The organism is Methylobacterium sp. 092160098-2 (assembly GCF_028920805.1).
GTDB lineage: Bacteria > Pseudomonadota > Alphaproteobacteria > Rhizobiales > Beijerinckiaceae > Methylobacterium > Methylobacterium fujisawaense.
The window spans coordinates 5,237,995-5,292,587 of the sequence record NZ_JAQPZJ010000001.1; the positions used below are offsets into that span (position 1 = coordinate 5,237,995).

Sequence of the window (54,593 nt, forward strand, 5' to 3'; positions counted from 1 at the left end):
CAGCTCCGCTTCAACGAGCTGCTCGCCGGCACCCGGGGCGACCTCGCCGTGAAGGTGTTCGGCGAGGAGTTCGAGCCGATGCTGAAGACCGCCAACCAGATCGCGGCGGTCCTGAAGGGCATCGACGGCGCCGAGGACGTGAAGGTCGAGCAGACGGCGGGCCTGCCGTTCCTGGAGATCAAGATCAACAAGGCCGAGGCCGCCCGCTACGGCCTCAGCACGGGCGCCATCCAGGAGGTCATCGGCGCGGCCATCGGCGGCAAGGATGCCGGCGTCGTCTTCGAGGGCGACCGGCGCTTCCCCATCGTGGTGCGCCTCACCGACACGGTGCGCGAGGACCGCGAGGCCCTGGAAAATATCCCGGTGCCCCTGCCGCCCGGCCCGAACGGCCGTGCGCGTTCGGTCCTGCTCAAGCAGGTGGCGGGCTTCTCGGTCACGGAGGGGCCGAACCAGATCAGCCGCGAGAACGGCAAGCGCCGGGTGGTCGTCACCGCCAACGTGCGCGGGCGCGACATCGGCTCCCTCGTGGCGGAGGCGCAGGCCGAGGTCGGGCGGCAAGTGCCGTTGCCGCCGGGCTCCTTCGTGACCTGGGGCGGCCAGTTCGAGAACCTCGCCTCGGCCAAGCAGCGGCTGATGGTGGTGGTGCCGGCGTGCTTCTTCCTGATCTTCCTGCTGCTCTACTCGGCCCTGGGCTCGCCGCGGGACGCGCTGCTGGTGTTCAGCGCGGTGCCGCTGGCGCTGACCGGCGGCATCGTGGCCCTGTGGCTGCGCGGCATGCCGGTCTCGGTGCCGGCGGCGGTCGGCTTCATCGCGCTGTCGGGCGTGGCGGTCCTGAACGGCCTCGTGATGCTGACCTTCATCAAGCAGCTCGTGGCGGAGGGGCGCCCGAAGCGGGAGGCCATCCTGGAGGGCGCGATGATCCGGCTGCGGCCGGTGGCGATGACGGCGCTGGTCGCTTCGCTCGGCTTCGTGCCGATGGCCATCGCCACCGAGACCGGGGCCGAGATCCAGCGGCCGCTCGCCACCGTGGTCATCGGCGGCCTGATCAGCGCGACCCTGCTGACGCTGGTGGTGCTGCCGGCCCTCTACGCCCGCTTCGGCAGGGTCCGGCCCGCGACGATCACGTCCCGGGCGCGCCAGCCGGAGCCGGTCCACCGCGAGGCCGCAGAGTAGAGGCGTGCGGTCAGTCCTCCCGCTGGGGCGGCCTGGCCCGGCTCATGTCGCGCCGGTCGCAGGGCCGGGCCGCACGCCGGATCCCGGGGAACGGGGCCCCTGGGGGCCCCGACCAGCTCACATGCGGTGATGGCGGTGCATATGCCGCGTCATGTGCCCGCGATGATGGTGATGGCGCATCATGTGCCCGTGGCGGTGATGGCGCATCATCCGGTGGTGATGGTGGCCGTGCATCCGGTCCATGCGGACGGAGACCACGTCCGACGGGGCGCTCACGGCGCCGGGCAGGCCGGGCGCGGCCGAGGCCGAGGTCGCGGCGCCGGCCGCGCCGAAGGCGGCCAGGACGGCGACGACCAGCAGGGATTTCCTCATAGGCGTTCCTCTCAGGGTGTCGGCGCGCCGGTCATCGCCGGCGGCTCGGTGCCGGCCAGGGACTGGTCGGCAGGGAGGCAACAGCCAAGCTCACGACACCGTTCCGCACGGCGCGCGCGCCGCCTCGGGCATGCTTAAGAGGCCGAATGGCGTCGCGTCGGATCCGCCTCCGGCAACGGATCTGCAGGCGCCGCTGGTCCCGCCGCGGCCGATATCCGCTCCAGCGCAGGGGATGAAGGCCGGCGAGTGGCCACGAGGCGGAAGGTCAGTGTCAAGCCGCGATGGACAATCGCGTGCCTTGAGACGGCTTCGGCCGCCGGGCGGTACGAAGAATCTCGGAAGTCCCGCGGGGGCGACGGCCGGTTTTCTCCGCGCACGCAGAACACTCCGATCCCGGAGCCGGACACGCGCCGGATCCGGCCAGAATCACGCTCTCGGGACAGGCGGGCGTCACAGGGCCGATCGGGTGTCGCCACGGGCCCTGGCCGGACGGACGGGCGGCCGACCGACGATGCGGCGCCCGTCTTACTCCGCGCGCCCCGCAGGGCTTCGTCCTCCCGTTGGACGGGGCGGACCTCATAAGGCGGCAGGCTCGCCGTCACGGGCGCCTGTGGGCAGGCCCGCGGGCAGCAGGTCACGCAAGACGGCATCCTGGCGGGCCTTGAGCAGGCGCAGGACCCGCGCAGGCGTGCGGTTAACCGCGCGGCCGGCCGCTGGTAGGGGCGAACGAGCCGCCGCGTGCGAAGAGGGCCGGTCGGTTTGTTTGGCCGTATCGCGCTCCGTGCGCGATCTCACGCCGGCGGGCCCGGACCCGTCGCAGGGTAAGCCGGCGGGGCGAGCCGGTCGCCCCGCCGGTGCGAATCGAGGGCTGGGGGCGACGGTCATGGCGGGGATACGACCGAGCAGGCGCAGGATCCTCGCGGGCGGCGGCGCCCTGGCGGCCGCCGCGCTGCTGCCGCGGGCGGCCCGGGCCGCGCCGCGGATCATCCTGAACGATGCGAGCGGCCTCAACCCGACCCCGGTGGCCCGCCACGCCGTGCTCCCGACAGGGTCGACCGAGGCCCTGATCGAGGCCGTGCGCGCCGAGATCCGGGACGCCGCCGCCGCCGGGCGGCCGGTGGCGGTCGGCGTCGCCCGCCATTCCATGGGCGGCCAGAGCCTCGCCCGCGACGGGACGGCCGTGACCCTGGAGGGCGGCCCGATCGAGCCCGACACCGCTGCCGGCCTCTACCGGGTCGGGGCCGGCGCGCGCTGGTCGCAGGTCATCCGTCAGCTCGACCGGATCGGGTTCTCGCCCGCGGTGATGCAGTCGAACAGCGATTTCGGGGTCGGCTCGACCTTCAGCGTCAACGCCCATGGCTGGCCGGCCCCGCGCGGGCCCTTCGGCTCCACCGTCCGCGCCCTCCGCCTCGTCCTGGCCGATGGCAGCCTCGTCACCTGCTCCCGCACCGAGAACGCCGAGCTGTTCGGGCTGGCGATGGGCGGCTACGGCCTGTTCGGGATCGTGGTCGACCTCGTGGTCGAGATGGTGCCGAACCGCCTCCTGACGCCGACCTTCGCGGTGATGCCGGCCGCGGAGTTCGCGCCGGCCTTCGTGGCGGCGGTGGAGCGCGACCCGCGGCTGCGCATGGCCTACGGCCGCCTCTCGGTGGCGCAGGCCGGGTTCTTCGAGGAGGCGATCCTCGTCACCTACGCGGAGGCGGAGCACCCGCCGCAGGTCTTGCCCGCCGCGGCCGCGCAGGGGGCGTTCTCGGCGGTCTCGCGGGAGATCTACCGCGCCCAGGTCGGCAGCGAGTTCGGCAAGCGCGCCCGCTGGATCGCCGAGACCCGGCTCAACCCGACGCTCGACCCCGGCCTCGCCACCCGCAACAGCCTGATGAACGAGCCGGTGGCGAACCTCGCCTCGCGCGACCGCAACCGCACCGACATCCTGCACGAGTATTTCGTCCCGCCCGAGCGGTTCGACGCGTTCCGCGCCGCCTGCCGGGAGATCATCCCGGGCTCGGGCTGCGACTGCCTCAACGTGACCCTGCGCTACGTGGCGGCGGACCCGGACTCGACGCTGGCCTACGCGCCTTCTCCCCGCATCGGTGCCGTGATGTCGTTCTCGCAGGGGCTCACCCCCGGCGACGAGGCCGCGATGATGCGCATGACCGAGGCCCTGATCGAGCGCGTCGTGGCGCTCGGCGGGGCCTATTACCTGCCCTACCGCCTGCATGCCCGGCGCGACCAGATGGCCCGGGCCTATCCCAGGCTCGACGCCTTCGTGGCGGCCAAGCGCCGGTACGATCCCGGGCTGCTGTTCCGGAACGCCCTCTGGTCGACCTCCATGGCCTGACCGCGCAAGGATCCGCTCATGAGACCCACGCCCCCACAGGCGGCCGCCCTCGCCTTCGCGGCCATCCTGCTGTTCGCCGCCGCCACCGACTACATCCCGGCCTTCCGGGACGCGGAGGGCCGCGTCTTCGGCCTGTTCCGGCTCGACGTCTACAAGGACGCGCTTCACCTCGCCTCCGGCCTGTGGGCGCTCGCCGCCGCCCTGTGGTCGCGGCACGCCGCCGTGACCTTCCTGCGGGCCTTCGGGGCGATCTACCTCCTCGACGGCGTGGTCGGGGTGATCACCGGATCGAGCTTCCTCGACCTGTCGCTGTTCCTGAAGGGCTTCCAGGACAGCCCGCTCCTCTCGAACGGCCCGCACCTGAGCCTCGGGCTCGCCGGCGTGGTGCTCGGCTGGTGGCCGTGGCGCGCCGCCGCGGCGGGCGCGGCGTGAGCCCCCGTCCCGCCGTCGCCGCCGCCGGGCCGCCCGCTGGGCGGCCGCCGGCCTGGCCCTCCTCGCGCTCGCCTGCGCCCTGCCGGTCGCGGCGATCGAGGGGGCTGCGCGGTCGCGCCCGATCCCACCCTGCAGGGGCGTGCGGGGGGCGGCTCGCGCTTCGGGATCGCCGCCGACGGCTACAAGCGCGCGGCCGGCGACAGCTACCTGACCTTCCCCGAATGGGACATCGTCCACGCCTACGCGGACCTCGCCGGGGTGACGCGATCCGCCTCGGAATCGGCCTTCGACTACTGGGCGGCGACCACCGGCTTCTGGACGAGCCTGTGCGGGGCGACCCGGGCGGCCGGGCGCACCGGCGACGTCACCGCGGGCCAGAAGGTCACCAACTACGTCATCGGCCTCAGCTTCACGGCCGAGATGCTGATCCAGGGCGCCTACGAGCGCACCGTCGGGGCGCTGACCGCGTGGTGGCGGGGGCCCGAGCCCACGGAGGAGGACCGGTTCAACGCCCGGCTGCTCGCGGATTACGCCGTGTTCCTGCGCCAGACCCCCTGGTACCGCTACCCGTTCGACGCGGAGCTGTCCCGGCTCTGGCGCGATGTCCCGTTCACGCCGTCCCTGCGGGCGGTCGAGCGGCGCGGCGCGCTCTCGCTGCAATACGGGGTGAAATGGGCCTACGCGCGGGGGATCGCGTGGCTCGCCGGGATGGACCCGGCCGGCCTGACGATCCGCAGCGTCGTGGCGGGGCTCGACGCCGCCGACGCGGCCGCCGACCCGCGCATCACCCGCCTCGGCCCCGTCCCGGCCGGCGATGGCGGACCGGCCGCCCTGATCGAGACGCCGCGCTACCGGGCCTTCACGGAGATCCTGCGGGGCCTGGGGGCGCGCGGCCGGACCGTGCTGGAGATCGCCGGCAACGACCGGATCCTCACCACCGTCCTCCTGCCGCCGGGCCGGACGGTCGCCCTCGCCGGGGCCGAGCCGCTGTTCGCGATGCCGATCCAGTCCGAGCCGGGCTGGCAGCGCGTCGGCTACGACACCGCGGTGGAGCAGCTCGTCGAACAGATCCGCGCCGTCGAGGCCGCGGGGGGCCGGTTCGAGCATGCCTACGATTACTGATCGGCGCCCCCGGCGCGGCCTGCCGGTCGCCCCGGCGGCGGCGGCGCTCGCCGGGTGGCTCGGCGTGACCGCGCTGACCGCCCTCGCGGTCCAGCCGGAGACCGTGGTGGCGCTCGGGAACCCCGCCGCCCTGGCGGCCGCCGACGACGGGGCCCTGGTCTCGGCCGGCCGCGCGTATCTGGTGATCCGGCCCGCCGCGCCGGGCGCGGTCCGGCGCCTCTACGCGGGGGGCGCCTGGCTGGTCCTGCCGGCGCCCGGGACCGGCTGCCTCGGCGCGCGCTGAGGGCGGTGCTCAGTAGGGATCGGACCGCTCGAGGATCTCCTGCCCCATCAGCACGCAGCTCCCGGGCATCGGCGCGTAGATCAGCCGGATCCGATAATCGCCCTTGTCGATGCTGCCCTCCGCCTCGATCACCTGGAAGCGCCGCGTCCCGACCAGGGACGCGACGGTGCCGACGGACCGAACGGAAGCGGGATCGACCGTGGCCCGCGCGTCGCCGTCGCTGTGGAAGCGCAGCAGCTTGAGGGCCTGCCGCTCGGCCTCGGCCGCGCAGGGCGGCGCGGGCGCCGCGACCGCGGCGGTCGCGGCCGGCCCCGTCGCCGCGATCAGCGCCAGCGCCCGCAGGATCCGTCTCATCGGCACGTGACTCCGTATTCGTGGACCTCGGGCAGGTCCCCGTCGCCCGTCGTGGTCACCGAGAGCGCGCCGGCGGCCCCCGCATACCGGAAGCTGCAATAGGCGAGGCCCGTCCCGGAACAGCCGTCGACCTCGATCACGCCGCGCCGGGCGAGATCCCGCTCCCGCGCATCGTCGCTCGGCGGACCCTTCACCGGCGTCCAGCCCGCGGCGATCAGCGCCGCCCGGGCCGTGTCGATCGGCTGGCCGCGGATGGCGGGGACCGCTCCGCGGCCACCGCAGACGGATTCGACCGCGGGAAGCGGCTCCAGGGACAGGGTCCCGTCCGGGCGCAGGGTCAGGTCGCCCACCGGAGAGGGCGGCAGATCGCCGTCCCAGAGGCGCACGCCGCCGGCGCGCGCCGCGATCCGGCCGACCGCGCCGGTCCGGCCGGCGCCGTACACGAGGGCGACGAGGCGCGTCCCGTCGAAGAGGCCGACATTGCCGTCCGCGATGAGGCAGGTGCCGCTCGTCCCCTGCTGCAGGTCGCTGGCGAAGCTGACGGCCCGGTAGCGGCCCAGCGCCGCTTCGCCGGTGACGAACCAGTCCCGGGCGGCCACGGCCTGCGCCGCCTCCGATTGTGCCGGCACGACCTCGCCCGGGCAGCCGGCCTGGCGCCCCGCCCCGCCCGGGGCCCGCGGCAGCGCGGCGAGGGGCACGAAGCGCAGGCCCTTCACGGCGGAAGTGACGCGTGGCGCCGGCGGCCCGTCCTGCGCGGCGGCCGATCCGGCGAGGGGCAGGCCGAGCATCAGGCCGAGGACCAAGGCGGGTGCCCGGCCGGCTCGGCCGATGCGCGGGCGCCGAGGAGCTTCCCCGGCTGCGCCACGGCCTGCGCGCAGCCGAAGGCCGGCGTCACCCGGATGGCGGCTGCGGGCCGGGTCCGGCAAGGGGGCGTCCGGTCTCATCGTCACTTCCCGTTCGGGTCGCCCGCGCGCGCCGGCGGGCGCGACCCCGGTTCCGTCCCGGCCGCCGGAACCGGGTCGGGCGGCGGATAGGCGGGGTCTGTCAGGCAGGTCGAGAGCCAGGTCTCGGCCTCGGCGTCCGAGGCCAGCTCGACATCGAGGACGGCCCGAGGGCCTGCGGGCGCCGTCGTCGCGCTGGCAGTCGCGGCCGCCGGGGCGGCAGGCCGCGTCCAGCGGCCGGCGGGGTTTTCGGGACCCGGGCATTCCGCGTCGTCGCCCCCGCCGATCGTGCAGGTCGCGACCGTTCGCACGGCGCCGTCGACGACCCGCCCGACCGTGCGCGTCTCGGTGGTGTGCCCGCTCGCCCAGTCGTCGGACAGCGTGCAGACCCGGTCGCCGTTCTGGAAGCGCCGGCTGCCGAAGCAGCCGTAGACCCGGTCCTGCCCGACGGGCAGGAAATAGCAGGCCGTGTCGAACCCCGCGAAGGGGCCGCCGGTGAACCGTGCCGCGAAGGCCCGCTGGCGCAGCGCCGCCGCGATCCAGTGCGGCCGGGCCGGATCGCTCTTCGCGCGGCCGGACAGGTCCTCGGTCCGGGCCCGGATCGCCCCCAGCACGATGGTGCGCGCGTCGGCCGCGTCCAGGTCGCCGAGCCCCGTGTCCCGGGCCGCCACCCAGCGCTTCTGGCTGGCGATCAGCATCGCCCGGATCTCGGCGTCGACCGTGCCGTGCAGGAGGCCGGCATAGGCCGAACCCAGGGCGGCATCGGCCTTCCGGAGCGCCGCGTCGGCGCAGATCATGCGCTCGAGCGGGCTGGCCGCCTTGCGGCAGTCGATCGCCCGGGCCGCAGACGGCGCCAGGAGGGATGCGGCGACGGCCGCCACCAGGAGCCGCGTCACGGCCGGCCTCGCACTGAACGGCGCATCTGAACCTCGCATCCGGACCGCGCGCCTGGGCAGCGCCGCGGAGCCGCGCCGCTCCCCCGTGACAGGCCGCGGGGTGCGGGCGGACGCCCGCAGCCGCGCGCCATCCGGGCCCTACTGCGCCGCGGCATCGACGACGCGGCACAGGTTCTGGTCGACGTCCTGACCGATCTGACCGGCCTGCACCATGAACAGGGCGTCGACCCGGCTGCCCGTCCCGGCCTTGCGCACGACGACCCGCAGCGTCTGCGGTCGCCCCGAGCCGGATGTCTCCTGCTGGGCCGTCAGGGTCCCGAGCTGCTTCTCGACGTGCACGCCCACGAAGCCTTCGGCCAGGACCGCCCGCGTCACCCGGTCGAACGCGGCCTTGGGGCTGACCGAGGGGAAGATCATCCACGTCTTGTAGGTGATGGCCTGAAGCATCGGCGTCCCCTCGCTCCGGTAATGGTCGCGGCATGTCTCCGCCGCTGCCGCCGGGAGCGCGAGTGTGGACAGGATTGCCGCGTGGACGAACGCGGTTTGCATCGATCCCATGGGGCGCCTCTCACTTCGTTCTGGCGTGGACTTGGCGGACCTGCGCGGCCGGGTCCCGGTCGGGCGTCGATCCGTACGGGTGCGGGAGGCCGGTCCGCGCCGGCCGGCCCCCCGCAGGGTCTCAGAGCTGCGGCGCGGCCGGTGGCCGGGGGCGCGGCGGCGGCGCCATCTCGCGCGGTGCCGGGGGCTCGGTCCGCGGCACCGCGCCGGACGCGGCCGCCTCCGCCTTCGGAGGCTCAGCGACCGGCGCCGGCCGCGGGGCCGCGACCGAGCCGCGGACCGTGTCGCGCAGGAAATCGCCGGTGCTGGTGCCGGCCTCCCGGGACGCCGGAGCCGGAGCCGGCGCCGCCCGGGCCGCCGGTGCGGCCTGGCCGCTGCCGCCGTCGCGCGGCACCGGCACCTGCGACACCGCCGGGGCCCGGCGGGGCTCGCCCGGCGGCACGGTGATCCGGAACGTGTACGGCACCGTGGACCCGTCCCCGAAGGTGACGGCGACCGACAGGGTGTCGAGGCCGGAGAAGTCGGTGCGTGCCGTGTAGTAGAGCGACATCGCATCCTTCTTGGCGTCCTCGCAGCCGTCCGGCTGTCGGATCTGCGCCCCGGTCTCGTCGACCTTGCCGCTGAGGATCCGGAATTCCCGCCGCTGCTCGATGCGCCCGCCGCGCGGCCTGACGAGTTCGATCGTGGCCGCGCGCGAGCGGCACCCTGCGTGGCGAAGTAGTAGGTGAAGCCCTGGAGGAAGATCCGCTGACCGGGGCGCGCGGTCTTGTTCTCCACCTCCGCCCGGGCCGGCAGGGCGAGGCAGAGCGGCAGGCAGAGCGCTGAGCCGAGCGCCGATCCGAGGGCCAGGACGCCGACGCCGGTGCGCCGCCGCGGTCGGGTCGGTGCTGCGGATCGGGGAGCGTTCGGAAGGCGCTGATGCACGGGACTCGTCCTCGGCTTGGCGATGGGGGGCGCGGCCTCCGCCGCAGGGCTGACCGTCCGCGGCGCGTCAGAGCTGCGGCGCGGCGGGCGGGCGCGGCGGTGCCAGCTGCTGTGGCGGCAGCGCGGGCGGTGCGGGCGTGCCGGACACGGGCGCCGCGGCCTCTGCAGCCTTCGGGGGCGGCGAAGCCGGTGCCGGCCGGCCGGCCGGGACCGCGCCGCGGACCGCGTCGCGCAGGAAGTCGCCGGTGCTGGCCTCCTGGGGCGCCGGAGCCGGAGCCGGAGCCGCTCGCTCGGCCGGAGCGGCGCGCGCCGTCGGGGCCGGCCGCGAGAGGCCCGCGTCGCGGGGGCGGGTGCCTGGGACACCGCCGGCGCCCGCCGGCCTTCGCCCTCGGGCACCGTGATCCTGTAGGTGTAGGTCGCCTCCTCGCCGGTGACGAAGGTGACGATCACCGACACCGTGTCCAGGCCGGAGAAATCGGGCCGGGCCGTGTAGTAGAGCGCCCGCGCGTCCCGCTCGACATCCTGGCAGCCGTCCCGCGACGGGGTGCCGTCGGTGTTCCGGCCGAGGACCAGGAATTCGCGCCGCTGCTCGATGCGTCCGCCGCGGGGCGGCGTGACCAGTTCGACCGCGGCCGCCGGAACCGACGGGCAGCCCGGCCGGGTCTCGTGGGTGGCGTAGCCGTCGAGGCGGATCCGCTGTCCGGGGCGCGCGGTCACGCTCGTGGATCCGGCGAGCGCCGGCCCCGCGAGGCAGAGCCCGAGGAGGCCGAAGAGGAAGCCGAAGCCGGGCCGCCCAGGCCGCACGACCCCGGCCGCTCTCGTCTTCGGGACGCTGTGTGCCATGGGACTCCTCCTCGGCCTGCGGGACGGGCGGTCGTGGACCGCGGGCGGGACGCTCACTTCGGGTCGGAGCGCTCCAGGACCGGCTTGCCGCCATCGGTGCGGAACCGGACCGCGTAGGTGCTGTTCGTCGACTGGGCGTTGCACGTGATGACCACCGGGCCGCCCATCGGGTTGGGCAACTCGCAGGTGCCCTTCACCTTGATGGTGGACTGGTCGCGCTCGGCGTACATCAGCTCGTCGATGGGCTGGCGCAGGGTGCCGCCTGCGACGAGGCCCTTCGCCGAGGCCAGGAACGCCATGGCCTTGCCGTCGGTGGTGCCGAAGATGAACCCGGCCTTCGGGCTCCCGACGACGGAGGTGTTCACCGCACCCGAGGCGCAGAGGGCGGTGAGATCCTCCCCGTCCATCACCAGGGATTCGCAGCGGCCCTTGAAGGACAGCTTCAGGAACGTGCCCGGCGGCGGGTCCCGCGCCTCCGCGGTGTCGCGGGGCGCGGGCGGTGGAGACGGTGACTGCGACGGCGGCGGCGGCGTGTCGGGCGGGGCCGGAGCCCGCGCTTCGGCGGGCCGATCGCGGGAAGGCGCGGTCCCGCCGTCCCGCCGGTCCCAGCCGCCGCGAGGCTGGCCGGGCTGCCAGACGCAGAGACGGACGCCGTCATTGTCCCAGCAGGGGCCGCTCGGGGACAGGGCGCCAAGGGATTCGGCGGCGCGCAGGCCACCGGACGACCCGTTCCAGAAGGCGGTGGCCTTCAGCGGGTTCTGCGGGTCGCGGACGAGCTGCGCCACGACGTCGAGCTTGCTCCCGGAATAGGAGCGGATCTCGAAGCCGCGGGCACCGGTCTGCCCGGTCTCCGCCCGGAACTGGCAGGCTCCGTCGAGGCGGACATCGCCGGCGACCTCGAGGTAGCAATCGGCGGCCCGCGGCGCGCCGGCCTCGGGCGTCGCCGCGGGAGCCCCGCCGAAGCCGGGGCGGCCCTCGCCGACCTTCCAGGCGCAGACCCGGCTCCGGGACCCGGTCCAGCAGGCGCCCTCCGACGTGACGCCGTCGGCGGGGCCGTCCTCGGGCTTGCCGCCGGGCTCCCGGTTCCAGGTGGCCGTGCCCCGGCCCGGCGCCGTCACCGACACGACCACCCCGTCGCGCAGGTAGCCGTTGTCGTAGGTGGCGAGGCGGAACCCGCCCACGCCGTAGCTGCGCGCATCGGTCAGGAACTCGCAGACCCCGTCGATGACGGTCCTGCCGTCGGCCGCGAAGAAGCAATCGGCCTTGCGGACCTTGATCTGCGCCTGCGCGGCGGCGGGCAGGAGGAGGCCGGCCAACAGGGCGGCGGCGAACAGGGCGAGGCGGCGCCCGGCCCGAGGGGCCGGGAACCGCGCAGGATTCGAACGGCGGCGGGGGGCCATGGCCGTCTCCTATGGATTGCCGAGGAGGCGGCGCGCCGCCTGGATGGTGCGGTCGTTGCGCTGGTCGACGACGCGGCCCTGGTAGAGATTCCGGTCGGCGAGGCGTTGCTGGAGCGCGGCCCAGAAGCCGACGCCCCATTTGTCCTGCTCGAGGTTCTGCAGGATCTCGGTGGACTTGAGTTCGAGGGCGCGGATCGTCATGTCGGCCGCCTTGCCGGGATCCCGCTGCAGGCCGGCGCCGCCGATATCGAACAGGAACGCCGCCGAGGCCGCCGCGGGGGCGAAGGAGGCCTCGCCCGCGAGGCGCTCCAGATACCGCCGCGCCAAGAGGCCGTCGGGGGCGGTGATCCGCTGCTCCGTGTTCGCCGGCGACAGGAGCAGCGCGTAGAGATACTGCGCCACCGAGACCCCGCTCTCCGCCAGGCTCCTGAGCTTCGCCTCGTCGGCGGCGTTGGTGGTCGCGCTCTTGAACAGCGCCATCAACGCCTCGACGCTCGGTGCGGAGGCGGGTGGTGTCGCGGGCGGTGTCGCGGGCGGCGGCGTGCCCGGCTTTCCGGGGCCGGAATTGCCCGCCCCGGAATTGCCCGCCCCGGAATTGCCCGCCCCTGGATTGCCGGTCCCCGGATTGGTCTGCGGGCCGGCGGCCCTGCCGGCCAGCGCCTGCACGGCCGCGCGCGTCTGCGGCGTCGCCGACCCGTCGGCGGGACCCGTGTAGAAGCCGCGCTTCGCGAGATTGCGCTGGATCGCCGCCACGAGGTCGGGGGGCTGGCGGCCGAGCTCGTCCGTGAAGGTGCTGACCGCCAGCGGCAGCTTGGCCGCCACCGTGTCCATGTAGAGATCGGCGGCCTTCTGCGGATCGCGCGGGACGCCGCTCTCGGCATCGGTGTAGCAGCCGGCGATCCAGTAGAGCGTCGACCAGGAATCGAGATAGGCGTTCCGGGCGGCGACCGGGTTCGCGTGGAAGGCCAGCCCGTAGCGGCAGCCCCGCTTGAGATCGTATTGGCCGCGGCCTCTGTTGAGCAGGAGCTCGGTCATGCCGCGCTGGGCCCCGGGGAAGCCGAGGTCGGCGGGCTTCTGGTAGTAGGTCAGGGCCTTGGCGGCATCGGGCTTGACGGGATTCTTGACGTAGAGCGCGGCCCATTCGGGATTGTAGAGGGCGCCCATGAACGAGCGGGCGCTGACGTCGCCGGCCTCGGCACCCGCCTTGAGCTTCTCGAAGGCGGCCCTGTCGCCGTCCTTGCCGGCCTTGTCGAGCAGGTCGAGATAGAGCTTCTCGTTCTCCTTGCTGTCGGCGGGCTTGCCCCACTCGCCCGCGGGCTTCAGCAGCGCGAGGGCGAGTCCGGCCAGGAGCGCGACCGCGGCCTGGGGCAGGACCAGCCAGGCGAGGCGGTAGCGCGCATCCGCGTACCAGAGCGTCGCGTGCGCCCGGAGCCGGTCGGTCCCGATCAAGACGCCGCTCATGACTTGGCTTTCATGTAGGCGCGCAGGGCCGTGATGACCGCCGGATTGCGCGTGTTCTCGACCGGGAGCGTGTAGAAGCCGCGGGTGGTCAGTTCGGCCTGAAGGGCGCCCCAGAACCCGTCGCTCCAGTGCCCCGCCTCGGGGAACAGCAGCCAGAAGGTGATCTGGTCGTCCTTGAGGTCGATGCCCCGCAGAGCGAGGGCCGCGGCCTTCCGGGGATCCTTGGCGACGTTGCCGTAGCCGGAATCGTAGAGCACCGCGGCCTCGCCCGCCGCCATGCCGTGCCCGGCGGCCGCGGCGCGCTCGTAGGCGGCCACGGCGACCTGCGCGTCCGGCGCGAAGACGTCGCCCTTGTTCATCACCGGGTTGAACAGGCGCGCATAGGCGGTGAGCGCGTCCGCGTCCCCGGCATCGGCCCGGCCCTTGAGCTCGGCCAGCTTCCGCCGGTCGCCGGCCCGGGCGGCGGTCGCGAGGGCGATCACCTCCGGATCCGGGCCCTTGGGCGCCATCCGCCGCGGCTCGGGCCGCGGGGTCGCGACCGTGTTGGTGATCCCCGCCTCCACCTGGAGGGCCGTGATGATCCAGGGATTGGGCCGCCCGTCCACGGGGCCGATATAGCGACGCTGCTCGGCCAGATGCCGCTGGAGGCCCGACACCAGGGCGGGGTTCTGCTGGCCGAGATTATTGATGAAGGCGTCCATCGTCGGCCGGTGCTTGCGCCACAGCACCGCGGTCACCAGCCCCCCGGCCCGGACCGGGTCCTGCGGCAGGCCGCTCTCGGGCTCGACGTAGCAGGTGGCGAGCTTGACGGTGAGCCGCTCCTCGCCGGTGATCGTGCGCTCGAGCGTCTCGGGATCGTCGAACCAGGTCTGGGCGAGGCGGCAGCCGCGCCGGAGGTCGCGGTTGGGGTTGGCCGGATCGAGCAGCACGTCCGCGAGGCGCGCGACCGCCAGGAGGTCGCCGATCGCGGCGCCCGGTCCGTAGAGGGCGGCCGCCCGGGCGAAATCGTTCGGCGCGGGCTTGCTGGGGAAGTAGGCGGCGGTCAGCGGGTCGTAGAGCGTCCCGAGCTTGGTCGCGGCGTCGATCTGGCCCCGGGTGGCCGCGGCGGTCAGCGCGTCGAACGCCGTGCGGTCGCCGTCCTTGCCGGCCCGGTCGCGCAGGGCGCTCAGCTCGGCGATCCGCGCCTTCGAGGCGGTGGCCGGCTGACCCCAGACGCCCTGCGCGGCCAGCGCCATGCACAGGCCCGCCACCGCGCAGGTCACGGCCTGCGGCAGGGCGAGCCAGGCCAGGCGGTAGCGGCGATCGTCGTACCAGAGGGTCGCGTGCGCGCGCAGCCAGTCCTCGCGTGCGATGCTCATGGCCGCGACGGCTCCCGGGCCGTCACGACAATGCGGCGGGGCGCGGGGCGCCGCCGCCGAGCGCCCGCTCGAAATCCACGAGCTCGAACTGGCCGTAATCGCCCAGGGGATCGCTGGCGAGCCGCATCGCCTGGGCCTCGCGCAGGCGCTCCAGGAGGGTGCGCATCGCGCGGGCATTCGCCCAGTCGTGCCGCTGCGCGCGCTGCTCGACCCACGGGATCAGCAGGGTCTCGAAGCGCGGCGGCAGCCGGAAGGATTGCCGCGACGCCATCAGGCGCAGGATCTCGACGAGGTCGTAAGGATCGTAGGCCGGGAATTCGATGGTCTTGGTGAAGCGGCCGGCGAGGCCGGGATTCGTGTCGATGAACCGGGCCATGTCGTCGGTGTAGCCGGCGACGATCACGATGATCCGGTCGCGGTTGTCCTCCATGAACTTGAGGAGGGTGTCGATCGCCTCCTTGCCGAAGTCGCCCCCGCCCCCGCCGCCCTCGGCCAGGGTGTAGGCCTCGTCGATGAACAGGATGCCGTCGAGGGCCTCGCGGCAGCGCTCCAGGGTCTTGGCCGCGGTCTGGCCGACATAGCCCGCCACCAGCCCGGCCCGGTCGACCTCGACCACGTGCCCCTTCCGCAGGACGCCGAGCGCCCGGAAGATGTCGCCCATGATGCGCGCCACCTCGGTCTTGCCGACGCCGGGCGGGCCGGTGAACACCATGTGCTGGCTCACCGCGCCGACCTCGATGCCCTCGGCGCGGCGCCGGGCATCGACCAGCACCCGCGCCGCCACGGTCTTCACCTGCTCCTTGACCGGCGCGAGCCCGATCATCGCGTCGAGGCGGGCCATGACCTTCCGGGCGGCGTCCATGTCGACCGCGCCGCCGGCCTGGCGGCCGAGGGCCGCGGCGATGTCGGCGGGCTCGAGCCGGTTGATGTCGCCGCCGGGGCTGGCGGCGAGGCGCAGCGCCTGCGCCTGGCGGGCCTTCTCCAGCACCGTGCGCATCTCGCGGGCATTGGCCCAGTCCTCGGCCTTGGACCGGGCGCCGACATAGGCCGCGAGGTCCTTCTCGAACCCCTCCAGCATGACGAAGCCCTGGCCGGCCGCCATGCGCTTCAGGATCTCGGCGAGTTCCGGCGGGCTGTAGGGCGGGAACTCGACGGTCTTGGTGAAGCGGCTGGCAAGCCCCGGATTCGTGTCGATGAACCGGCGCATGTCGTTGGTGTAGCCGGCGACGATCACGATGATCCGGTCGCGGTTGTCCTCCATGAACTTGAGGAGGGTGTCGATCGCCTCCTTGCCGAAGTCCCCGCCGCCGCCGCCGGCGGCCAGGGTGTAGGCCTCGTCGATGAACAGGATGCCGTCGAGGGCCTCGCGGCAGCGCTCCAGGGTCTTGATCGCGGTCTGGCCGGCATAGCCCGCCACCAGCCCGGCCCGGTCGACCTCCACGACGTGGCCCTTGCGCAGCACCTTCAGCGCCTTGAAGACGTTGCCGAGGATCCGGGCGACCTCGGTCTTGCCGACGCCGGGGGGGCCGGTGAACACCATGTGCTGGCTCATGGCCGCCACCGGCAGGTTCTGGGCGCGGCGCTGCTGCTCCACCTGCATCCGGGCGATGACGCCCTTCACCTCCAGCTTCACGGGGTCGAGGCCGACCATGCCGTCGAGGGTCGCGAGCGCGGTGGCCAGGAGGTCCTTCTTCTCCGCGCCCGCGCCGTCGTCCACGAAGCGGATCGGGCGGATCCTGCGGCTCGCCCGGGCCTGGTCCAGGGCGCGCCGCGTCGCCTCGATCCGCGCCGGGATGTAGCTCGCCGCCAGGAGGCCCCCGACGAGGCCGCCGAGGATCAGGCCGTTGCGCAGCAGGGCCGCGGGCGTCGCGGCGAGCGGTCCGAGCAGGTCCGGCCGCAGGGCGACTAGCAGGCCGGTGGCACCCAGCACGATGACCGCGAAGAGCGCGACCGGATGCTTGTCGAGGCGTTCCATGGACGTGACAAACCTTGGTGCTGGCCGTGGTGCTGAACGGGCGCGGGGCGTCCCGCGATCGTCTCGCCGTCAGGCGTCCTCGCCGGTGGCGCGGAGCAGATCGACGATCTCCAGGCGGCGCAGGTCGCCGCCCTGCAGGGCGACCCGGGCGGCCTGGGCCTCGCGGGCCTTCTCCAGGAGGGTCCGCATCTCGCGGGCGTTCGACCAGTCCTCGGCGCGGGACCGCTGCGCGAGCCAGGGGGTGAGCGCCGCCTCGAACCCCTCGGGGAGCGCGAATTGCTGCCGGGCCGCCATGCGCTTCAGGATCTCGCAGAGATCCTTCGGGCTGTAGGGCGGGAATTCGACGGTCTTGGTGAAGCGGCCGGCCAGTCCCGGATTCGTGTCGATGAACCGGCGCATGTCGTTGGTGTAGCCGGCGACGATCACGATGATCCGGTCGCGGTTGTCCTCCATGAACTTGAGGAGGGTGTCGATCGCCTCCTTGCCGAAGTCGCCCCCGCCCCCGCCGCCGGCGGCCAGGGTGTAGGCCTCGTCGATGAACAGGATGCCGTCGAGGGCCTCGTGGCACTTCTCCAGGGTCTTGGCCGCGGTCTGGCCGACATAGCCCGCCACCAGGGCCGCGCGGTCGACCTCCACGAGATGCCCGCGGCGCAGCACCTCGAGGGACCGGTAGATCTCGCCGATCGCCCGGGCGACCTCGGTCTTGCCGACGCCGGGAGGCCCGGTGAACACCATGTGCTGGCTGATCGCCGCCACCGGCAGGCCCTCGGCGCGCCGCCGCTGCTCCAGTTCCAGCCGTGCGATCAGGGCGTTGACCTCGCGCTTGACCGGCGCGAGCCCGACCATGTTCTCCAGATTCGCGATCACGGCCTCGGGAGACCGGGCCTCCACGACCCGGCGCGGCGCCACGATCAGGCGCGGCAGGGCGAGCAGGCCCCCGGCCGGCTGCCCGAGGCCGGCCTCCGCCTTGCGGGCGGCCGTCGCGGTCGCGGCGAGGCCCAGCGCCGCCAGCAGGGCGACGGCGATCCCGATCGCCGCCCTCCACCGCAGCTCCGCTCCGGCGGCGTTCCACCAGGCGACCGGGCCGTAATCGGTGCTCAGCAGGAGCGGCGTGAGGACCGCGACCACGAGGCCGGAGACGACGAAGGGTAGGATGGCGGATTTCGACATCCGTCAGCCTCCGCAGGGCTTGCTGGTGTTCCAGATCACGGGGATCCGCTTGACGCCCGCGGTGGTATCGACCGTCAAACCCGGGGTGAGCTCGACGAACACGTCCTTGGCGGCGCCCTCGATGACGATCTCGCCCTTGCCGGCCTCGTAGGGGGCCGGGAACGGGACCGCGAGGTTGATCGGCCCGTCGGTGATGTTGAAGGCCGGCGACAGGTAGTTCCCGGCGCGGATGCGCACCACGCCGCCGGCATCGGCCTTCGTCTTCGACAGGCGCATCAGGCCCAGGGGCGCCCGGCAGGCCTTGGCTTCGGCGACGATCTTGTCCTTCTCGTCGGCGGGCAGGGTTTCGGCGGCCTTGTCGATCTGGCCCGTCTTGACGAGGTTCAGGGCCGGCCGCTCGGCCGTCCCGGCGGTCTCGCCGCCGCCCGAGAGCAGCACGCCCGCGACGGCGCCCGCTGCCACCAGCCCGCCCACGATCGCGATGAGGCTCGGCGACAGGGCCGGCTTGGCGGAGGCCGCCGGGCTCGGGGCCGCGTGGGGACCGGACAGCCTGTCCTGAGCCTGCCGCTCAGCATTCTGGCGCTCGACTTCCGACATCCAGCAGGCCCCCGAACATGGAACGACGTAATTCGTGCGCCGCATCGGCACGCACGACAGGACAAACAGCCTTGATGTTTTTGGAAAGATTCAAAAGAACCGGCGGCCGATGCCTGTCATCATGACGGGCTGACTTCTAGGCATGCGGAAAAAACCGGTCTACTAGTGTATCTGACCTATCGTCGCACCCTTGACAGGGCCTGGATTTCATCCGGCATGGCCCAGTGCCGGGGACGTCGTGGGGAAAGATTCCGATGCTGCGATCGGGAGTGGAATGAACGGCTCCGCGCGCGAGACCCTCATCGTCGCCGACGATCATCCGCTGTTCCGCGAGGGCATGCGGCGCATCACCGAACGGCTCTATCCCCAGGCCCTCGTCCGGGAGGCCGCCACGATGGAGCAGGTCCTGGCAATGGCCCGCACCGGGCCGCCGCCCCGGGCGTTCTTCCTCGACCTTCTGTTCCCCGGCCTCGATCCCCGGCACTCCATCGGAGCGCTGCGCGTCGAGTTCGAGCGGGCCTCGATCGTCGTCGTGTCGATGACCGACGACGAGGGCCTGATCCGGACCGTCATGGCCGAGGGCGCCGACGGCTTCATCGGCAAGGCGTTGCCGGCAGCGGAGATCGCCCAGGCGATCGCGGCGATTCGCGACGGGGAGTTCGTGATCCGGCGAAGCCCCGTCTCGGGCCTCGCCCTACCGCGCGGACCGCTCCCGCCCCTGACGCAGCGCCAGCGCGACGTGCTGCGCCTCGTCGCCCGGGGGCACACCAACAAGGAGATCGCCCGGGAACTGGACATCTCGCCCTTCACCGTCCGCATCCACGTCTCGGCGCTCCTGCGGGCCCTCGACGTCACCTCCCGTTCCGCGGCGGCCGCGAAAGCCGCGACGGCCGGTGTCGGTGAATGAGGGGGGCGGGGCGGCGGCTGCGGAGCGTCCGATCGTACACCTGTCCGAATGTCGCCGTCGCGGACCCCGTGGCAAAGGCCGGGGCATGAGGCGATCGGGACACGGGGTCGGGCGTCCGGCCCGCATGCGGCGTCTGGCGGGTCTGGCGGGTCTGGGCCTGGCGGGGCTGTCCGGACTGGCCGCCCGGCCCGCTGCGGCCGATCCCGACCTCGCCATGCTGCCGCATGCCACGGTGCTGGCGGCGATCTGCGGGCGGCCCGCCGACAAGGAAGCCGAGACCTGCCGGATGAAGGACGGCCGCACGGCGGAGTTCTGGACCGCCGCGATGTTCTCCACCGAGACCGGGAGCTGGTTCACCGGGTTCGTCACGATGCCGGCGCCGGGCGAGGATGCCGCCGCGCCCAACCGGCGGAGCGTCGCGGCCGCCACCTACGCCCTCAAGGACATGCGCTGGCGTCTCGCGGGGGTGCAGACCCTGTCCGGGCGGATCGGGACCGGAAACCGCAACGGCAGCGCCCCGGCGGTGGACGAGCAGCGAGGCGCGGTGTTCAAGCCGCTGAGCCGGGGGCGCCTCCTGATGGGCCTGCGCCTTGCGGCTTCCGGTGCGGCCGGGGCCCGCGACTTCTCCTTCCTCCTCCTGCAGTTCTACGGGGCGCCGACGCGCTGGGTGCTGGCGGGCGAGGTTTCGGCCGGCTCGGACGGCTCGGCCGCCTGCGTCGAGGAGGAGCCCTGCCGGATGGGCACGAGCGAGGGCCGGCTGGAGATTCGGCCGGAGGATCCCCGCGATCCCGCCGCGTGGCCCCCGGTCCGGGTCGCCCTCAGCGGCACCGTGCTGGGCGCGGACGGCAGCCTGCGTCCGGCCACGGACCGGGATGCCCGCCTCTATCGATTCGACCCGGCCTCCGGCACCTACCGCTGAGGCCGGCCACCCGGCCGGCCTCCCGGAGGGCCACCCGCCACGCCACGGGGTGCCGGTCGCCGGGAGCACTCGGCCGTGGAGCGAGACTATTTTTGCAGTGTCGCAAACAATATCACACTGAATATTTTCCAAATCGATGTTGTTGCGATGATCGGACTGGGCTGTGCCGAGGATTGTCGAGGATTGTATAGCCGCCCGGCGCCCGGAAATGCCGTCCGCGTCGCCCGATCGCCCCTTCTTTTACCACTGGTGGTGCTGCTCACCCTCAGGTAGGCTTGAGAGATCTGTCCTCGGTCGGCGACGGTTGCGGCCGTTACCCGGGTCCGGGCGGTGATACGGCTGGGCAGTTCGCACGATGACGCGACAGCAGGATACCGGGGCCGGCAGGAGGGGGGGCGGGCCGTATGCCGGAGGCGCAGCCCCCGTGAAGTCCCGGGACGGCGTCGGGGCCGTGCCGTTCGCTTCCGGCCCGGCCTGATCGCCGATGTTCCAGCCGCGCCGCCAGCGGGACGAGGCGTACGACAACGAGAAGGCGCAGGCCCTCATCCGAGCCGTCGTCATCGGCTGCGCCTGCCTGTATCTCCTGCCCCAGATCTACGGTGGCATCGCCCCGCCGGAAGCCCGGTTCGTCGCCTATCTCGTGACCGGCCATTGGGTCTTCGCCGTCGCGCTGTACGGCTGGATCGCCCGGCATCCCGGCAGCAACACGCCGCGCCGCGTCGTCACCTTCGCCCTCGATCTCGGCGGAATGACCTATGCGATGGCCGTGGGCGGCGCGCCGTTCCTGCCGCTCTACGCGATCGTCATCCGGCTGATCGTCGGCAACGGACTGCGCTACGGGGGCACCTCCCTGAAGGCGTCCACGGCCGCGGCCCTGGTCTCGCTCGCGGTCACGACGTATTTCAACGCGTACTGGCGCGGCAATCCGTTTCTCGTCCTGACCCTGGCGGCCATCACCGTCCTCGTGCCGACCTACATCTACAGCCTCCTGGAGCGTCTGCGCCGCGCCTATGAGCGCGAGCAGGAGGCGAACCTGTCCAAGTCGCGCTTCCTGGCTCAGGCGAGCCACGATCTGCGCCAGCCGATCCATGCCATCAGCCTGTTCACCGCCTGCCTGCGGGACGCCCCGCTGGGTCGGGAGGAACTGCAGATGGTCGAGAACATCGACCGGTCGCTGCAGAGCGTCTCGCGCCTGTTCAAGTCGCTTCTGGATATCTCGACCCTCGACAGCGGCCGGGTGGTGCCCCGCCCCGAGCCTGTCCCGATCAACGACATCCTCGACGACGTGTGGCGCCAGAATTCGGAGGCCGCCCAGCTTGCCGGGACGGTCCTGCGCCGCCGTGCCTGCGCCAGCGTCGTGGACACCGACCGGGCGCTGCTCACGACGATGCTGCAGAACGTCGTCAACAACGCGATCAAGTACGCGCCCGGCCGGCCGATCCTGATCGCGTGCCGGCGGCGGGGCGGTCGGCTCGCCATCCAGGTCTACGATCGCGGCCCCGGAATCCCGGCCGAGCATCAGGACAGGGTCTTCGACGAATTCTACCAGATCCGCCGCCGCGGCGACCGGGACGTCGAGGGCGTGGGCCTGGGCCTGCCGATCGTCCGGCGGCTCGGCGCGCTGCTGGACCTGGCGGTGACGCTGCGCTCGGTGCCGGGGCGCGGAACCTGCGTGACCATCGGCGACCTCCCCCTCGCCGAGGCTCCGGTGCCCGCGGCCCCGCGCGACGCCCTCGACCCGCCGGCGACGATCGGCGGGCTGCGCGTGCTGCTGGTGGAGGATGACGGCGCCGTCCTGCGGGCGACGGCCAGCCTGCTGCGCAAATGGGGATGCCGCGTTCAGGCCGAGGCTGGGATCCCCGCTGCGCTGCCCGAGATCGACCTTCTCATCACCGACTTCGAACTCGGGAGTGGCGTGACGGGAACGGAGTGCATCGCGGCGGTCCGCGACCTGGCGGGCCGTGCGCTGCCGGCGGTGGTGATGAGTGGCCATGACGAGGCGCGCGTGCGCGAGGATCTGGGCGCACCGGACATCCCGATCCTCTCGAAGCCGGTTCGGCCGGCCGAGCTGCGCTCCGTCCTCGTCGCCGCCAGCATCAGGCTGCGCCCGCGGCCGGTGCCGGTCGCGTGAGGCCGGCGCGCATGCGGTCGCGGATCTCCTTACCGGGCCCATTGCCGGGCCCCTTACCGGGCCAGATCGCGCCGGTCCTTGCCGGTACCCTTGCCGGGACGCTCCGTCCCCTCCCCGCCGGCCTGAGGGTCGATCATCGCCTTCAGCAGCGCGTCCCGGGTGAGGCCGTGCTCGGTGGCGATCTGCGAGACGATCCGGAGCGCCTGGGCGGCGGGGGAGCGGTCGGTCACCGGCAGCCGTGCGAAGGCCTGGCTGACGCGCGTGCCCGCCACGTATCCGATGACGATCCCGACGATCACGCCGCAGGCTCCGGCCAGGATCAGGACGCCGATCTTCATGAGTCACCCGTCAGCGGTTGCGAGGCTGGCGCCTTCTGACCCTCCTGCGCGGGTGCTTTCAAGCCGGACCGTGCCGGCCCGGCAGCCGGCGGGACGCCCGCGTCGCGCGGAGCCCGATTCTCACAGGCGGGCGATGGCGTGACCGAATCGGTCGCCGCCGTCAGCCCTGCTCCGCGCGGTCCGCACCGTCGCGCGATCCGGCCTCTCGCCGGGCCGCGCGGGCCTGGGCGATGAGGTCGATGGCCGTCAGCGCGGCGTTCGCCCCCGTGCCGCCGGCCAGCAGCAGGCCCGGCGGCATCGTCCGGATCTGGGGGCGGCCGCTACGACCGCCGCGGCGTCCGGTTCTTCGATCGGTCGCGTTCGTCATGAGGCCCCACCGCCTGTCAGCGCGGACCGGTCTGCGGACGCGGCCTTGGTAGGGAGATGGTGACCAGCTCGCCGGTGATCGGATCCAGGATCGTCATGGGCGCCCCCGTGGTTGACCCCCATGGCGAACCCAAATTGTGGTTTAACCTTGGCCGAACGAGGCGGTGAACACAGATTTCGTGACCGATGTTCCGGTTGCCCATCGTCTGATTGCTGAACATCCGTCCGAATAATCGGATCGGAGGGCCGGATTCCCAAGTGCCTCCGGCGCAGCACCGGCAGGGGCGTGGCGACCGGCGCGCCCTACACCGACATCCACCGGAGCACGTCGGCCTCCACCATCCCGGCCCGGGGGCCGGCGAGCACCACCTGCCCGCGATCCATCACCGCGTAGGAATCGCAGAGGTCGCGCGCCCACGCGAAATACTGCTCGACCAGCACGATCGCCATCTCGCCCTTGGACCGGAGATAGGTGATCGCCCGGCCGATATCCTTGATGATCGAGGGCTGGATGCCCTCCGTGGGCTCGTCGAGCACGAGGAGCTTCGGCCGGGTCACCAGCGCCCGGGCGATGGCGAGCTGCTGCTGCTGGCCCCCCGAGAGATCGCCGCCGCGCCGGTGCAGCATGTCCTTGAGCACCGGGAACAGGTCGTAGATCTCCCCCGGGATGTGGCGGTCGCGGCGCTTCAGCGGCGCGAAGCCGGTCTCCAGGTTCTCCTTGACGGTGAGCAGCGGGAAGATCTCGCGGCCCTGGGGCACGAAGGCGATCCCGGCCCGCGCCCGGTCGTAGGGGGCGAGGTTCTGGATGGGACGGCCGTCGAGCCGGATCGCGCCGGAGCGCACCGGCTGCTGGCCGACGATCGCCCGCATGAGCGAAGTCTTGCCCACGCCGTTGCGGCCGAGCACCGTCGTCACCTGCCCGGCCTCGGCCGTCAGGGAGACGCCGCGGAGCGCCTGGGCGGCGCCGTAATAGAGGTCGATGCCTTCGACACTGAGCATGGTCATCGTCCCAGATAGACTTCGACCACCCGCGGGTCGGCCGAGACCGCGTCGATCGAGCCCTCGGCCAGCACCGCGCCCTCGTGCAGGCAGGTGACCCGGCAGCCGAGGTCGCGGACGAAGTGCATGTCGTGCTCCACCACGAGGACGGCGTGCTCGCCCACGATCCGCCGGAGCAGCCGGGCGGTCTCGGCGGTCTCGGCGTCGGTCATGCCGGCCACCGGCTCGTCGACCAGCAGGAGCTTGGGATCCTGGGCGAGGAGCATGCCGATCTCCAGCCACTGCTTCTGGCCGTGGCTGAGATCGGCGGCCGGGCGGCCCCGGTGGGCCAGCAGGCCGACGGTCTCCAAGAGGGCGTCGATCCGCGCGGCCTCCACCCGGTTGCGCCAGCCGAACAGGGAGGCGAAGGCCGCGCGGGGGCCTTTGAGGGCGAGCAGGATGTTGTCGGCGACCGTGTGGCTCTCGAACACGGTGGGCTTCTGGAACTTGCGGCCGATGCCGAGGTCGGCGATCGCCGGCTCGTCGCTCCTGAGCAGGTCATGGGTGCCGTCGAACAGCGCGATGCCGCTGTCCGGCCGGGTCTTGCCGGTGATGCAGTCCATCATGGTGGTCTTGCCGGCGCCGTTCGGCCCGATGATCGCCCGCAACTCGCCCCGGGCCAGGGTCAGCGACAGGCCGCGCAGGGCCTTGTAGCCGTCGAAGGTGACCCGCAGGTCGTCGAGGTAGAGGAGCGCGTCCGTCTCCCGCTTCCGGTTGGCGGGGCCCCGGGCGTCCGGGCGCTCAACGAGGTCGGTGCTCACGAGCCCTGCCCTTCTTCAAGGAGTTTCGGGGCGATGTCGGGCTCCGGCGGCAGCGTGGCGGCGGCGCGCCGGGAGCCGAGACGCTCGATCGCGGTGCCGACGAGGCCGCGCGGCAGGAACAGCGTCACGACCACGAACAGGCCGCCGAGCGCGAACAGCCACGCGTCGGGCATCACGCCGGTGAGCACGGTCTTGGCGTAGTTGACCAGCACGGCGCCCAGAGCCGCGCCGACCAGCGTGCCGCGCCCGCCCACCGCCACCCAGATCACCGTCTCGATGGAGTTGGTGGGGGCGAACTCCCCCGGGTTGATGATGCCGACCTGCGGCACGTAGAGGGCGCCGGCGACGCCCGCCATCATGGCCGAGACCGTGAAGGCCAGCGTCTTGAAGTGCTCCGGCCGGTAGCCGAGGAAGCGCGTGCGGCTCTCGGCATCGCGCACGGCGATCAGGATCTTTCCATACGCCGAGACCGTCATGACCCGGGCGATCAGGTAGCCCGAAGCCAAGGCCAAGCCGGTCGCCACGAAGATGCCGACGCGGAAGTTTTGGGACTGGACGGAAAATCCCAGAAGATCCTTGAAGTCCGTGAGGCCGTTGTTGCCGCCGAGGCCCATGTCGTTGCGGAAGAAGGCGAGCATCAGCGCGTAGGTCAGCGCCTGTGTGATGATCGACAGGTAGACGCCCGTGACCCGCGACCGGAAGGCGAGCCAGCCGAACACGAAGGCGAGCAGCCCCGGCACCAGCAGCACCATCAGGGCCGCGAAGGCGAAGTGGTCGAAGCCCAGCCAGTACCAGGGCAGGGCCTTGTAGTTCAGGAACACCATGAAGTCGGGCAAGACCGGGTTGCCGTAGACGCCCCGGGAGCCGATCTGGCGCATCAGGTACATGCCCATCGCGTAGCCGCCCAGCGCGAAGAACGCCCCGTGGCCGAGCGAGAGGATGCCGCAATAGCCCCAGACGAGGTCGAGGCTCACCGCGAGCAGCGCGTAGGCGAGGTACTTGCCGAACAGCGAGACGAGGTAGGTCGGCAGGTGCAGGCCGGAGCCCTCCGGCACCGCGAGGTTCAGCACCGGCACGGCGCCGCAGAAGGCGGCCAGGACGGCGAGGAAGATCCAGCCCTTCAGGTCGATGAGAGGGGGGCGGGACGGCATGGGGCTCACGATTCCACCGCCCGGCCCTTGAGCGCGAACAGGCCGCGCGGGCGCTTCTGGATGAACAGGATGATGAAGACCAGGAGGCCGATCTTGGCGAGCACCGCGCCGACATACGGCTCGGCGAGCTTGTTGACGACGCCGAGTGTCAGCGCCGCCACCAGCGTCCCCCAGAGGTTGCCGACGCCGCCGAACACCACCACGAGGAACGAGTCGATGATGTAGCCCTGGCCGAGATTGGGCGAGACGTTGTCGATCTGCGAGAGGGCGACGCCCGCCATCCCGGCGATGCCGGAGCCGAGCCCGAAGGTCAGCGCGTCGACGTAGGGGGTGCGGATGCCCATGGCGGCGGCCATGCGCCGGTTCTGGGTGACCGCCCGGGTCTTCAGGCCGAACGACGTTCTTCTGAGCACGAACAGCAGGCCCAGGAACACGGCCAGCGCGAACGCGATGATCCACATCCGGCCCCAGGTGATCGACAGGCCGTAGAAATCGAAGGCGCCGCTCATGAAGGCGGGGGCGCCGACCTCGCGGTTGGTCGGGCCGAAGATCGAGCGCACGCCCTGCTGGAGCGCGAGGCTGACCCCGAAGGTGGCGAGCAGCGTCTCCAGCGGGCGCCCGTAGAGGAAGCGGATGATGAACCGCTCGATCAGCACGCCGACGAGGCCGGCGACCAGGAACGCGCAGGGGATGCTGATCGCCAGCGACCAGCCGAACAGGGACGGCGCCTGGGTGCGGATCAGCTCCTGCACGCCATAGGTCGTGTAGGCGCCGAGCATCACCATCTCGCCGTGGGCCATGTTGATCACGCCCATCACCCCGAAGGTGATGGCGAGTCCGATGGCGGCGAGCAGCAGGACCGAGCCCAGCGAGATCCCGTACCAGACGTTCTGGAGGGCCCCGAGGATCGCGAGCCGCGTCTCGATCGCCGCGATGCCCCGGGCGGCGGCATTGCGCACCGCCTCGCTCGGATCCGCCGCCAGACCGCGCAGGATGCCCATCGCGTCGCCATCGCCCCGGGCCTGGATGGCGGGAATTGCGGCAATCCGGTCGGTCTCCGCGGTGCCGGGCCTGGCGAGCAGCACGGCGGCGCGGGCCTCGGTCAGCGCCTGCCGGACGGGCGCGCTGGTCTCGCGCGCCAGGGCGGCGTCGAGGGCCGGCAGGGCCGCCGCGTCCCTTGCCTTGAACACCGCGTCGGCGGCGATGCGCCGCTTTCCCGGATCGGGGCTCGCGAGGTCGAGCTGCCCGCGGGCGGCCTCGATCGCCCGGCGGACCCGGTTGTTGGCGCGCACGGGCTTGAGGTCGGGACTGTCGGCGGCGGCGGCGCCGGTCCGGGCGTCGACCAGAGTGCCGCCCTGCCGGATCAGCAGGGTCCTGTCGGCGGGGCGCACCAGCAGCCGTCCGTCCGACAGGGCCGACAGGATCGCGTCCGCGCGCGGGTCGCCGCTGGCGGCGAGGCCGGAGACGCCCGCCTCGATCTCGGCATAGCCGTCCCCGGCGAGCTGGCCGTAGGGATCGGGCGCCTGGGCCAGCGCGGGGGCGGCCAGCAGCAGGACGAGGAGGGTGAGGAGACGGAGCATCGAGACTTTCGTTGCGCCTGGGAAGCGGGACGGGGACGCGTGCGGCACCTGAGTTCGCCAACGGGCGGCCGCGGTCTGCACGGATCGGTCGATGCGAGGCGCGACAGGCCCCCTCTCCCGTACGGGAGAGGGTTGGGGTGAGGGGTGCGCGCTGTCCGGAAGGACCCGATCCCTCACCCTGTCCCTCTCCCGCACGGGTGAGGGGACCCGCGCCTCACCGCGATCCGAAGGTGCCGGACCGAACTGGAGGTCCGGCACCTCCGTTCAGCGGGAGCGCCCCTCAGGCGCCGCCGCAGGTCTTGGTCTTGGTGTTGTAGTTGCCGCACTTGAGCTTGACCCAGTCGGCCTCGAGGTCCTTCGAGCCCTCGAGCTGCTTCGACCACGCCTCGCCGGGGATCAGCGTGTCGGTCTTCCACACCACGTCGAACTGGCCGTTCGCCTCGATCTCGCCGATGAAGACCGGCTTGGTGATGTGGTGGTTCGGCAGCATCGTGGCGGTGCCGCCGGTGAGGTTCTTCTGCTCGATGCCCGGCAGCGCGTCGATCACCTTGTCGGGGTCCGTGGTGCCGGCCTTCTCGACCGCCTTCACCCACATGTTGAAGCCGATATAGTGGGCCTCCATCGGGTCGTTGGTGACGGCCTTGGGGTTCTTCTTGAACGCCTGCCACTTCTTGATGAAGGCCTCGTTCTCCGGGGTCTTGATCGACTCGAAGTAGTTCCAGGCGGCGAGGTGGCCGACCAGCGGCTTGGCGTCGATGCCGGCGAGCTCCTCCTCGCCCACCGAGAAGGCGACGACCGGGATGTCGGTCGCCTTGATGCCCTGGTTGCCGAGCTCCTTGTAGAACGGCACGTTGGCGTCGCCGTTGATGGTCGAGACCACGGCGGTCTTCTTGCCGGCCGAGCCGAAGGCCTTGATCTTCGACACCTCGGTCTGCCAGTCCGAGAAGCCGAACGGCGTGTAGTTGATCAGGATGTCCTCGTCCTTGACGCCCTTGGACTTGAGGTAGGCTTCGAGGATCTTGTTGGTGGTGCGGGGGTAGACGTAGTCGGTCCCCTCCAGCACCCAGCGCTTGGCGCCGCCGCCATCCTCCGACATCAGGTAGTCGACCGCCGGGATCGCCTGCTGGTTCGGGGCGGCGCCGGTGTAGAACACGTTCCGCTCGCTCTCCTCGCCCTCGTACTGGACGGGGTAGAACAGGATGTTGTCGAGTTCCTTGAACACCGGCAGCACCGACTTGCGCGACACGCTGGTCCAGCAGCCGAACACGGCCGCGACCTTGTCCTTGCTGATCAGCTCGCGGGCCTTCTCGGCGAAGAGCGGCCAGTTCGAGGCCGGGTCGACCACCACCGGCTCCAGCTTCTTGCCGAGCACGCCGCCCTTGGCGTTCTGCTCGGCGATGAGCATCAGCATCGCGTCCTTGAGGGTGGTCTCCGAGATCGCCATCGTGCCCGAGAGCGAGTGCAGGATGCCGACCTTGATGGTCTCCTGAGCCCGCGCGGGGCCTGCCCCCAGGGCGCCCATCGCGAGCCCGGCGGCCAGCGCGGCGGCCGAAGCCCAAGTTCCAAATGCCTTCATGGCGGTCCCCTGCGTCGTCTTCCTTGCGACGGTTCGGGGCTTCGCAAATCGTATGCCACATATTTAGGCATGCCTCATCGCGCGGCGGCCCGGCCGGAGCGGCGCACAGATGGGCGGCGTTTCGCCCGCGAGGCCGGCAGCTTCATGCTGCTTCGGGCGGCGGCGGGATCAACCGGTGGGCATCTGCCATCGGGTTTTCGCCGACACGTTGATCGGGCGCGGATCGATGCCACTTACCTCAACCCGCGGCGCGCGGACGCGTCGCCCGACGGGCGGCAGCCCGCGGGCGGGTCGAAATCGGGTCCGGGCCTGTGCAGAAGGATGATATGGCAGAGCGCTACTATTTTCGCCTGAGCAGCGACGGCGAGACGATCGAGGACGAGGTGGGCGTCCTGGCCGCGTCGATCGCGCAAGCGGAAGCGGAGGCGCTGGTGCTGATCGAGGAGTTCCGGCGCGCCGGCGATCTGCCGGACGCCGGGGAGGGCTGGCGCATGGAGATCCACGACGGGGCCGGCACCGTCCTGCGCACGCTTCAGCTTTCCTGATGCGCCGGGCTCACCCGCGCGATCCGGCCGAGCCTGGGCCTGACGGGCGGGTCTGCACGGCCTTTCCGTCGCGTGGCTCGTCCCGGCGCAGGCTGTGGATCCCAAACGGTCCGGCTCTTGCCCGGTTCTGCTGAACGCCGCATCCGGGCAGCGGTATGCCCGGCCGTTCAATGGTCCGGCGGATCGAGGCCGTCGGCATCCGGGGCCGGACGAGACGGTGATGTGATGACCCGAGGGAGTAGGAATAGGCGGTCGCGCGTTTACGCTGGCGCGGCTCGTGACGCGGCGCGGTCCTTCCGGAACATCCCTTGAACCCCTTCCTTCGCAAGCTGGCGCTGCGCGCAGACCTGGATGAGGCCGACATGGCCGCGCTGGACGCTGCGACCAGCGCGACCGCGCAGGTCGAGGCGGGGCGCGACTTGGTCTCGGAAGGCGAGCGGCCCGACGCCGCCTACGTGATCCTTCAGGGATTTGCCTGCCGCTACAAGCTCGTGCCCGACGGGGGGCGATCGATCCTCGCCTATCTGGTGCCCGGCGACGGCTGCGACCTGCACGCCTCCCTCCTGAACCGGGCGATCCACTCCGTGGCGACGCTGACGCCCTGCACCGTCGCCTCCGTGCCCTACCGGACGATCAAGGAGCTCGCCGCCCGCCGGCCCAACATCTACCGCGCCCTGTGGTGGTCGGTTCTGGTCGACGAAGCCGTGCTCCAGGAATGGCTGGTCGGGGTGGGGCGCCGGTCCGCCGACCGGCAGGTCGCCCATATCATCTGCGAACTCTTCGCCCGCCTGAATGCCGTCGGCCTCGGCCTGGAGCCCGACTACCGCCTGCCGCTGGCGCAGTCGGAACTGGCCGACACGGCGGGGCTCTCGAACGTCCACCTCTCGCGGGTCCTCTCGGATCTGCGCAGGGCCGGACTGATCGAGAGCGGACGCAAGAGCGTGCGCGTGCCGAACCTGAAGCGACTGCAGGACTTTTCCGGCTTCACGCCGGATTACCTCCTCCTGCCCGGATCGACCCAGGCCCCGGAGGCGCTCGGCGCGCTACCCCAGATGACCGGGCAGGTGCGGGCGGCGTCGGGACCGTGAGCGCCGCCGGGGCCGGTGGGGGCCCGCATCGTCCTCCCGGGCCCGGATCTCACCGGCTGTCGCCGTCCCACGCCGTCTCGGGATCCTCGGCGACGTGGCGCCCGATCCGGGCGGTGAGCGGCACGCGGATCGCGCAGCGCAGCCCATCCGGCGCAAAGTGCAGATCGACCGCCGCGCCGAGCTCGTAGGCCAGCATCTCCGTCAGCACGTCCGTGCCGAAGCCGCGCCGGCACGGGGCCGTGATCCCGCTGCCGCCGGTCTCGGCCCAGGCGAGGCTGAGGACAGGCGGCTCGACCTCCAGGTTCACCCGCCACGTGGCGCGGATCCGGCCCTGCGGGAGCGCCAGGGATCCGTGTTCCACCGCGTTGCTGGTCAGTTCGTGCAGGGCCAGCGCAAGAACCTGGGCGGTCTTGGGGCGGAGGCGGACCCGCGGGCCGGCGAGGGTCGCCTGCTCCCCTTCCCGCGCGAGGTGGAACATCAACTCGTCGGAGATCAGGGTGTGCAGGTCGGCATCGCCGAACGCGTCCGTCGCGGCCTGCACGCGCATGATCGCGCCGAACCGTCCGTCGAGATGCGCCACGTAGCTCTCGACATCCGCGGCGCTCTCGGCGGACCGGTGCATGACCGTGCGCAGCATCGCCATCGTGTTGCGCATCCCGTGGCGCAGGCTGTCCGGAAGGCCGGCTTCGTCGAGCAGCCGGCGCAGGCGTGCGTTGTCGGCCTCCAGAGCCGAGAGTCGCTCCGCCGGGTCGCGAGGGTCTGTCATGCCGGGCCACTCCGGATGTCGTTCAACCTGCCTCAATCGCCACGGGGCCGGCAGGGTTCAGCATGCGACGATGCGGTCGACCTCCGTGCGGTGCAGATAGGCGGCGTCGAAATGCGCGAGCCGGGCGAGCGCCGCCGGGTCGTGGATGGTCAGGCGCCGGCTGCGCAGGGTGATCAACCCCAGGCCGCGCAGCTCCTGAAGCGTCCGATTGATGTGCACGCTGGTCTGGCCCATGGCGTCGCCGAGATCGTTCTGCGTCATCGGCATCGCGCAGGTATTGCCGTCCGCCAGCCCGATCGCCGTCAGCCGCGCATGCAGCTCGCAGAACAGGTGGGCGAGGCGCTCGATGCCGGTCCGGCTGCCGAGGCTGACGGTCCACTCGCGCTGGATCGCCGCGGTGGCCAGGCTCTCGCGATGGAAGGCCAGGTCGAGCCGCGGGCTGCGGGCGGTCAGATCCCGCATCGCGCTGCCGGAGATCTGGCCGAGGAGCACGGGCGTGATCGCCCCGATCGTGTGATCCATCTCGTCGAGGAGGAACACATGCGGATCGCACGGATCCCCCGGAAGCAGGAGCGAGACGATCTGGCGGCGCCCGTTGGCGAACTGCCGGTACCGGCAGGCCCAGCCGTCGAGGATCACGTTGATGGCGCGGGGATCGTCGCCCTCGTGGATGATGTCGGTGCGCGGGGCGACCATGCGGCTCGGGCCCATGGCGTCGGCCAAGCACATCCGGTCGTCTTCCGAGAGCCGGACGTAGCAATTGAGCTTGTGCGCGAGCGGGCTTGGCATGGCTGCATCTCCGCAACGGCCTGAGCGTGCAACCCTACATTTTGTTTCCGCGCATGAATACTTACATGGATTAGTTTATGCTACCACAAGGTGTCTTTCCGCCCTTGCTGCCGGGCTGATTCAGCGATGTCCGGGCTCTGTCGCCGCGCCGGCAGGGCAAGATCTGGCCGTCCCGTGCGGCCCGTCGGCGCGACGATGGAGGCGATCTCGTGCCGCCGCTCCCCGGCGGGAGAATGTTCGCGTGTCGTCCTGAAATTGGAAAGACTGTGCTTTTGACTTCATCCGCGCTGAGCAGCAGGATTTGAACAGCAGGAACGTCGAACTGTCCTCCCGGGACGGATCATCGTCTTGCGTCTCGTCTTCTCTCAACGGGTGCCGCCGGTTCGCGCCGAAGCGGGCGGCCTGTCCTGAACGGAATCCGGATCATGCAGCCTGCGCTGCGCCTCGTTCGAACGGGACGGGACGGCAATCGGCCCCTCCTCCCGGGGCCCGCCCCCCGCCCGGCTGCCGTCCCCGCCCCCGGCGGGAGCCCGCATCGGGACCGGGCGGGACGGGTCCTGTCGGTCGAGGGGCTGTCCCTCGCCTTCGGCGGCACGGTGGCCTTCGCGGAGATCGACCTCGCGGTCGGGGCCGGCGAGATCCATGCGGTGATCGGGCCGAACGGCGCCGGCAAATCCTCGCTGATCAACGCGATCACCGGCCTCTATGCGCCTCAGGCCGGGCGGGTGCGGATCGGCGCGGAATCCTTCGCCCGGGTGCCGGCCGGGCGGCTCGCCGCACTGGGCGTGGCCCGGACCTTCCAGAATCTCGCCCTGTTCACGGGCCTGAGCGTCCGCGACAACGTCCTGGCGGGGCTCGCGGCGGCGCGGCGCGCCGGGCTCGGGGCCCAGATCCTGGGCCTGCCGTCGGCCCGGCGGGAGGCGCGGGCGCACCGCGACGCCGCCGAGGCCGTGATCGGCCGCCTCGGCCTCGGAGCCGTGGCCGACCGTCCGGCGGGCAGCCTCCCCTACGGGCTCCAGAAGCGGGTCGAACTCGGCCGGGCCCTGGTGGCCCGGCCGCGACTCCTGCTCCTCGACGAGCCGATGGCCGGCATGACGGCGACCGAGAAGGCCGAGATGACCGGCTTCATCCGGGCGGCGCGGGAGACGTCCGGGGCCGCGATCGTCCTGATCGAGCACGATATCGGCGTCGTCATGCGCCTCTCCGACCGGGTGACCGTGCTCGACCACGGCCGCCGCATCGCCACCGGCACGCCGGCGGAGGTGCAGGCGGACCCGGCGGTCATCGCCGCCTATCTGGGACTCGCGGACGGGGATGCGGACGGGGATGCCGACACGGGCGCGGCCGCCGCATGAGCCCGGATCTCGCCTTCCTGATCGAGGTCGTGGTCGGCGGCCTCCTGTCGGGCGTGATGTACGCCCTCGTGGCGATCGGCTTCGTGCTGATCTACAAGACCTCGGGCGTGCTGAACTTCGCGCAGGGCGCGATGGTGCTGTTCGCCGCCCTCACCTTCGTGAGCCTGACCGAGCGCGGCCTGCCCTTTCCCGCAGCGCTCGCCGCGACCCTCGCCGCGATGGGGGTGGTCGGCCTCGCGGTGGAGCGGACGGTGCTGCGGCCGCTGGTCAACCAGCCGCCGATCACCCTGTTCATGGCGACGCTGGGCGTCGCCTACGTGATCGAGGGCGCGGCCCAGCTCGCCTGGGGCACCCAGGTCCACGGGCTCGACCTCGGCATCGACGACACGCCGATCGATCTCGGCGGCGTGCTGGTGAGCCGGTTCGACCTGTTCGCCGCCGCGACCGCCGGCCTGATGGTGGCGCTCCTCTCCGCCTTCTTCCGCTACACCCGCACCGGCCTCGCCTTCCGGGCGGTGGCGGACGATCCGCTGGCCGCCCTCAACACCGGCCTGCGCCTGCCCCGGATCTGGTCGGCGGTCTGGATCGCCGCCGGGATCGTCGCGCTGGTGGCGGGGCTGCTCTGGGGCGCGCGGCTCGGCGTGCAGTTCTCCCTGTCGCTGGTGGTGCTGAAGGCCCTGCCGGTGCTCGTGCTCGGCGGCTTCGATTCCATCGCCGGGGCGATCGTGGCCGGGCTGATCGTCGGCGCGGTGGAGAAGGTGTCGGAGGTCTATCTCGGGCCCGTCATCGGCGGCGGCATCGAGGGCTGGATCGCCTACGTGGCGGCGCTGGGCTTCCTGCTGGTCCGGCCGTCGGGCCTGTTCGGCCTGCGCGCCGTCGAGCGGGTCTGAAGACGCCATGGACGCCCTCCCCCGCGCCGCGCCGCGCCCCCACCTGCCCGCCGGAGCCCTCGGCCTCGGCGCCCTGCTGGTCCTGGCCTACGGGATCGTGCCGCTCACCGGCACGAGCTACCTGTTCGAGGCGCTGCTGACGCCGTTCCTGGCCCTGGCGCTGGCCGGCCTCGGGCTCAACCTGCTCACCGGCTATGCCGGGCTGCTCTCCCTCGGCTCGGCCGCCTTCATGGCGGTCGGGGCCTACGCGGCCTTCAACCTGTCGCTGCGCCTGCCCGGTCTGCCGCTCCCGGCGTCGCTCCTGCTCGCCGGCTTCGTGGCGGCGCTCGCCGGGCTGGCGGCGGGGCTGCCGGCCCTGCGCCTGCGGGGCTTCTACCTCGCGGTCTCGACGCTCGCCGTGCAGTTCTTCGTCGCCTGGGCGCTGAACCGGATCGGCTGGATCTCCGACGACAGCCCCTCGGGCGTCATCACCGCTCCCCGACTGGTGGTGGCCGGCCTGTCCTTCGACGATCCGCGCGGGCGCTACCTGGTCTCGCTCACGGTGGTCACGCTGCTGACCCTCGTCGCGTGGAGGCTCGTGAGCTCCCCCACGGGCCGCAACCTCGTGGCGATCCGCGACAACGAGACCGCCGCCCGCCTCGTCGGCGTGAAGGTCGCCCGGACCAAGCTCCTGGCCTTCGCAGTCTCGTCCTTCGTGATCGGGATCGCCGGGGCGCTGTGGGCCTTCGCGTATCTGCGCACCGTCGAGCCGGCGGGGTTCAACCTCGACCGCTCCTTCCAGATCCTGTTCATCGTCATCATCGGCGGCCTGGGCACCCTGCGCGGCGCCTTCCTGGGCGCGGGCTTCATCATGGTGCTGCCCCTGCTGCTGGCCCGCCTCGGCGCGGCGCTCCTCGGCGACGGCTTCGATTCCGGCACCCTGGAGATGGTCCAGCGCATCGTCCTCGGCGCCCTGATCGTGGCCGTGCTGATCCGCGAGCCCGCGGGCCTCGCCGCCCTCCTCGACCGGGCCGGCCGCCGCCTCGGCCGCCGCGCCGCCTGATCCCCTCCCCGTCTGACCAACCCCAGGACGACCATGCCCCTGACGACCCGCCTCCGCGCCGCGCTCCTCGCCGGCACCGTGATGCTCGCCGCCGCCGCGCCGCGCGCCGGATGGGCCGACGAGCAGTATTTCCCGCTCCAGAGCTACCGGGTCGGCCCCTACGCGGCCGGCGGGACCGGCTTCTTCGGCGGCTTCATCGACTATCTCAATCTGATCAACGCCCGGGACGGCGGCGTGAACGGCGTCAAGCTCACCTGGAGCGAGGGCGAGACCCAGTACGAGGTCGAGCGCGGGGTCGAGGTCTACGAGCGGCTGAAGTCCCGGCCCGGCATCGCCGCCTGGAACCCGCTCTCGGTGGGCATCGCCTACGCGATGATCGACCGCATCACCGCCGACAGGGTGCCGCTGGTCACGATCAACCACGGCCGCACCGATTCCACCGACGGGCGCGTCTTTCCCTACGTCTTCCCGCTGCTGCTCAACCCCTACAGCGAGACGAGCGGCATCATCCAGTATCTCGGCACCCGCGCGGGCGGCCTCGACAAGCTCAAGGGCAAGACCATCGCGGTGCTCTACCATGGCTCGCCCTACGGCAAGGAGACGATCCCGATCTACGCGCAGCTCGCCGAGCGGTACGGCTTCACGGTCGCGCAGATCGAGGTGCCCCATCCCGGCAACGAGCAGCAGTCGCAATGGCTGACGATCCGGCGCCTGCGGCCCGATTTCGTGGTGCTGCGGGGCTGGGGCGTGATGAACCCGGTGGCCCTCAAGACCGCCCAGAAGACCGGCTTCCCGGCCGACCGCATCGTCGGCAATGTCTGGTCGAACTCGGAGGAGGACGTGATCCCGGCAGGCGACGCCGCCAAGGGCTACGTCGCCATCACCACCCAGGCCTCGGGGACCGCCTATCCGGTGATCCAGGAGGTCGTCGGCAAGGTCTACGGGGCCGGCAACGGCAACCTCGCCGACAGGAAGCGGATCGGCAGCGTCTACCACAATCTCGGGGTGCTGAACGGCATCCTCAACGTCGAGGCGGTGCGGATCGCGCAAGGCAAGTTCGGTGCGCGCACGCTCACCGGCGACGAGGTGCGCTGGGGCTTCGAGCACCTGCGCCTCGACGAGGCCCGGGTGGCGGCGCTCGGCGCCAAGGGCTTGTTCCACTCGATCAACGTCACCTGCGCCAACCACGAGGGCGAGGGCCGCGTCACCTTCCAGCAATGGGACGGGGCGAAGTGGACTGTGGTGTCCGACTGGATCGCCCCCGACTGGGCGAGCCTGCGCCCGATCATCGAGGCCTCCGCGACCGCCTACGCCAAGGAGCACGGCCTCACCCCGCGCGACTGCGCGGCGGAGGAGGCCGCGGACGCGGCCGGCAAGCAGGCCGCCGCGGCGGCCCGGTGAGCGCCCGATGAGCGCCGCGCCGACCCTCCTGCAGGTCGAGGCCCTGGAGGTCGTCTACGGCGGGGCGGTGCACGCCCTGCACGGCGTCGACCTCGCGGTCCGGGCGGGGGAGATCGTCGCCCTGGTCGGCGCCAACGGCGCCGGCAAGACGACTCTGCTGCGGGCGGTGTCGAACCTGCTGCCGGCCCTGCGCGGCCAGGTCACGGCCGGGCGCCTCGCCTATGACGGACGCGACGTGACGCGGACCCGGACCGACGCCCTCGTTCGCGCCGGGCTCGTAGGCGTGCTGGAGGGCCGGCACTGCTTCCGGGGACTGAGCGTCCAGGAGAATCTCGTCGCGGGCGGACTCGGGCGCGGCTCGGGCCGCAGCGACGTGCGCGCCGACCTGGAGCGGGTCTACGGCCTGTTCCCGCGCCTCGCCGCGAAGCGGGAGGTCGCCGCCGGGCTGCTCTCGGGCGGCGAGCAGCAGATGGCGGCGATCGGCCGGGCCCTGATGGGACGGCCCCGGCTCCTCGTCCTCGACGAGCCGTCCATGGGGCTCGCGCCCCGGGTGGTGGAGGAGATCTACCGGGTGCTCGCCGGCCTGAACCGGGCCGAGGGCCTGACCCTGCTGGTGGCCGAGCAGAATGTCCGTCTCGCCCTGCGCCACGCCCACCACGCCGTCGTGCTGGAGAGCGGACGCAGCGCGCTGGCCGGCAGTGCCGCGTCCCTGCGGGCGCGGGACGATGTCCGGTCCCTGTATCTCGGGGGGGCCGAGCGCCCCGAGGCGGCGGCGCCCGAGGCGCGCCGCCACGCGCCGGCCTGACGGCTCCGGCCTTCCGTGGGGACTGCGTCAGGATTCCAGATCGGCCCGGCGCAGGGACCAGAGCATGGTCCCGTTCGCGTCGACCAGCCACAGGGCATTCACCGCATCGTCCTCGATCGTCAGTGAGCGTCTGTTGGCGAGGCGTACCGCTTCCTTCGCGTCCGCGGCCGTGAGCATCTCGTCGAGGCGCGGCGCGCCGATCTCCCCGTCCGCGCCACGAACCGCCCCGCGCAGGCGATAATCCGGCATCCATCGACTCCCGTTTCCGACCAGGCTGCCTGAGGTTTGGCGGCGGATGCGAAGATAGGCGCCTGCGCGGCGTGTCGAGAGGGGGCGGGCCGCTACGGCCCGGCGCCGTTCGCCAGGATCTGCTGCGGCGCGGCGAGGAACAGCGCCCGCAGCGCGGCGACCGCCGCGTGGGGCGGCAGGCCGAGGGCGTGCCGCGTGCCGGCGATCCGGGCGGCGCAATCCGCCGACCGGGCGGCGTCCGGGGCTGCCGCCTCCGCATCGTCCGGCCGCCCCGCCTGCGTCCGGGCGAGGAGCGGTGCGAGCCCGCGCGACGCCGGCCGCTCGGCCCGCAGCCGCGCATCGAGCGCCACGAGGTCGCCGGCCGCGAGGATGCCGCAGGCGGCCGTATCCTGCGATCCGGCACTTCGCATCATCGCCAGGATCCGGTGGCCCAGGGCCCGGACGACCCCGTCATCGGCCGCCCGGAAGCGCCGCTGCAGGTAGCTGGCGGCCATCCGCCTCAGGCCTGCCGCGGCCTCCGCCTCGGGTCGGCCGGCGGCGTAGCCGTCCCTGTACCACCGGGTGATCGGGTCGAGCCCCGCCGCGTCGGCCTGCTGCAGGATCGGCAGGGTTCGCAGGATCGCGGCCCGGGCCCCGGCCGCGCTCGGATCCGCGTCCAGGGTCGAATCGGGAAGCGGTCCGGGCCGACGACCTCGGTGACGATGCCGGCCGCGCGCAGCTCGGCCGCGGCCGGGATCCAGATCCCGGCCGGAGGCACCGCCAGGGCCCGCGCCACGAAGGCCGCCGGCAGGCCGGCGGCCCGGTAGGCCGCCCGTTCCGGCGCGGAATTCACCGGGCGCATCCGGCCCTGCGCCCCGATCTCGTAGGGGCGTGGAAGCCGAGCCGGCCGCCGGTCGCGAGGTAGCGCGTCCGGCCGCGGACGAAGATCAGCGTGCAGGCTGAGGCGCAGGCGTCGGGGACGTAGGTGGCGAGCCCCCGCGCCGCCACGAGCGCCCCGATCGCCGCCCCCTCCTCCACCAGGCCGCCGTCGCTGGTGAGATGGAGGCGCGCGATCTGCGGGTGCGCGGCGAGGAGGGCCGCGACCCGTGCGGCCACACCCTCGGTGAGATCGCCGGCGAGTCGCAGGTCCCGGCCGCCCGGCCCGACCGTGAGCCGGGCCGGGACGGCCGGCCCATCGGCGGCAGACGCCGCGAGGCCGCGCCGCGGCCCTTCGGCGGGTGCGCGGCGGCCGGGCCGGCGGCTCCCAGCGCCAGGGCGAGGGCGCAGGCAGCCGTCCCCGTCCGGCGCCTCCACCCGGGGGGGAAGACCGACATGACAGGTGTCCATCGTTCGTGTTCGGGGAGGCCGGCGTGGCCGGACGGCGCGCCTACTGGAGGTAGGCGACGAACATCTCGGACACGGCCCGTGACGCGTAGGCTTCCGGGCTCTCGCCCCGGCGGATCGGGAAGGCCTCGGCCACCCGGCGGCCGGCGAGGATCCGGTCGACCTCGTCGGGCATCAGGCCGTCGTCGAGGGCGCTCGCGAGGGCGGCGCGTTCATGGGAGGGATGGGAGCGGACGCTCCGGGTCAGGATTCGGCCGAGGGAAACGGCCGCTTCGGCGCTCAGGTCGGGCTGGGTGCTCCGGCTCGTGTCATAGGTCAGCATCGGTGTTCGCCTTTCGTGTCTGATGTCGTGCGCTCTCCTCGTCTTGGATGCGGCAACACGGCAGACACGGCGCAGTCGTCCCGGCGATCCGTTTCTTGCTGGCGATCACGGCAAACCTCCATTCGGCTCTGCGTTGACTGCGCGCCGACACCGTCAATCTAGAGGCCGGGGCCGAGAATGTGCTGCCAAATTGGCGAGGACTTGCAGCGCAGGTCGTTCGTCGAAGGCGCATCTTGGAGCAGAAGCTCAGGTCCGGCCCGGGCGGGCCGGCATCGTGGCCGCGATCGAGGACGCCCGTTCCGGCCCGAGGCCGGGCGCGCGGGGCTTGCCAAGGCAGGGGCGATGCGTAAAAATCAATATATAACAAGGTCTTAGCGAAGATGATGCTCCCGTTTCGCCCGCGCACGGTCGAAACCTTCTCCGCCGGACCGGGGTGCCCGGAAAAGACTTCCCGCCAACGCCGCCGGCCCGGTTCCGGCGCCGTTGGCCGCCGAATCAGGCCGCCGCGACCGGCCGTTCAAGGAGAGCCGACACCATGACCCCAGGGCGGATGATGCAGGGCGACGAGGTCGTGTTCGCGCGGATCGACCTCGCGGAGATTCTGGGGATCTGGCGGCATGCCCGGGGCCGTGTGGTGGGCATCCACCCCCCGGGCAATGCCCCGGCCACCGTGGACGTGAAGTTCCAGGGGCACGACACCCTGAAACGTTATCTGCCCGACCTGTTCCGCCCCGTGCGGTGACCGGCGGCGCCCGATGCATCACGCCGCCCTGCCCCCCGCGGGGGCCACGATGGCCGTGGTCCAGCCGCCGCTGCGCGTCACGAGCCGCGGCACGGCTGAGGCCGAGGTCTGGGCGGACCTGCGCGCCGAGGCCGAGGCGGCCCTGATCGAGGAGCCGCTCTATGCCGGCATCATCCAGGCCACGATCCTCGACCAGCGCTCCCTGGCCCAGGCCTTCGCCTACCGCCTCGCGCACCGGCTCGGGGACGGCGACCTCGCCCGGCTGTCGATGCGCGACCTGTGTCTCTCGGCCTTCGAGGCGGATCCGCAGGCGGGCGCCCACGCGGTGCGCGACCTCGTGGCGATCCGCGAGCGCGACCCGACCTGCCGCCGCTTCCTCGATCCGTTCCTGTTCTACAAGGGGCTGGCGGCGCTGGAGGCCTACCGGGTCGGCCACTGGCTCTGGCACCAGGGCCGGGCTACCCTGGCGCTGCACGTCCAGAGCCGGATCTCGGAGGTGTTCGGCTGCGACATCCACCCGGCGGCCCGGATCGGCTCGGGGGTGTTCATCGACCACGCCACCGGGGTGGTGATCGGCGAGACGGCGGTGATCGCCGACGACGTCTCGATCCTCCAGTCTGTGACGCTCGGCGGCAACGGCAAGGAGAGCGGCGACCGGCATCCCAAGATCGAGCGCGGGGTGCTGCTGAGCGTCGGGGCCAAGGTTTTGGGCAATATCCGGGTCGGCGCGGGCGCCAAGGTGGCGGCCGCCGCGGTGGTGCTGCAGGACGTGCCGCCCCACACGACCGTGGCGGGCGTGCCGGCCCGGGTCGTCTCGCGCCTGCCCGTCGGCGAGGAGCCGGCGCTCAGCATGGACCAGTCCTTCGGTTACGGGGACGGCATCTGAGGCGCGCCGGAAAATCCTTCCCGTGAAACAAAGTCGCCCGGCCTGCGCCGCGCGCCCCGATGGGATGAAACTAAATTCTTCGATCCGGCGATCGCACGATCGCTATGTCCTTTGCGTCAAGTATGCCAAAGGTACAATTCCTATGAAGCGGCCTAAAATGGGGAAATCATTCCGTTGACCCTTGGGCGAGTCGGGCCTTATCCAGATCCTGTCGGGCCGAACAAGAACTGAGGCCTGATAAGCGGCGGACAAGGATTGTCTGATCGCTGTAAGATACATCATTCGACTGGCGGTCATGCGGTCTATCGGCCCGTGATCATCATCAAGTCATGATCAAGACGTCTCGCGCCGACCCCGCATACGCTGCGGGACGAACCGCTGCTTGCGGATGGATGCGGCGCGCCTGCAACCCTGAATGGAGTGAGGACGAACGATGAGCGGACCGGGTCTGAGCGTGAGCGCCACGGCGGCACGCAATCTCGCGACGGCGACCGTCACCTCGGTCCAGAACGCGGCCAACACGCCGCGCTGGCTGCTCCGGCTCCTGCCCTTCGTGGACGTGGCGGGCGGGGTCTACCGCGTCAACCGCCGCGCCGTCGTGCTGGCGCGCCCCGGCCGGATCGATCTCGCCGCCGAGGAGAAGGGAGACGGCAAGGGAGAGGGAGACGGCAAGGGAGACGGCAAACGCCGGGTGATCCGCCCCGCCTCCCTGCGGGCCGTGCCGTTGTTCAGCCGGCTGGGCGATGCGGAGCTCGCGGCCCTGGCGGCTCAGTTCACCGAGAGCCGGCACAAGGCCGGCGATGTGATCCACGAGGAGGGCGCCTCCGGCCGCAGCCTCACGGTGGTCGCCGACGGCACCGTCGAGCTGACCCTGTCGGGCCCCTACAAGGGCCGCCTGCGGCAGGGCCTGGCCACGAAGGGCGACTATTTCGGCGATGCCGGCTTGGCCGGCGAGCGTGCGCCCGCCCCGGCCGTGAAGGCCCTGTCGGCGGTGACCCTCCTGACGCTGGACGCCGCCGCGGTGGAGAGCGAGGAGATCCGCGCCAGGATCGCCCAGTACCGCGAGGAGCGCGACCGCCTCACGGGCCACACCAACTCCTACGGCGAGCAGGGCATCGAGCTGCTGGCTGTCCATACCGGCGAGCCGCGCCTGCCCACGACCTTCGTGGATTACGAGGTCGATCCGCGCGAGTACCACCTCTCCACCATCCAGACGATCCTCAACACCCATACACGGGTGACCGACCTCTACTCCAACGAGATCGACCAGCTCCGCGAGCAGATCCGTCTCACGGTCGATGCCGTGAAGGAGCGCGAGGAGTGGGAGCTCCTGAACAATTCGCAGTTCGGCCTGCTCCACGAGGTCGGTCCGCGCCAGCGCATCCCGACCCGCGGCGGCCCGCCCACCCCGGATGATCTCGACGAGCTGCTGACGCTGGTCTGGAAGAAGCCCGCCTATTTCGTGGCCCATCCCCGCGCCATCGCGGCCTTCGGCCGGGAGGCGACCCGCCGGGGCGTGCCGCCGGTCGTCGTCCACCTGTTCGGCGCGCCGTTCATCACGTGGCGCGGCGTGCCGCTGGTGCCGAGCGACAAGCTGCCCATCGACATCGACCCGGTGACCGGCGCGCAGACCACCTCGATCCTGCTTCTGCGGGTCGGCGAGGGCGAGCAGGGCGTGGTCGGCCTGCAGAAATCCGGGGTGACCGGCGAGATCGAGCCCGGCCTGTCGGTGCGCTACATGGGCACCAACGACCACTCGATCGCCTCGCACCTCGTGACCCGCTACTTCTCGGCCGCCGTGCTGGTCGAGGACGCGATCGCCCGCCTCGATAACGTGCTCCTGGGCAACTACCATGACTACGCCTGAGGCGACGGCCCTCGCGGTGCCCGGAGCGAGCCCGGGCGACCTCGCGCACGCGGATCTCGTCGGGCGCCTCGCCCGCGAGATCTACGGTCAGGGGCAGGCGGCGAGACAGCCCTTCGCCCCCACCCTCCCCGCGGGCCCGCAGGTCCCGCAGGCGCTCGACAGCGTGCCTCAGGGGTTCGGCGGCGCTCCGCTGCCGAGCGGTGCCGTGGGCGTGCCCTCGGCACCGGCCGCCGGGCTGCCCGCGGGGATCCAGCCCGACCTGTCCGCCCTCGGGGCCCGCGCCTTCGGCGCGTCGCCGGCCGGCGTCCCGGGCCTCACCGGCCCGGGCCTGCCGAATCTCGCCCCCGCCGGTCCACCCGGTGAGCCCGCCTCCGGCCCTGCCGGACATCTCGTTTCCGGGCGGGCCTGAACTGCACCGGCAGGTCGCGGCGGATCACCCCCGCGCCCAGGCCTTCGCGCATGCGCTCGCCCCGCACCTCGTCCCGGCCGACCCGTCGCAGGCGGGCGTGGACGAGGCGCAGGAGAGCTTTCGCAGGACCGGCCGCCTCTCGCGGGCGCCCGAACCGGCCGCCGACAACCTGTCGGACTATTACTTCCTGACCCTCGGCCCCCGCCCGGCCCGGACAGCTCCCGCGACGCCGCGCGTCGAGCCGAGCCGCGCGCCGGGCCCCGCGCCGCGGGCGCTCTCGCACGGGTCGAGCCCGGTCGCGGCGCCCTTCGACGTGGCGTCTATCCGCCGGGACTTCCCGGCCCTGCACCAGAGCGTCAACGGCCATCCGCTGGTGTGGCTCGACAACGCCGCGACGACCCACAAGCCGAAAGCCGTGATCGACGCGACGAACGCGTTCTACGCCCGGCACAATTCCAACATCCACCGCGCCGCCCACACCCTGGCGGCGCGCGCCACCGACCTGTTCGAGGGCGGGCGCGAGGCGGTGCGCCGCTTCCTCAACGCTCCCTCCAAGGACGACATCGTCTTCCTGCGCGGCACCACGGAGGCGATCAACCTCGTCGCCCATTCCTACGGCCGGGCGCAGATCGGCCCGGGCGACGAGATCATCGTCTCGACCATCGAGCACCACGCCAACATCGTGCCCTGGCAGATGCTGGCCCAGCAGACCGGGGCGACGCTCCGGGCGATCCCGGTCAACGACCGGGGCGAGATCATCTTCGAGCAATACGCGGCCTTGCTGTCGGGCCGCACCAAGATCGTCTCGGTGACGCAGGTGGCCAACGCGCTCGGCACCGTGAACCCGGTGCGGGAGATCATCCAGCTCGCCCATGCCTACGGGGTGCCGGTGCTGGTCGATGCGGCGCAATCCGCGCCGCACATGCCGCTCGACGTGCAGGCGCTGGACGCCGACTTCCTGGTCTTCTCCGGCCACAAGGTGTTCGGGCCGACGGGCATCGGCGCGCTCTACGGCAAGGCGCACCTGCTCGCGGCGATGCCCCCCTGGCAGGGCGGCGGCCACATGATCGAGGACGTCACCTTCGCGAAGACGGTGTACAAGGGCGCGCCGGAAAAATTCGAGGCCGGCACGCCCGACATTGCCGGGGCGGTGGGGCTCGGGGCGGCCCTCGACTACCTCGCGCGGATCGGCCTGCCGGCGATCGCCGCCTACGAGCACGACCTGCTGGACTATGCGCAGGCCGGTCTTGCCGACGTGAAGGGCCTGCGTCTGATCGGCACGGCCCGGGAGAAGGCGAGCGTGATGTCCTTCGTGATCGAAGGCCAGGAGAACGAGGCGGTCGCCCACCACCTCGATGCCCGCGGCATCGCGGTCCGTTCGGGCCATCACTGCGCCCTGCCGGCGCTCCGCCGGTTCGGGGTCGACCAGTCGGTGCGAGTGTCGCTGGCCTTCTACAACACCCGCGCGGAGGTCGACGCCTTCCTGACGGCGCTGCACACCCTGCCGCGGCACTGACCCCGGGGGCGATCGGATCCGCGCCGCGCTCGTCCTCTGCAGGGCGGCGACGCGATTTCGGGTCTCGCCCATGGGTCTCAGGACGGGGCGCGGGTCCCCTCGCCCGTGCGGGCTTGCCAGGAACAGATCTCGGGCGAGCCCGAGCTCTGTGGGAGGCGCACGCGCAGCGGTGTGGACCTCGTCGCCCGCACGGGGCGACGAGGTGGGGCAGCCGTCGGCGTCAGCCTCACGCCACCGCCGGCCGGAGGTGCCGCGTCCGCACCGTACCGTCGATGGCCCGTAGCGCGCCGAGTACCGCGTCCGCCTCGCCAGGCCCCACCGACGCGTCCACCACGACGTAGCCGTACTCGCCGTCCGTCTGCAGGTACTGCGCGTCGATGTTGAGCGACCGGCCCGAGAAGACCGCGTTGATCTGCCCGAGCACGCCGGGCACGTTCCGGTGGACGTGGAGGAAGCGGGCGCCGGACCGGCGCGGCGGCAGCTGAACCTGCGGGAAATTCACCGCGCCGAGCGTCGAGCCGGTCTGGGCGTAGTCGACCAGCTTGCGGGCCACCTCCGCGCCGATCCGATCCTGCGCCTCCTCCGTCGAGCCGCCGATATGCGGGGTGAGGATGACGTTCGGCAGCCCCTGCAGGGGCGAGACGAAGCGTTCCGCGTTGGAGGTGGGCTCGACCGGGAAGACGTCGATCGCGGCTCCGGCGAGATGGCCGTCGCGCAGGGCCGCCGCCAGGGCGTCCAGGTCCACGACCGTGCCCCGGCTGTTGTTGATGAGGTAGGCGCCGGGCTTCATCGCGCGGATGCGCTCCGCGCCCATGAGCCCGTGGGTCAGCGGCGTCTCCGGGACGTGCAGGCTGACCACGTCGCTGGCGGCGAGCAGCGCGTCGAAGCTCTCGGCCGGCTCGGTGTTCCCGTGACGCAGCTTGTCGGTCAGATCGTAGAAGATCACGCGCATGCCCATCGCCTCCGCGAGGTTCGAGAGCTGCGCGCCGATGTTTCCGTAGCCGACGATCCCCAGCGTCTTGCCGCGCACCTCGAAGGCGCCGGAGGCCGACTTGTCCCAGCCGCCGGCATGGGCGGCGATCGAGCGCGGCAGGATGCGCCGGAGCAGCATCACGATCTCGCCGATCGTGAGTTCGGCGACGCTGCGCGTGTTCGAGAACGGCGCGTTGAAGACGGGCACGCCCCGGGCGCGCGCCGTCTCGAGGTCGACCTGATTGGTCCCGACGCTGAAGCAGCCGATGGCGGTGAGATCGGGCAGGGCGTCGAGCAGCGCGGCGGTGACGTGCGTGCGGGAGCGGATGCCGAGGACGGTGACGTCGGCCAGATCCCGGGTATCATCGGGGCTGACGGCACGAGGCAGCTGGCGGATGTCGCCGATCCCGGCCTGCGTGAAGATCCTGGACGCCGTCGGCGCTATGCTTTCGGTCAGAACGACGCGCTCGGTCGACACGGTCTGTGCTCCTTCCACGGACGGGATGCGATCCGCGACCTTGCCGCTGGCGTCGCGGAGCGGCAAGGGCGGGAGGGGCATGCGCCCGGCTCCTGCGCCCGGCTCCTGCGCGCGGCTCCTGGGCGCGCCGGTCCCGGACCGGAGCGCCCTTTGCGGGCCGTCCGCCCCGGCCCCCGCGGCGGACGGTCCCCGTCCGTCGTCTCGACGCCGGGCGTGGGGCCTGCCAGTGTCCGTCTCCCGGCGGCCGCGGCCGCGGAGCGACAGGTGCATCATGACCGGATCGACAGCCCGGGCCGTCATCGTCCAGCCGGGCGGCGGCTTCGACAAGGTGACTTTCGGGGAGCGGCCGGTGCCCGAGCCGGGGCCCGGCGCGATCACCGTCCGCCTGCGGGCGAGTTCCCTCAACTATCACGACTATGCCGTGGTCAGCGGGATGTGGGGGCCGAGCGAGCCGCGCGTCCCGATGTCGGACGGCGCCGGCGAGGTCGAGGCCGTGGGACCCGGCCCGAACGACTTCGCGGTCGGCGACCGGGTGGTCAGCACGTTCTTCCCGACCTGGACCGAGGGCACGCCGCGGGTCGAGGGCTTCGCCACCGTGCCGGGCGACGGGGTCGACGGCTATGCCCGGGAGCGGGTCACCGCGCCGGCCAGCGCCTTCACCCACGCGCCGAAGGGCTGGGACCACGCCGAGGCGGCGACCCTGACCACCGCGGCGCTCACCGCATGGCGCGCGCTCCACGCCGATGCCGGCCTGAAGAGCGGTGACGTCGTGCTGGTGCAGGGGACCGGCGGCGTGTCGCTGTTCGCCCTGCAATTCGCCAAGGCGGCGGGGGCCACGGTGATCGCCACCTCGTCCAGCGACGACAAGCTGGAGCGCCTGCGCGGGCTCGGCGCCGACCACGTCATCAACTACCGCGCCGACCCGGCCTGGGGCGAGACCGCCCGGCGGCTGACCGATGGGCGCGGCGTCGACCACGTCGTCGACGTCGGCGGTCCGGCGACGCTGGAGCAGTCCATGGCCGCCGTCCGCGTCGCCGGCCACATCTCGGTGATCGGCATCCTGTCGGGCGTGGCCGGGGAATTGCCCCTGGTGCCGGCGCTCCTGAAGCAGATCCGCCTGCAGGGCGTGCTGGTCGGCAGCCGCCGCCACCAGATCGAGATGGTCCGCGGCATCGAAGCCTGCGGCCTGCGGCCGGTGGTCGACAGCCGCTACCCCCTCGACGAGCTCGTGGCGGCGTTCCGCCACCAGGAAAGCAACCGCCACTTCGGCAAGATCTGCATCGCGATCTGAGCGGGCCTGAAGGGGTCTGGCCGGTTCAGCGGACGGCGATCCCGAGCGTCCTGGGCAGCGCGACCGTCCGGGATGCCTCCGGCTGGCCCGGCCGGGCCAGCATGTGCGAACAGCCGTTCTCGCAGAAGGCGCGGAGCGTGCGCCGGTCGAGCCCGATATCGCTCAGCATATCGTCGTCGAGGGCCGATAAGATGCGCATGTTTCGCGCGGCGATGCGGTTTTTTCGAATGTATCTAACGAACGAGAGGATCATGATCTGGTCTCCGTTGTGCCCAAAAGTTGGTTCTTTATCCAATTTCGGCCGGATCAGTGTCGATGAATCGTCTCTTTCTCGCATCACCTGTTCAGGTTACTGCGTGTTGTCGAAATAGACTTGTTTGCCGGGGACGAGCCTGTTGCGGCCTGCCGTCTGACGGGGCAGGCACTGCCGGTCCAGACGACGCCCCTCCGTCCCGCACGGGAAACCGAGGACGGCTCTACACACCCGCGATCGGCTGCGGGCAGAGCAGGAGCAGGCGCATCAACTCGGCCTGGCGGCGCGTCCCCGTCTTCTCGAAGAGGTGACGCAGGTGCACGCGTGCCGTGTTCCGGGTGATCTGGCGGCGCGTCGCGCTCGCCGCGAGGTCGTTCCCCGCCAGGATGTCGATGGCCAGGGCCGCCTCCGCGGGGGTAAAACCGAACTGATCCTGCAGAACGCCGGGATCCGGCAGGCGTGGCGCCGCGGGGTCGATGAGGCGCAGGAGAACCGCGCCCTCGGCGATCGGGCGGAAGGCCCCGGGGATCGCGCAGGCGGCGACCAGGAGTGTCCCGTCGGGGCCGTCCAGGCGCACCGCGGCGCCGCGCTGGCCGGCGGCGCAGCGGTCGATGACGCGGCGGAGCGTCGCGCTGTCCTCCGGCCCCGCGCCGCGCAGGCCGCCGTGCTCGAGGCGCAGAAGGCCCCGGTCGATGAGGGATTGCGCAGCCCGGTTCAGGAAATAGGGCCGACCGCTCCGGTCGGTCACGGCCAGCCCCTGTTCGAGATGCTCCGCCAGGAGGTGGAGTGCGGCCTCCACCACGAACGCGTCCGGGACGGTGGGGGCGCCGCCGGACTGGGACCGCCGCGCGTGCACCGGGCCGGCCTCCGGCATGCCCCCGGTTCTGCGGATGTTCATGTGCGATTGACTGATCACGCCAGGTTCCTCGCCGCATCGACTCCCCGATATCAGTAACAACCCGTCGGAAATGCCGATTATTCCCGTTTCAGCTCGGGCGTCCGCCGGCCCGAGACCGGAACAGGTCGGCGAAGGCGCGCAGGTCGCGCGGGTTGAGGTCCGACACCGCCCAGTAGGTGAGGTCGCCGAGGTGCCAGCGCTCGATCGTGGACCCGTCCCGCCGTCCCTCGCCGTCCGCAGCCCCGTCGGCGGCGGAGACCACCGTGACGCTGATCACGTGCCGGTCGCGGCGATAGACCAGGGTCGGCACGGGGGTGCCGGCGACGATGTCGACCCGGCCGCCGATCAACGGGAAGCCCCGGTCCGACAGATCCGGAGCCTCGGGCGCGATGGTGGTCCGTCCGTTGAACCAGGGTTTCACCACGTGCCGGTCCGAGGAGGCGACGTCGAAGGGCTGGGGCGCCGCGAGGCCGCGGAGGTGGCCGGCGAGCACGGACGCGCCCGTATCGGGGGCGCCGCCGGGGCGGTCGAGATAGACGGCCCCGGCGCCGAGCGCGGCGCCGCCGGCGAGACCGAGGAGCAGCGTAGCGGCCAGCACCTGCCAGGAGCCGAGCCGGGTGCGGGATGGGGGCGGATCGGAGAAGCCGATCTGCTCGATCACGCCCGCCCGCAGGGTCTCCGGGGCCGACGGTCCCGCCAGAGGGCCGCGCAGGGCGCGCGAGAGGTCGCGGAGGCGCTCCGCCATCGCCCGCGCCGCGGGGTCCGCGGCGAGACGGCGCTCCATGGCCAGGACTTCGCCAGGGGACAGTTCGCCGTCCGCGTAGGCGCTGAGGAGCTGAAGGGTCTCGTCGTCGGTCATCGCCCGTCCTTCGCGAGCCGTACAAGCAGATGCTGCCGCGCGCGGCCGAGGCGCGACATCACGGTTCCGATCGGGACGCCGGTCACCGCGGCGATCTCCCGATAGCTGAGGCCGTGGTACTCGCGCAGGATCAGCGCCTCCCGGAAGGCCACCGGCAGGGACCCGACCGCCCGGGCGAGCTGCCCCGCCTCGTCGCGGGCGATGAGGGTCGACTCGGGCGTCTCCGGGGCCTCGGCCAGGGCGCCTCCGGTCTCCAGTTCGGCGCGGGCTTCGGGGGCGAGGTCGTCGGCGAAGACCACCGCCCGCGGCCGGTGCCGCTGCAGCCAGGAATAGCCGGTGTTGCGGACGATCGTCAGGAACCAGGCGCGGGCATTGCCTTCGGCGAACCCCTCGATCGCCCGGTACGCGCGCAGACACGCCTCCTGCATCACGTCCTCGGCGTCGGTGGCATTTCCGGTGAGCCAGTGCGCGAGCCGGTAACCCTCGTCGAGGCGCGGCAGGACGAACTGGCTGAAGCGCGCCCGCGCCAGGGTCGTCATGTCGGCGGCCGGGCCGGGCCCGCCCCGTCGAGAGCCTGCGAAGCCATGGGGTCCCGACCCTCGTGCTCCAGACCGCAGCGTCGTGCCACACGATCAGGAACCGGTGGGCGGCGGGATTTATTCCCGCCCCGCGCCGGGACTTTCGGTCCGACGGCGCGCGGCTCTGCGGCCGGGCCCCGACCTGCCTGGCGGCACGGGCCGGATGCGCGATCCCGGGCGTTCGCGTCCCTTCCAACGGGAAGGGGCAGGGCCGCCTCCTCGGAGACGGCGCCTGCCCCTGGATCAGCTCGCGGCTCGCGTCACGGTTCGGTGCCGCGATCGATCCCGAGCCGTCGGATCAGTAGCGGCAGACCCGCCGCGGGCCCCAGGGAGTCGGGCGGAAGAAGCAGCGGGGGCCGTAGAAGCGCGGACGACGGTAGATCGGCCGGCAGCGCCCGTACGGGCCGGGCGCCCAGCCGGGTCCACAGCCGAAGGCGACGGTGCTGACAGACGCGGGGCCGGTGATCGCGGCGGCTCCGGCGGGTGCCAGGGGCGCCGCGCTGGCGGAGACGAGGCCGAGGCCGCCGATGACGGCCGCGGTCGCCGCGAACATCTTCACGTGCATCATGATCTGACCTTCTGTTCGATTTGTGCCGGTCGGGACCGACACAAGGCCACGATAGAATGGTCGTCTCGCCTGAATGTGGGCTGACCTCCGCCATAACCGTCCAGAAACAAACATTCCGGAACCCTCCGGCGGCGACCGCCGAGAGCAGACTTCCGGTCCGAACCGGCGTGATCGAAGGCTCCTGAGGCGCTGCGGATGGGGGGCCTCGGCCGCCGACGATGACGCCCTTCGGCTCGCACAGGGGCTTGCTCAGGGGCTTGCGCAGGGGCTTGCGCCGGATCGGGCTGCTGCGTCTTCCGCTCCCGTTCCCGCGCCTTGAAAGGCGCTCAATCCTGGCCGCCGTCGGGCCGATCCCGCTCCGCTCCGAGACGCGTCCCCTTCCCGGGGATGGCATCGCGGGGCGCCGGGGCGCGGGACCGTACCGGGCGGGGCGCGGGGAGTGAACGCGCCGCAGGAACAGAGCCGCAGGGCTCGTGTTGTCTGCCAAATCTTTTTCACGAGGCGCGACGATGTCGGGTACAGCGAAGAAGACCGACCCCAAGCTGTGGGAGAAGGTCAAGACGCAAGTCACGAAATCGGACAAGGGTGGCAAGCCTGGCCAGTGGTCGGCGCGCAAGGCACAGATGGCGACCGCCGAATACAAGAAGGAAGGCGGTGGCTATGCCGGCAAGAAAACGGCCGACAATCATCTCCGGCAATGGACCGACGAGGAGTGGGGCACGAAATCGGGCGAAGAGAGCGGCAAGACCGGTGAACGGTACCTGCCCAAGAAGGCCCGCGAGAGTCTGACGGACAAGGAATATGCCGCCAGCACGGCCAAGAAGCGGGCCGATACCCGCAAGGGCAAGCAGTTCTCGAAGCAGCCGGAGGCCGCCGCCGAGAAGGCCGCCGCGGCGCGCAAGGAAGGCAGGAAGGACGGCAGGTCTGCCGGACAGGGCAAGACGTCCGGCAAGGGCTCCAGCCGGTCGGAGCCGACAAAGGCCGAGCTCATGCGCAAGGCCCGCGCTCAGAACGTGCCTGGCCGGTCGCGGATGTCGAAGGCGCAACTGGAACACGCGGTCCACGCCTGAGGCGTGACGCGGACGGCCATCGCCAGGACGCAAGACGTCCCGGGCAAGACGTCCCGGGAATGACTCCCGGGACGCTCCTCGGCTCAAGCGGCCAGTTTGATCGGGCTGGGGATGCTCAGGTCGAGAAAGGATACGGCCTGCTCAGAGGGCCTCGCGCTGTCCCGGTGGCCGGGACGCAGCCCCCCGCGGCGCGGGGGGCGCGATCGCGCGAGGATCTCAGTACGAGCCGAACTTGTAGTTCAGGCCGGCGCGGACGACGGCGAACTCGTCATCGCGGCGGCCAATGGTGTTGTACGCCACCGGGAAGTTGTTGGCGGCGTTGATGACGAACGCGCCCTGGTTGCGGGTGTTGCGGTCGAGGTTGACGTACAGGCCTTCGACCTTGAGCGTCACGGCCGAGGAGCGGAAGAAGTTCAGGAAGGAGTCGGTGGGCAGCGCGTACTCGATGCCGCCGCCGACGGCGTAGCCGGTGCGGAAGCTGTCATTGCCGGCGAAGCCGCCGAAGGCGCGGTCGGCGCTGCCCGAACCGTAGGCGAAGCCGCCGGTGCCGTAGAACAGCACGCGATCGAAGGCGTAACCGATGCGGCCGCGGACGGTGCCGAAGAAGTCGAGGCTGGAGAGGCCGCGCGGGTCGGTGACGTAGTAGCCGGGAGCCAGCGGGCCGACGACGAAGGCGTTGTTCCGGTTCCGGCCGAAGTCGAGGTACTGGGCGTCCGCCTCGATACCGACGACGATGCCGGAGCCGGGGGTGAACTGGAAGTTGTAGCCAACCTGGCCGCCGCCGGAGAAGCCTTCCTGGTTGCGCTGGTTGAAGAAGGCGGTGGTGCCGTTGCCGTACGGGAAGGGCACGGCGAAGCTGTTGGTGTTGTTGCTGCTGGCGTCGAAGGCGTAGCCGGCGTTGATACCGAAATAGGCGCCGGTCCAGGTGAAGACCGGGACGGGGGTGAAGACCGGCGGCGGGGCGGCGCGGCGCGGCAGGTCGGCGGCCGAGGCGGCGCCGGTCAGGAGGGCCGTGGCGGCGCTCGCGAGAAGAAGCTTCTTGATCATCTGGTCCTCTGTCTCCCGTTGTGCGGGATGTGTGCGGGGCGGACAGAACGACAGGGCGCGCCAGGGCGATAGTGCGTCGCCGCAACAGCCCGGATACGGGCCCTCCCGCCAAGACAGCCAAGTGTGCTGCGGCACATCCCGATCGGGATTGGTCGAAGCGCTCTCAACCATGTGTATCGGAGTGTTTCCGAGAACAAAAAGCCCCGCCGCGCGGTGCGGACGGGGCTGAAGTTCGTTCGTAAACGTTCCCAGGACCAACCAGGAAGCTTCGACATTCACTAGAGCCTACCGGCAGGCGGCCCGCAAGTCCGTCTGCGACCCGAAGAGCGGTTAACATTAATTTACGAACAGCCCAGATCGGTCCCCCGGATTGCCCGCTTGCGCGAGGCGGGAGATCTGCTCCGGTCCGGGAGCGTATCGGATCGTTGCCCGTCGGGTTCGCGCCGGCCCGGCCCTGATCTTCCGGCGTCCGACGGCGGATGCGCCCGCGCGAATAGGGGGCCCGGCCGGATCCGGATCTCGGGCGGACGACCGTGAGTCCGGCCGCGGCCCCATGGACCGATCGATCTCCCGGGGCGCCGCAGATCTCGCGCAAGACCCGGTGCCGGCTCCCGGTGCGGACCCGCTCCGCCCGGCCTGTGGGGAAGAACCTGCGGCCGCCGCACGGCCGAACGGCCGCGGCTTTCCCGGCGCATATCAGGCCCTATCTGCCCGGCCTCGTCATCGGTGGAGAGTTCAGGAGACGCGCATGGGACCCGTCGCGCTGCCTTCGATGCCGGTCCTCCCGGCCCGTATCGGGATCGGGCATCTGTGCCCCACGCCTGCCGGGAGGCTTCGGTGACGGACACGCCGGCCCCCTACATCGCGGTCGCGTTCCTCTCGGCGCTGTTCCTGCTGGTGGCCGGGCTGCAGGCGGAGGGGCTCCTATGGTAGGCTGCTCCGCCCGGGACCCGTGCGCACCCGCGCCTCCATCCGCACCGATGCCCGGCCGCGCCGGGACATGAAATGTCCGCGAGCGTAGCGCGTCGATGTTCGGCTTCTCCCTCAATGCGACCGAGCCTGACAGCGTCGCGCACATCATCCAGGTGGCGCTCGCGCCCGCCTTCCTGCTGTCGGCCCTGGCGACGCTGCTCAACGTGTTCTCGACCCGACTCGGCCGGATCTCCGACAAGGTCGACAGCCTCTCGGCGGAGACCGCCCGGGCCACGGCCGCCGAGGCTGTCCGCCTCACCCGCCGTCTGACTTTCCTGCGGCGGCGCTCCTTCGTGCTGGACGTGGCGGTGGTCCTGGCCTCGCTCGGAGGCGGGCTGATCGGCCTGGCGGTGCTGACCCTGTTCGTCGGGGCCCTGCGCGACGCGGCGACCGCCTCCGTCCTGTTCGCCTGCTTCGGCGCGGCGCTGATCTGTACGGTGGCGGCGATCGCGGCGTTCATGACCGAGATCCTCATGGCCGGCCGCGGTGTGCGCGACGAGGTCGAGCACCGTCAGGATGCGGTCACGACGCCACGGTGATTCCGCATCCGAATCACCCGGGCCGCGCCGGGGCCGGTCCAATCCTCGAATGCGCCCCGCAACGGTGCGCCAGCGGTGCCCCCGTGGCGCTTCGTGGCGCTTCGGGGCG

Annotated in this window: 53 protein-coding genes and 1 pseudogene (1 of these 54 running past the window's edge); 22 read left to right on the top strand and 32 right to left on the bottom strand. The window is 72.1% G+C overall.

All coding sequences use genetic code 11. The features are described from left to right. Positions 1 to 1,173: the 3' end of an efflux RND transporter permease subunit gene (locus PQI07_RS24715; RefSeq protein ID WP_274927617.1), read on the top strand. 2,076 nt of this gene lie to the left of the window's left edge; the window shows 1,173 of its 3,249 coding nt (coding positions 2,077-3,249); its start codon lies off the left edge, out of view; the stop codon is at positions 1,171 to 1,173. A 117-nt stretch (positions 1,174 to 1,290) separates the two neighbouring features. Here PQI07_RS24715 and PQI07_RS24720 read toward each other — a convergent pair whose 3' ends face one another. Continuing rightward, the gene (locus PQI07_RS24720; protein WP_043356624.1) at positions 1,291 to 1,545 is read right to left on the bottom strand and encodes a hypothetical protein; all 255 of its coding nucleotides are present in this window, start codon (positions 1,543 to 1,545) and stop codon (positions 1,291 to 1,293) included. A gap of 883 nt (positions 1,546 to 2,428) precedes the next feature. Here PQI07_RS24720 and PQI07_RS24725 point away from each other — a divergent pair. The 4 genes from PQI07_RS24725 to PQI07_RS24740 all read left to right on the top strand — a co-directional run bounded on the left by PQI07_RS24725 (position 2,429) and on the right by PQI07_RS24740 (position 5,720). Next, positions 2,429 to 3,883 (top strand): FAD-binding oxidoreductase, encoded by a 1,455-nt coding sequence (locus PQI07_RS24725; protein WP_043356621.1) that lies wholly within the window; start codon positions 2,429 to 2,431, stop codon positions 3,881 to 3,883. A gap of 18 nt (positions 3,884 to 3,901) precedes the next feature. Beyond that, entirely contained in the window at positions 3,902 to 4,315 is a 414-nt protein-coding gene (locus PQI07_RS24730; RefSeq protein ID WP_043356619.1) for a DUF4383 domain-containing protein, read from the top strand. 258 nt (positions 4,316 to 4,573) lie between these two features. Beyond that, complete coding sequence (locus PQI07_RS24735; RefSeq protein ID WP_274927618.1) at positions 4,574 to 5,437, top strand: hypothetical protein; 864 nt, start codon at positions 4,574 to 4,576, stop codon at positions 5,435 to 5,437. Then, complete coding sequence (locus tag PQI07_RS24740; RefSeq protein WP_043389363.1) at positions 5,421 to 5,720, top strand: hypothetical protein; 300 nt, start codon at positions 5,421 to 5,423, stop codon at positions 5,718 to 5,720. The genes PQI07_RS24735 and PQI07_RS24740 overlap by 17 nt, the downstream gene beginning before the upstream one ends. 9 nt (positions 5,721 to 5,729) lie before the next feature. Here PQI07_RS24740 and PQI07_RS24745 read toward each other — a convergent pair whose 3' ends face one another. The 11 genes from PQI07_RS24745 to PQI07_RS24795 form a co-directional block, all read right to left on the bottom strand. Then, on the bottom strand, positions 5,730 to 6,074 hold the full coding sequence (locus PQI07_RS24745; protein ID WP_043389361.1) for a hypothetical protein: 345 nt from the start codon (positions 6,072 to 6,074) through the stop codon (positions 5,730 to 5,732). Further along, positions 6,071 to 6,877: a hypothetical protein gene (locus PQI07_RS24750; protein WP_274927619.1), complete on the bottom strand. Its 807-nt coding sequence runs from the start codon at positions 6,875 to 6,877 to the stop codon at positions 6,071 to 6,073. The genes PQI07_RS24745 and PQI07_RS24750 overlap by 4 nt, the downstream gene beginning before the upstream one ends. A 143-nt stretch (positions 6,878 to 7,020) precedes the next feature. After that, a complete protein-coding gene (locus PQI07_RS24755) occupies positions 7,021 to 7,911 on the bottom strand; it encodes a lysozyme inhibitor LprI family protein (protein ID WP_274927620.1) in 891 nt (296 codons plus the stop codon). A 138-nt stretch (positions 7,912 to 8,049) separates the two neighbouring features. Further along, positions 8,050 to 8,469 carry a hypothetical protein gene (locus PQI07_RS24760; protein ID WP_052083589.1) on the bottom strand — a complete coding sequence of 140 codons (420 nt, stop codon included), beginning with the start codon at positions 8,467 to 8,469 and terminating at the stop codon, positions 8,050 to 8,052. A gap of 121 nt (positions 8,470 to 8,590) precedes the next feature. After that, the gene (locus PQI07_RS24765; RefSeq protein ID WP_274927621.1) at positions 8,591 to 9,019 is read right to left on the bottom strand and encodes a hypothetical protein; all 429 of its coding nucleotides are present in this window, start codon (positions 9,017 to 9,019) and stop codon (positions 8,591 to 8,593) included. 1,270 nt (positions 9,020 to 10,289) lie between these two features. Next, positions 10,290 to 11,636, bottom strand: coding sequence for a hypothetical protein (locus PQI07_RS24770; RefSeq protein WP_274927622.1), 1,347 nt, complete (start codon positions 11,634 to 11,636; stop codon positions 10,290 to 10,292). Positions 11,637 to 11,645: 9 nt separating this feature from the next. After that, the gene (locus PQI07_RS24775; protein ID WP_075379996.1) at positions 11,646 to 13,097 is read right to left on the bottom strand and encodes a peptidoglycan-binding protein; all 1,452 of its coding nucleotides are present in this window, start codon (positions 13,095 to 13,097) and stop codon (positions 11,646 to 11,648) included. Further along, positions 13,094 to 14,455 carry a hypothetical protein gene (locus tag PQI07_RS24780; RefSeq protein WP_274927623.1) on the bottom strand — a complete coding sequence of 454 codons (1,362 nt, stop codon included), beginning with the start codon at positions 14,453 to 14,455 and terminating at the stop codon, positions 13,094 to 13,096. The genes PQI07_RS24775 and PQI07_RS24780 overlap by 4 nt, the downstream gene beginning before the upstream one ends. A gap of 22 nt (positions 14,456 to 14,477) precedes the next feature. Continuing rightward, positions 14,478 to 16,430, bottom strand: coding sequence for an AAA family ATPase (locus tag PQI07_RS24785; RefSeq protein ID WP_274927624.1), 1,953 nt, complete (start codon positions 16,428 to 16,430; stop codon positions 14,478 to 14,480). A 69-nt stretch (positions 16,431 to 16,499) separates the two neighbouring features. Continuing rightward, positions 16,500 to 17,600, bottom strand: coding sequence for an AAA family ATPase (locus PQI07_RS24790; RefSeq protein WP_043355315.1), 1,101 nt, complete (start codon positions 17,598 to 17,600; stop codon positions 16,500 to 16,502). 3 nt (positions 17,601 to 17,603) lie between these two features. After that, entirely contained in the window at positions 17,604 to 18,197 is a 594-nt protein-coding gene (locus PQI07_RS24795; RefSeq protein ID WP_274927625.1) for a hypothetical protein, read from the bottom strand. A 274-nt stretch (positions 18,198 to 18,471) separates the two neighbouring features. Here PQI07_RS24795 and PQI07_RS24800 point away from each other — a divergent pair, with 274 nt between their 5' ends. The 3 genes from PQI07_RS24800 to PQI07_RS24810 all read left to right on the top strand — a co-directional run bounded on the left by PQI07_RS24800 (position 18,472) and on the right by PQI07_RS24810 (position 22,154). Continuing rightward, the gene (locus PQI07_RS24800) at positions 18,472 to 19,104 is read left to right on the top strand and encodes a LuxR C-terminal-related transcriptional regulator (RefSeq protein WP_043389341.1); all 633 of its coding nucleotides are present in this window, start codon (positions 18,472 to 18,474) and stop codon (positions 19,102 to 19,104) included. Between the two features lie 124 nt (positions 19,105 to 19,228). Then, the gene (locus PQI07_RS24805; protein WP_274927626.1) at positions 19,229 to 20,023 is read left to right on the top strand and encodes a hypothetical protein; all 795 of its coding nucleotides are present in this window, start codon (positions 19,229 to 19,231) and stop codon (positions 20,021 to 20,023) included. A gap of 484 nt (positions 20,024 to 20,507) precedes the next feature. Further along, complete coding sequence (locus tag PQI07_RS24810; RefSeq protein ID WP_274927627.1) at positions 20,508 to 22,154, top strand: hybrid sensor histidine kinase/response regulator; 1,647 nt, start codon at positions 20,508 to 20,510, stop codon at positions 22,152 to 22,154. Positions 22,155 to 22,207: 53 nt separating this feature from the next. On the opposite strand, the gene PQI07_RS24815 is transcribed toward PQI07_RS24810, so the two are convergent. From PQI07_RS24815 to urtA, 7 genes are all read right to left on the bottom strand, one after another. After that, a complete protein-coding gene (locus PQI07_RS24815; protein WP_043389332.1) occupies positions 22,208 to 22,492 on the bottom strand; it encodes a hypothetical protein in 285 nt (94 codons plus the stop codon). Positions 22,493 to 22,652: 160 nt separating this feature from the next. Beyond that, a complete protein-coding gene (locus PQI07_RS24820) occupies positions 22,653 to 22,859 on the bottom strand; it encodes a hypothetical protein (RefSeq protein ID WP_274927628.1) in 207 nt (68 codons plus the stop codon). Positions 22,860 to 23,161: 302 nt separating this feature from the next. Then, the gene (urtE, locus tag PQI07_RS24825) at positions 23,162 to 23,857 is read right to left on the bottom strand and encodes an urea ABC transporter ATP-binding subunit UrtE (protein WP_043756581.1); all 696 of its coding nucleotides are present in this window, start codon (positions 23,855 to 23,857) and stop codon (positions 23,162 to 23,164) included. A gap of 2 nt (positions 23,858 to 23,859) precedes the next feature. Beyond that, entirely contained in the window at positions 23,860 to 24,657 is a 798-nt protein-coding gene (urtD, locus tag PQI07_RS24830; protein ID WP_274927629.1) for an urea ABC transporter ATP-binding protein UrtD, read from the bottom strand. Further along, positions 24,654 to 25,808 carry an urea ABC transporter permease subunit UrtC gene (gene urtC / locus PQI07_RS24835; protein WP_274927630.1) on the bottom strand — a complete coding sequence of 385 codons (1,155 nt, stop codon included), beginning with the start codon at positions 25,806 to 25,808 and terminating at the stop codon, positions 24,654 to 24,656. Before urtC ends, urtD begins: the two co-directional genes overlap by 4 nt. Before the next feature lie 5 nt (positions 25,809 to 25,813). Next, entirely contained in the window at positions 25,814 to 27,388 is a 1,575-nt protein-coding gene (urtB, locus tag PQI07_RS24840; RefSeq protein ID WP_274927631.1) for an urea ABC transporter permease subunit UrtB, read from the bottom strand. 280 nt (positions 27,389 to 27,668) lie between these two features. Beyond that, entirely contained in the window at positions 27,669 to 28,964 is a 1,296-nt protein-coding gene (gene urtA, locus PQI07_RS24845) for an urea ABC transporter substrate-binding protein (RefSeq protein ID WP_043355066.1), read from the bottom strand. 326 nt (positions 28,965 to 29,290) lie between these two features. Between urtA and PQI07_RS24850 the strand changes: the two genes are divergently transcribed. Beyond that, a complete protein-coding gene (locus tag PQI07_RS24850) occupies positions 29,291 to 29,509 on the top strand; it encodes a DUF6894 family protein (protein ID WP_043389321.1) in 219 nt (72 codons plus the stop codon). A 308-nt stretch (positions 29,510 to 29,817) separates the two neighbouring features. Next, positions 29,818 to 30,597, top strand: a complete 780-nt coding sequence (locus PQI07_RS24855; RefSeq protein ID WP_043389319.1) for a Crp/Fnr family transcriptional regulator — start codon at positions 29,818 to 29,820, stop codon at positions 30,595 to 30,597. A gap of 49 nt (positions 30,598 to 30,646) precedes the next feature. On the opposite strand, the gene PQI07_RS24860 is transcribed toward PQI07_RS24855, so the two are convergent. Further along, entirely contained in the window at positions 30,647 to 31,363 is a 717-nt protein-coding gene (locus PQI07_RS24860; protein ID WP_043355062.1) for an HWE histidine kinase domain-containing protein, read from the bottom strand. 57 nt (positions 31,364 to 31,420) lie between these two features. Continuing rightward, positions 31,421 to 32,152 (bottom strand): Crp/Fnr family transcriptional regulator, encoded by a 732-nt coding sequence (locus PQI07_RS24865; RefSeq protein WP_043389316.1) that lies wholly within the window; start codon positions 32,150 to 32,152, stop codon positions 31,421 to 31,423. A gap of 425 nt (positions 32,153 to 32,577) precedes the next feature. On the opposite strand from PQI07_RS24865, the gene PQI07_RS24870 reads away from it, so the two are divergent. The 5 genes from PQI07_RS24870 to PQI07_RS24890 are packed head-to-tail and all read left to right on the top strand — an operon-like array spanning position 32,578 to position 37,645. After that, a complete protein-coding gene (locus tag PQI07_RS24870; protein ID WP_043756571.1) occupies positions 32,578 to 33,507 on the top strand; it encodes an ABC transporter ATP-binding protein in 930 nt (309 codons plus the stop codon). Continuing rightward, complete coding sequence (locus PQI07_RS24875; protein WP_043389310.1) at positions 33,504 to 34,397, top strand: branched-chain amino acid ABC transporter permease; 894 nt, start codon at positions 33,504 to 33,506, stop codon at positions 34,395 to 34,397. Before PQI07_RS24870 ends, PQI07_RS24875 begins: the two co-directional genes overlap by 4 nt. 7 nt (positions 34,398 to 34,404) lie before the next feature. Then, a complete protein-coding gene (locus tag PQI07_RS24880) occupies positions 34,405 to 35,439 on the top strand; it encodes a branched-chain amino acid ABC transporter permease (RefSeq protein WP_053609773.1) in 1,035 nt (344 codons plus the stop codon). A gap of 33 nt (positions 35,440 to 35,472) precedes the next feature. After that, positions 35,473 to 36,840 carry an ABC transporter substrate-binding protein gene (locus PQI07_RS24885; RefSeq protein ID WP_043358078.1) on the top strand — a complete coding sequence of 456 codons (1,368 nt, stop codon included), beginning with the start codon at positions 35,473 to 35,475 and terminating at the stop codon, positions 36,838 to 36,840. A 7-nt stretch (positions 36,841 to 36,847) separates the two neighbouring features. Next, on the top strand, positions 36,848 to 37,645 hold the full coding sequence (locus PQI07_RS24890; RefSeq protein ID WP_053609771.1) for an ABC transporter ATP-binding protein: 798 nt from the start codon (positions 36,848 to 36,850) through the stop codon (positions 37,643 to 37,645). A gap of 27 nt (positions 37,646 to 37,672) precedes the next feature. Here PQI07_RS24890 and PQI07_RS24895 read toward each other — a convergent pair whose 3' ends face one another. The 4 genes from PQI07_RS24895 to PQI07_RS24910 all read right to left on the bottom strand — a co-directional run bounded on the left by PQI07_RS24895 (position 37,673) and on the right by PQI07_RS24910 (position 39,539). Beyond that, the gene (locus PQI07_RS24895; protein WP_043389304.1) at positions 37,673 to 37,894 is read right to left on the bottom strand and encodes a hypothetical protein; all 222 of its coding nucleotides are present in this window, start codon (positions 37,892 to 37,894) and stop codon (positions 37,673 to 37,675) included. A gap of 92 nt (positions 37,895 to 37,986) precedes the next feature. Next, complete coding sequence (locus PQI07_RS24900) at positions 37,987 to 38,388, bottom strand: hypothetical protein (protein ID WP_274927632.1); 402 nt, start codon at positions 38,386 to 38,388, stop codon at positions 37,987 to 37,989. 334 nt (positions 38,389 to 38,722) lie between these two features. Beyond that, entirely contained in the window at positions 38,723 to 39,220 is a 498-nt protein-coding gene (locus PQI07_RS24905) for a hypothetical protein (protein ID WP_274927633.1), read from the bottom strand. A gap of 40 nt (positions 39,221 to 39,260) precedes the next feature. After that, complete coding sequence (locus PQI07_RS24910) at positions 39,261 to 39,539, bottom strand: hypothetical protein (RefSeq protein ID WP_043389298.1); 279 nt, start codon at positions 39,537 to 39,539, stop codon at positions 39,261 to 39,263. A gap of 535 nt (positions 39,540 to 40,074) precedes the next feature. Between PQI07_RS24910 and PQI07_RS24915 the strand changes: the two genes are divergently transcribed. The 4 genes and pseudogenes from PQI07_RS24915 to PQI07_RS24930 all read left to right on the top strand — a co-directional run bounded on the left by PQI07_RS24915 (position 40,075) and on the right by PQI07_RS24930 (position 44,959). Further along, complete coding sequence (locus PQI07_RS24915; RefSeq protein ID WP_043354144.1) at positions 40,075 to 40,281, top strand: hypothetical protein; 207 nt, start codon at positions 40,075 to 40,077, stop codon at positions 40,279 to 40,281. Positions 40,282 to 40,294: 13 nt separating this feature from the next. Further along, complete coding sequence (gene cysE / locus PQI07_RS24920) at positions 40,295 to 41,167, top strand: serine O-acetyltransferase (RefSeq protein WP_274927634.1); 873 nt, start codon at positions 40,295 to 40,297, stop codon at positions 41,165 to 41,167. Positions 41,168 to 41,600: 433 nt separating this feature from the next. Next, positions 41,601 to 43,034, top strand: coding sequence for a family 2B encapsulin nanocompartment shell protein (locus PQI07_RS24925; RefSeq protein WP_043389294.1), 1,434 nt, complete (start codon positions 41,601 to 41,603; stop codon positions 43,032 to 43,034). Further along, a pseudogene (locus tag PQI07_RS24930) lies at positions 43,021 to 44,959 on the top strand (family 2A encapsulin nanocompartment cargo protein cysteine desulfurase). Before PQI07_RS24925 ends, PQI07_RS24930 begins: the two are co-directional and overlap by 14 nt. A 226-nt stretch (positions 44,960 to 45,185) precedes the next feature. Here the strand turns inward: PQI07_RS24930 and serA are convergent. Further along, positions 45,186 to 46,409, bottom strand: a complete 1,224-nt coding sequence (gene serA / locus PQI07_RS24935; RefSeq protein WP_081948924.1) for a phosphoglycerate dehydrogenase — start codon at positions 46,407 to 46,409, stop codon at positions 45,186 to 45,188. A gap of 271 nt (positions 46,410 to 46,680) precedes the next feature. Between serA and PQI07_RS24940 the strand changes: the two genes are divergently transcribed. Beyond that, positions 46,681 to 47,700, top strand: a complete 1,020-nt coding sequence (locus tag PQI07_RS24940) for a zinc-dependent alcohol dehydrogenase family protein (RefSeq protein WP_043354137.1) — start codon at positions 46,681 to 46,683, stop codon at positions 47,698 to 47,700. A gap of 25 nt (positions 47,701 to 47,725) precedes the next feature. Here the strand turns inward: PQI07_RS24940 and PQI07_RS24945 are convergent, their stop codons facing one another. The 5 genes from PQI07_RS24945 to PQI07_RS24965 all read right to left on the bottom strand — a co-directional run bounded on the left by PQI07_RS24945 (position 47,726) and on the right by PQI07_RS24965 (position 50,856). Then, positions 47,726 to 48,037 (bottom strand): DUF1127 domain-containing protein, encoded by a 312-nt coding sequence (locus tag PQI07_RS24945; protein ID WP_274927635.1) that lies wholly within the window; start codon positions 48,035 to 48,037, stop codon positions 47,726 to 47,728. 139 nt (positions 48,038 to 48,176) lie between these two features. Continuing rightward, positions 48,177 to 48,869, bottom strand: coding sequence for a helix-turn-helix transcriptional regulator (locus PQI07_RS24950; protein ID WP_043389287.1), 693 nt, complete (start codon positions 48,867 to 48,869; stop codon positions 48,177 to 48,179). A gap of 70 nt (positions 48,870 to 48,939) precedes the next feature. After that, complete coding sequence (locus PQI07_RS24955) at positions 48,940 to 49,710, bottom strand: anti-sigma factor family protein (protein WP_043354133.1); 771 nt, start codon at positions 49,708 to 49,710, stop codon at positions 48,940 to 48,942. Beyond that, positions 49,707 to 50,249 carry a sigma-70 family RNA polymerase sigma factor gene (locus tag PQI07_RS24960; protein WP_043389281.1) on the bottom strand — a complete coding sequence of 181 codons (543 nt, stop codon included), beginning with the start codon at positions 50,247 to 50,249 and terminating at the stop codon, positions 49,707 to 49,709. Before PQI07_RS24960 ends, PQI07_RS24955 begins: the two co-directional genes overlap by 4 nt. Positions 50,250 to 50,586: 337 nt before the next feature. Beyond that, a complete protein-coding gene (locus tag PQI07_RS24965) occupies positions 50,587 to 50,856 on the bottom strand; it encodes a GCG_CRPN prefix-to-repeats domain-containing protein (protein ID WP_043756560.1) in 270 nt (89 codons plus the stop codon). Positions 50,857 to 51,365: 509 nt separating this feature from the next. Here PQI07_RS24965 and PQI07_RS24970 point away from each other — a divergent pair. Further along, the gene (locus tag PQI07_RS24970; protein ID WP_274927636.1) at positions 51,366 to 51,926 is read left to right on the top strand and encodes a hypothetical protein; all 561 of its coding nucleotides are present in this window, start codon (positions 51,366 to 51,368) and stop codon (positions 51,924 to 51,926) included. 216 nt (positions 51,927 to 52,142) lie between these two features. Here the strand turns inward: PQI07_RS24970 and PQI07_RS24975 are convergent, their stop codons facing one another. After that, a complete protein-coding gene (locus tag PQI07_RS24975) occupies positions 52,143 to 52,973 on the bottom strand; it encodes an outer membrane protein (protein WP_274927637.1) in 831 nt (276 codons plus the stop codon). 1,028 nt (positions 52,974 to 54,001) lie between these two features. Between PQI07_RS24975 and PQI07_RS24980 the strand changes: the two genes are divergently transcribed. Next, complete coding sequence (locus PQI07_RS24980) at positions 54,002 to 54,484, top strand: DUF2721 domain-containing protein (RefSeq protein WP_043355782.1); 483 nt, start codon at positions 54,002 to 54,004, stop codon at positions 54,482 to 54,484. Positions 54,485 to 54,593 lie beyond the last annotated feature (109 nt).

Bases quoted from the DNA above. Each gene is read 5' to 3' on its own strand.
- PQI07_RS24720 (WP_043356624.1), bottom strand. From the start codon at position 1,545: ATGAGGAAATCCCTGCTGGTCGTCGCCGTCCTGGCCGCCTTCGGCGCG.
- PQI07_RS24725 (WP_043356621.1), top strand. From the start codon at position 2,429: ATGGCGGGGATACGACCGAGCAGGCGCAGGATCCTCGCGGGCGGCGGC.
- PQI07_RS24730 (WP_043356619.1), top strand. From the start codon at position 3,902: ATGAGACCCACGCCCCCACAGGCGGCCGCCCTCGCCTTCGCGGCCATC.
- PQI07_RS24740 (WP_043389363.1), top strand. From the start codon at position 5,421: ATGCCTACGATTACTGATCGGCGCCCCCGGCGCGGCCTGCCGGTCGCC.
- PQI07_RS24745 (WP_043389361.1), bottom strand. From the start codon at position 6,074: ATGAGACGGATCCTGCGGGCGCTGGCGCTGATCGCGGCGACGGGGCCG.
- PQI07_RS24760 (WP_052083589.1), bottom strand. From the start codon at position 8,469: ATGGGATCGATGCAAACCGCGTTCGTCCACGCGGCAATCCTGTCCACA.
- PQI07_RS24765 (WP_274927621.1), bottom strand. From the start codon at position 9,019: ATGTCGCTCTACTACACGGCACGCACCGACTTCTCCGGCCTCGACACC.
- PQI07_RS24770 (WP_274927622.1), bottom strand. From the start codon at position 11,636: ATGGCCCCCCGCCGCCGTTCGAATCCTGCGCGGTTCCCGGCCCCTCGG.
- PQI07_RS24775 (WP_075379996.1), bottom strand. From the start codon at position 13,097: ATGAGCGGCGTCTTGATCGGGACCGACCGGCTCCGGGCGCACGCGACG.
- PQI07_RS24780 (WP_274927623.1), bottom strand. From the start codon at position 14,455: ATGAGCATCGCACGCGAGGACTGGCTGCGCGCGCACGCGACCCTCTGG.
- PQI07_RS24785 (WP_274927624.1), bottom strand. From the start codon at position 16,430: ATGGAACGCCTCGACAAGCATCCGGTCGCGCTCTTCGCGGTCATCGTG.
- PQI07_RS24790 (WP_043355315.1), bottom strand. From the start codon at position 17,600: ATGTCGAAATCCGCCATCCTACCCTTCGTCGTCTCCGGCCTCGTGGTC.
- PQI07_RS24795 (WP_274927625.1), bottom strand. From the start codon at position 18,197: ATGTCGGAAGTCGAGCGCCAGAATGCTGAGCGGCAGGCTCAGGACAGG.
- PQI07_RS24800 (WP_043389341.1), top strand. From the start codon at position 18,472: ATGAACGGCTCCGCGCGCGAGACCCTCATCGTCGCCGACGATCATCCG.
- PQI07_RS24805 (WP_274927626.1), top strand. From the start codon at position 19,229: ATGCGGCGTCTGGCGGGTCTGGCGGGTCTGGGCCTGGCGGGGCTGTCC.
- PQI07_RS24810 (WP_274927627.1), top strand. From the start codon at position 20,508: ATGTTCCAGCCGCGCCGCCAGCGGGACGAGGCGTACGACAACGAGAAG.
- PQI07_RS24815 (WP_043389332.1), bottom strand. From the start codon at position 22,492: ATGAAGATCGGCGTCCTGATCCTGGCCGGAGCCTGCGGCGTGATCGTC.
- PQI07_RS24820 (WP_274927628.1), bottom strand. From the start codon at position 22,859: ATGACGAACGCGACCGATCGAAGAACCGGACGCCGCGGCGGTCGTAGC.
- urtE (WP_043756581.1), bottom strand. From the start codon at position 23,857: ATGCTCAGTGTCGAAGGCATCGACCTCTATTACGGCGCCGCCCAGGCG.
- urtC (WP_274927630.1), bottom strand. From the start codon at position 25,808: ATGCCGTCCCGCCCCCCTCTCATCGACCTGAAGGGCTGGATCTTCCTC.
- urtB (WP_274927631.1), bottom strand. From the start codon at position 27,388: ATGCTCCGTCTCCTCACCCTCCTCGTCCTGCTGCTGGCCGCCCCCGCG.
- urtA (WP_043355066.1), bottom strand. From the start codon at position 28,964: ATGAAGGCATTTGGAACTTGGGCTTCGGCCGCCGCGCTGGCCGCCGGG.
- PQI07_RS24850 (WP_043389321.1), top strand. From the start codon at position 29,291: ATGGCAGAGCGCTACTATTTTCGCCTGAGCAGCGACGGCGAGACGATC.
- PQI07_RS24860 (WP_043355062.1), bottom strand. From the start codon at position 31,363: ATGACAGACCCTCGCGACCCGGCGGAGCGACTCTCGGCTCTGGAGGCC.
- PQI07_RS24865 (WP_043389316.1), bottom strand. From the start codon at position 32,152: ATGCCAAGCCCGCTCGCGCACAAGCTCAATTGCTACGTCCGGCTCTCG.
- PQI07_RS24870 (WP_043756571.1), top strand. From the start codon at position 32,578: ATGCAGCCTGCGCTGCGCCTCGTTCGAACGGGACGGGACGGCAATCGG.
- PQI07_RS24875 (WP_043389310.1), top strand. From the start codon at position 33,504: ATGAGCCCGGATCTCGCCTTCCTGATCGAGGTCGTGGTCGGCGGCCTC.
- PQI07_RS24880 (WP_053609773.1), top strand. From the start codon at position 34,405: ATGGACGCCCTCCCCCGCGCCGCGCCGCGCCCCCACCTGCCCGCCGGA.
- PQI07_RS24885 (WP_043358078.1), top strand. From the start codon at position 35,473: ATGCCCCTGACGACCCGCCTCCGCGCCGCGCTCCTCGCCGGCACCGTG.
- PQI07_RS24890 (WP_053609771.1), top strand. From the start codon at position 36,848: ATGAGCGCCGCGCCGACCCTCCTGCAGGTCGAGGCCCTGGAGGTCGTC.
- PQI07_RS24895 (WP_043389304.1), bottom strand. From the start codon at position 37,894: ATGCCGGATTATCGCCTGCGCGGGGCGGTTCGTGGCGCGGACGGGGAG.
- PQI07_RS24900 (WP_274927632.1), bottom strand. From the start codon at position 38,388: ATGGCCGCCAGCTACCTGCAGCGGCGCTTCCGGGCGGCCGATGACGGG.
- PQI07_RS24905 (WP_274927633.1), bottom strand. From the start codon at position 39,220: ATGGACACCTGTCATGTCGGTCTTCCCCCCCGGGTGGAGGCGCCGGAC.
- PQI07_RS24910 (WP_043389298.1), bottom strand. From the start codon at position 39,539: ATGCTGACCTATGACACGAGCCGGAGCACCCAGCCCGACCTGAGCGCC.
- PQI07_RS24915 (WP_043354144.1), top strand. From the start codon at position 40,075: ATGACCCCAGGGCGGATGATGCAGGGCGACGAGGTCGTGTTCGCGCGG.
- cysE (WP_274927634.1), top strand. From the start codon at position 40,295: ATGCATCACGCCGCCCTGCCCCCCGCGGGGGCCACGATGGCCGTGGTC.
- PQI07_RS24925 (WP_043389294.1), top strand. From the start codon at position 41,601: ATGAGCGGACCGGGTCTGAGCGTGAGCGCCACGGCGGCACGCAATCTC.
- PQI07_RS24940 (WP_043354137.1), top strand. From the start codon at position 46,681: ATGACCGGATCGACAGCCCGGGCCGTCATCGTCCAGCCGGGCGGCGGC.
- PQI07_RS24945 (WP_274927635.1), bottom strand. From the start codon at position 48,037: ATGCGAGAAAGAGACGATTCATCGACACTGATCCGGCCGAAATTGGAT.
- PQI07_RS24955 (WP_043354133.1), bottom strand. From the start codon at position 49,710: ATGACCGACGACGAGACCCTTCAGCTCCTCAGCGCCTACGCGGACGGC.
- PQI07_RS24960 (WP_043389281.1), bottom strand. From the start codon at position 50,249: ATGACGACCCTGGCGCGGGCGCGCTTCAGCCAGTTCGTCCTGCCGCGC.
- PQI07_RS24965 (WP_043756560.1), bottom strand. From the start codon at position 50,856: ATGATGCACGTGAAGATGTTCGCGGCGACCGCGGCCGTCATCGGCGGC.
- PQI07_RS24970 (WP_274927636.1), top strand. From the start codon at position 51,366: ATGTCGGGTACAGCGAAGAAGACCGACCCCAAGCTGTGGGAGAAGGTC.
- PQI07_RS24975 (WP_274927637.1), bottom strand. From the start codon at position 52,973: ATGATCAAGAAGCTTCTTCTCGCGAGCGCCGCCACGGCCCTCCTGACC.
- PQI07_RS24980 (WP_043355782.1), top strand. From the start codon at position 54,002: ATGTTCGGCTTCTCCCTCAATGCGACCGAGCCTGACAGCGTCGCGCAC.